This is a genomic window from Streptococcus sp. 1F3 (genome assembly GCF_054968985.1).
In genome coordinates, this window is the sequence record NZ_JBUEQR010000064.1 from 1 (window position 1) to 41789 (window position 41789).

Genomic DNA, 41789 nt, shown 5'->3' on the forward strand with positions numbered 1-41789 from the left:
CAGCCCAGAGGATAAAGAAGCTGTTAAGGACAAGGTTGATACGAGCAAGCTTCCAGAGGGTACAAGTGTTACTCCAGCCGATAAGGTAAGCGGTACTGTAGACAATCCAGTAGTTGAAGTCACAGTAACCTATCCAGACGGTACAACGGACACAGTGTCTGTTCCTGTCAAGCAGAAAGACAGTATGATCTATAGACCACAGTTACCATCCTTGACGGAAGTTGACAATGTAAACCAACTTACAGTTGAAGAGAAAGAAAGGGTTAAAGAAGCCTTTGAGAAAGCAAATCCACAGTTACCTGCTGGTTCAAAAATCTTTGTTTCAGACAAGGGAAGCCTAGCCGTGATCTTCCCAGATGGTTCTGGTTTTGAGATTGATAGTCCTTATATCGTTAGAGGAAAGAACACTCCAGCCCCTCAACCAGAGAAAGTGCAAACAATGCCTCTAAGAGGTCAAGAACAAGCTACACCAATCAACAGAAAGCAGGCTCAACTGCCAAACACTGGTGAAAGCAGTGCTTCAGGAGCTCAAGTAGCAGGTCTACTTACGGTCTTGGGAACTTCCTTATTCTTATTGGCTAGGAAAGGTCGAAAAGAAGAAGAGGGATGAGGCAAAGTAAAGAAGCTATGTGCTAGAGAAGCTTTTCAAATTTTGGAATAGAGAGGTATTCTAAATGGAAAAACGATTGCTAATCAATTATTGTGGGCAGAGAACCTTTACTTGTAAACAATGTAGTCAAACAGTTATTACAGTAACAGGCATTTTGGATAAACGAACTAAGTTTTGTAGTTACTTGTGTTCGAGGCGCTATTGGCGCCATGCCAGCAAGTATCGACAAATCAAACAAGATTTATGAGGAGGAAAGAACTAGAAAACTGTTTCCATAAAAAGAAGAGGTTGGATCAAAATCCAGCCTCTTTTCTGGAGTGAAGTTACTGATACGACCAGTACCTTGGATTACCTTTCTTCCTCCAGTTGAATTTCCTTGGCTATAAAAAGAGAAGCGGAATGCTCCTAGTTAAACGCTACTATTGATGTTGCTCTATTTAGGTAAAAAAATGTTTTTAAAATTATCATGTAATAGAAGAATAAATCCTACAAATGTGGATTTGGAGTATGCACATCTTGGTCAGGAGATTGGATTTGAGTAGAATGATAAATGTGGATAATAATGGAATAAAATTCCATTTTAGGTTATAAAAATGCAGAAAAATGTCTTTTAATTTTCAGAAATTTCTGTTATACTAGAATCTAATTATTATTTTGGAGGGGATTATGGGATATATAATTGAGATTTTGCCGAGCTTATTGAATGGAGCTTTGGTGTCCTTGCATGTCTTTGGGCTGGTCTTGCTCCTGTCTCTTCCATTGGGAGCAGTCGTTGCCTTTTTGATGAAAATTCCCTTTAGACCGTTACTTTGGTTTTTGAAACTGTATGTGCTCATCATGAGGGGAACTCCCTTATTGCTCCAGTTGATTTTTGTATACTATGTTTTACCAAGTATAGGCGTTAGCTTTGATCGGATGCCTGCAGTCATTATCACCTTTACGTTGAACTATGCGGCTTATTTCTCAGAAATCTTCCGCGGGGGGATTGAAGCTATTCCTGCTGGTCAGTATGAGGCAGCTAAGGTCTTGAAATTCACACCTGTACAGACCATTCGTTATATTGTCTTACCACAAGTAGTGAAAATTGTTCTCCCAAGCGTTTTCAATGAAGTGACAACCTTGGTTAAAGATACCTCTTTGATTTACGCTCTTGGTGTGAATGATTTGCTTCTTGCTAGCCGGACAGCTGCTAATCGTGATGTCAGCTTGGCACCTATGTTTATTGCAGGTGCCCTATACTTAGTGATGATTGGTCTTGTGACCCTAGTAGCCAATCGGATTGAGAAAAAGTTTGATTACTATAAATAATAGGAGGTCATATGTTAGAGGTACGCAATCTTTCCAAACGCTTTGAAAACAAGCAGATTTTTTCCAACTATGACCTTGTGATCCCAGAAGGGAAAATCCTTGCTATCGTTGGTCAATCTGGTGGTGGAAAAACGACCTTGCTACGAATGCTAGCAGGATTAGAGCCGATCGACTCTGGTCAGTTGATTTACAATGGAGAAGAACTAGCATTAGAGGAGTTGGGAAAACGACATCTGCTGGGCTTTGTTTTCCAAGATTTCCAGTTATTCCCTCATTTAACAGTGTTGGAAAACCTAATCTTGTCGCCCATTAAAACGCAGCATACTTCTCCTGTAGTGGCTGAAAGCAAAGCCCGTCAATTGCTTGAAACTCTCGGTCTAGCTGGTCATGCGGATGCCTACCCTTATTCTTTATCAGGTGGGCAGAAACAGCGTGTTGCCTTGGCACGTGCCATGATGATTGATCCTGAGATCATTGGTTATGATGAACCAACCTCAGCGCTTGACCCTGAGTTACGAAAAGAGGTAGAGAATCTCATTCTTGAAAATCGAAGAACCGGTATTACACAAATCGTCGTCACCCATGATATGCAGTTTGCTGAAAATATTGCCGATGAGATGATCAAGATTGAGCCTGGCCATTAGAGTTCTTATCGATGAAAAGGGGATTAGAATATGAAAATAAAATCAATGATAACTGGTGCAGTAGGTATGGTAGCAAGCCTTGCTCTTGTAGCATGTGGCGCTAGCCCTTCAACTGTCCAAAAAGACAACTGGTCTAGCTATGAAGAGAGCAAAAAAATCACAATTGGCTTTGATAAAACATTTGTGCCAATGGGGTTTGAAGAAAAAAACGGTCAATATGCAGGTTTTGATATTGATTTGGCGACAGCAGTCTTTGATAAATACGGCATTGCAATTGAGTGGCAGCCGATTGACTGGGACTTGAAAGAAACAGAGCTTAATAACGGTAATATTGATCTAATCTGGAATGGTTATTCAGCGACAGATGAGCGTCGGGAAAAGGTTTTGTTCACAGATGATTACATGGCAAACCTCCAAGTATTGGTCACCAAAAAGTCCTCTAACATCACCGATCCTACAGGTATGAAAGACAAGGTACTGGGGGCACAGGCTGGTTCATCAGGCTATGCGAATTTTGAAGCACAGCCTGCCATCTTAAAAGAGCTTGTCAAACAGAATGAAGCAACCCAGTATGCAACCTTTAATGAAGCCTTGATTGACTTGAAAGCGGACCGCATTGATGGTCTCTTGATTGATCGTGTTTATGCCAATTATTATTTGCAACAAGAGGGACTCATGAGCGATTACAACATCATTGATGCAGGCTTTGAACAAGAAGCCTTTGCCGTTGGTGCTCGGAAGTCAGATACCACCTTGGTTGAAAAAATCAATGCAGCCTTCAAGGAACTGTATGCGGAAGGGGATTTCCAAAGAATCTCCGACAAGTGGTTTGGAGAAGACGTGGCGACAGAGGCGATTAAGAGCAAATAGTGTGTCAGAGACGGGAATATTTCTCGTCTTTTTATTCTTTCATTTTGTCAAAAATTTTGTGCCAAGATTTGAGTTTTTTTCTGCCAGTAAGGATTGTATAATAAAATCAAAAAGAAGAGGAGGAGAAATATGGAAAATTCTTCATTAAAAGTTCGGATTCAAAAGCTAGGTACGACTTTATCCAATATGGTCATGCCAAATATCGGGGCATTTATTGCCTGGGGTGTCTTGACCTCACTCTTTATTGAAAAGGGGTGGCTTCCGAACGAGGAGTTCGCTACCATCGTCGTTCCAATGATTACTTATGTATTGCCACTCTTGATTGGCTATACTGGTGGTTACAATGTCTATGGCCAACGTGGTGGTGTGGTCGGTGCGATTTTGACCATGGGAGTGATTGCTGGTTCGGAAGTGCCGATGTTCATCGGTGCTATGATTGTCGGTCCATTTGGAGCTTGGGTTATCAAGAAATTTGACCAAGCCTTTCAAGAAAAGATTCGCCCTGGCTTTGAAATGTTGGTCAATAACTTTTCAGCAGGTTTGATTGGATTTGCTCTGATGCTCATCAGCTTTAAGGTGGTTGGTCCATTCGTATCCAGTATGACAAGTGCTATCGGAGAGGGTGTAGAAGCCATTGTCGCTATGAAACTGCTGCCTTTGGCTAATATCATCATCGAGCCAGCAAAAGTCTTGTTCTTGAATAACGCTCTCAACCATGGTATCTTTACACCGCTTGGAACAGAGCAGGTCTTAAAGGTTGGAAAGTCAGTCCTCTTCCTGTTGGAAGCAAACCCTGGTCCTGGTCTTGGCATCTTGTTTGCTTATGCTTTATTTGGAAAAGGTTCTGCCAAATCTTCTTCATGGGGAGCAATGATTATTCACTTCTTCGGTGGGATTCATGAAATCTACTTCCCTTATGTGATGATGAAACCAGTCCTCTTTCTAGCAGCTATCGCAGGTGGTGTATCTGGAACCTTTACCTTCCAATTATTGAATGCTGGTCTTGTAGGAGCATCTTCACCAGGTTCCATCATTGCCATTACTGGTCTTGTACCAAAGGAAGGAAACTATTTTGCCAATCTTCTAGCTGTTTGGGGCGGTGTATTTGCTGGTGCTCTTGCTTCTTTCCTTGTGGCTTCAGTTATCTTGAAAGCGGATAAGGCAGAAGGAGCTTCCCTTGAATCAGCACAAGCAGCTACAAAAGCTGCCAAAGCTGTTGCAAAGGGACACACAGAGCCAGCTCTTTCAACTGATGTGACAGTAGAGACTGTACAGCAAATCATCTTTGCCTGTGATGCAGGTATGGGAAGTTCTGCCATGGGTGCCTCTCTTCTCCGTGATAAGGTGAAAAAAGCAGGACTGAATATCCCTGTGACAAATAAGGCAATTGCCAATCTTCAAGATACAGACCATACCTTGATTATCACGCAAGAAGAATTGGCGGATCGTGCAGCGCAGCGTACCCCTCGCGCTCTTCATATCGCAGTGGATAATTTCTTGACTTCACCCAAATATGATGAAATCATTGCCCAATTGACGCATCAAACTGCCCGAGTTGCTCCAACTCAAGTAGAAGCTAGAGACGGAATACCAGATTTGAATGGAATTGATAAGGTGATTTTTCCTTATGGAGAAGCTCAAGGGTCAGCGACAATGGGGCAAGCAACCTTGCGTGCCATCTTTAAAAATAAAGGGATTAAAATTCCTGTGATTAGTGTAGCCTATGAAGACCTGGCAGGATACAATGTACAAACGAGTCTAATTGTGACCACCCTTGCTCAAGAAGCAACAGTGCAAGAAATAGCTCCCAAAGCAGCAAGAATGGTTGTTGATAGTCTTGTAACAGCACCAGAATATGATAAACTGGTGGCGACACTCCAACAATAAGCAGGTTTTATTCTAACAGACAATTTAGAGCAACTGTAGTATAATAAACGTATGTTACTAACCAAACGAGAAGAACAACTGATGAAAGCTTTCCTTCAGGTAGGAAAGCTTTCCTTAAAAGAAATGGTAGATATTTTGCAGGTCTCTTCACGGACAGTCTATCGGACCTTGTCGGACTTAACGGAGAGCCTCTCAAAAGAAAAGATTCACTTGATTAAGGAAGGCAAGAAATACTACCTTTCGGGAAATCTGGCTGCCTTGAGCGATTATCAGGCAGATACGACCTATACTTCGAATCAACGTCAGACTCTGATGGCTTATCAGCTATTGACCAGTCAGGAAGTCGTGACCAATGAGCAATTACAAGAACGATTTTTAGTGTCAAATGTTACTGTAATCCAAGACATTGCGGAAATCGAACGTGCTCTCACGGTATTTGGCTTACAGCTCGTACGTCAACGTGGGTATCGAGTGGAGAGTACATCCAGCCAGAAACGACGCTTTTTAGCCATTTTACTGGCTAATAGCATTTCGATTCAAGATTTTTGGGCGGACAATTATCCTGATTTTCCGGTTTTACGAGTAGAGAGGCTTAGGCAGGTACGTCAAGTCTTTGAACGTTATCAAAGTTTGCTGGGGGATTTAGACCCCAAACTCAAGGAATTTCTGATGATTTTACTAGGGCTAGCAGACAATCAAGGAGAGCTAAACCAGCAGGCTAATGTATCCAAGCTAGCTCTTGAATTTGCTCAAAAAGTCTTTACAGACCTAGCGAAAGAAGTTAAGCGATTTTATAGTATTCAAGAAATCATCTATTTTGCGACTATTTTAGACGAGATTATTATCAAGCGGCAGGAAGTACCCTTGTTTAGTGAGAGTTTTGATAGTGGCTTTTATTACAGTGTTTCCCAATTAGTAGATAGTATCTCACGCTTTACTAAGATTGACTTTGTCAAGGATAGGGAGCTCTTTCCTTTGTTGTTTCATCATATTCGCCTAAGTTTGGCAGTACCTGTCCTTTTTCCAGACAGTGCAACGACCAATGTCGCTTATCTAGCAACTCAGAGAAATCCCTTTCTCCACAGCCTTGTGAGCCTGGTCATGCAGGATCTTTTTCCAAGCTACATTCACAATGAATACGAATACGAATTGGTGACGCTCCACTTTGCTTCTAGTCTTAGACGCAGCCCAGATATTTATCCGATTCGGATGCTTTTAGTAACAGATGAGCGTCCTTTGACAACGAGTGTCCTTGTATCGAAAATTAAAAGCATTGCACCTTTTGTGGGGTGGATGGATGTGCAAAGTACGACCAATCTTGGAAGTTTACATCTTGAGCAGTATGATTACTGTCTTGCGACTAAGCCGATTCCGCAGATGGAGATTGATGTGATTTCAACCTTTCCTAGTACCAAGGAAATTTTGGACTTACAAGAAAGGTTGCAGTCCATTCAAGAGGATCGGACGGTAGCAGTTCGTGAGGACATCGTGGTCAATAAGCACTATGACTTGCAGGCTTATTTGAAAGGGAGCAGCCAGTTGCTGGAGCATTTCTCACTGTATGACTTAGAAAATCGAGCGACATTTGAGGAGACGGTGGTTCAGATTGTTGAAGAGCTTCCCTTTATTAAGGATCGCGACTATCTAGCACAAAAATTGATTTCACGCTTTGAGATGAGCCCGCTTGCGATTCCAAATACCAATCTGGCACTGATTCACACCCAGTCTAGTCAGGTGCTGCAAAGCCAATTTCAAGTCGTCTCCTTGAGGCAGCCAGTGACAGCCCTATCGATGAACAACCACCCCGAAAACGTCCAGCGGGTCTTGGTCATGTTGACCAAGCTCGGTGAGCAGGAAGAAATTCGGGAACTGATGACTGCTATCAGCCAGTCCATTATTGAAAATAATCTTTATACAGAAATTTATCGTACAGGAAATCAGGAAATTATTTACCAACTTCTGAATTCAATCTTCAATGAAAAAATCAAACAATGGGAGAACTAATATGGAACTTCAACAAGAACTGATTCAATTAAAGCAAACATTTGCAACAAAAGAAGAAGCGATTCGCTTTTGCGGACGTCAACTAGTGGAGGCAGGGCATGTCAATGAAGCCTACATCGAGGCGATGATTGAGCGCAACGAAGAACTCTCTGTCTATATGGGCAACTTTATTGCCATTCCGCATGGAACAGAAGCAGCAAAAAAAGAAGTCCTTTCATCAGGAATGACCATTGTCCAAGTTCCTGCCGGGGTTAATTTTGGAACAGAAGCTGATCCTAAAATTGCAACGGTCCTCTTTGGAATTGCGGGTCTTGGGGATGAGCATTTGAATATTATTCAAAACATTTCTATCTTTTGTGCAGATGTAGACAATGTGGTTAAGCTAGCAGATGCAGCTTCAAAAGAAGAAGTGATTGCACTTTTAAATAGTGTTGGGTAAGAAAGAGGGGATGAAGATGAAAAAAGCAGTCCATTTTGGTGCGGGAAATATCGGCCGTGGTTTTATCGGTGAAATTTTATTTGAAAATGGCTTTGAAATTGCCTTTGTTGATGTGAATGGGCGGATTATTGATGCCTTGAATGAACGTGGTAGCTATGAAATTGAGATTGCAGAAGAAGGACAAGGCCACATTGTTGTATCAGGTGTGCGGGGGATTAACAATAGCACCCACCCTGAGGAAGTGGTAGCAGCTATTGCAGAGGCGGACTTGGTAACCACAGCAATCGGCCCAAACATTCTTCCCTTTATCGCAGGTCTCGTAGCGCAAGGGATTGAAGCCCGTCAGGCAGCAGGGAATACCCAACCGCTTGATATCCTTGCTTGTGAAAACATGATTGGTGGTTCTCATTTTCTCTATGAGGAAGTCAAGAAACATCTGTCTGAAGCAGGTTTAGCCTTTGCCAAGGAGCATATCGGATTTCCAAATGCTGCGGTAGACCGCATCGTTCCTGCTCAAAGTCATGAAGATCCCCTTTTTGTCGTGGTGGAACCTTTCAATGAGTGGGTTGTTGAGACGCATGCCATGAAAAATCCTGAGTTGAAACTGGACAAGGTCCACTATGAAGCAGATTTAGAACCTTTTATTGAGCGGAAATTATTTTCTGTCAACTCAGGGCATGCAACAGCGGCTTATACAGGAGCCCATTTCGGAGCCCAAACCATTTTGGAAGCACTTGAAAATCCAAGCGTGAAGGAAAAAGTTGAAGCTGTTCTTGCTGAAATTCGTAGTCTCTTGGTTGCCAAATGGGGCTTTGAAGCAAGAGCGCTTGAAGACTATCATAAGATTATCATCAGTCGTTTTGAAAATCCATTTATCATAGACGATGTGGCGCGTGTGGCAAGAACTCCAATCCGCAAACTAGGCTATGATGAGCGCTTTATTCGTCCAATCCGTGAATTAAGAGAGCGTGGCTTGTCCTATAATGCCCTACTTCAAACGCTTGGTTATATCTTTGAATATCAAGATGAGACAGATGCCCAGTCGGTTGAGTTACAAGAAATGCTTACTCAGGAATCTCTTACAAGCGTGGTTAAAAAGGTGACAGGAGTAACGGATCCAGATTTGATAGCAGAAATCATCGCCGTTGTAGAAAGATAGAAGCTGTGAAAAGGGGGGATAAGGTCGTCATCTTGTAGCCTCTATGTATAGCTTTCTTTATGGCAGGAAACTTATACTCTTTAAAAATTGAAAGGATACTTGGTCAACTTGCCTTGGTGAAGGCTCGTTCTACCTTCGGCTTCGATTACACTCATTTAGTTTAACTTTTATTACTTCGACGATTGTGGAAACTCCGTTTCTCTATTTCCAACTTCCAATCATCTAGAAGATGATTGGAACTCGCTTTACCGTACTCTACGATTGTTACTGACTATCGTCAGTATGATTTCCAACCTTCAACAGTCATTAGACTGTTGAAGTAGCCTGCAGCTCCTTGCCTAGTACTAAAAGTAAACGAAACAACTATATAAGGAAATGAGCGGTGCTACTCTCATTTCCAACCTTTCACAATCCTTAATTGTGAAAGCTAGTCTACTTTTAATGTTTATTGAGTATTAGACTAAAGCATTGCAAAAACTGAACTAGCAACGACTAGTTCAGTTTTTGTGTAATCTGATGAAAGACGACCTGCCAGACTTCATGACGGCGCCAGAGGGAGCTGTGGATTTTGTCTCCAATCTCAAAGGTAACCAGTTTTGACTTTTGACTGATAGAAACCATTTGGAAATTGGTCAGGTAGGTCGATTGGATAGGGTGGGATTGGAGCATTTGCTCCTTGTTGAGATAGGAGCCATTCTCATCAATTAGGAGATAGTTATCCTCAATGAGGTCTTGGTAGCCTTTTTCGTGGGCTTGGATTTCTGCTTCAAAGCGGTAGAGCTTATCAAAGACATGCTCATACATCTCATCATGGGGAATTTCAGACGGTTCAACATGGATATCGACATCAAAGACCCCGTGTTTTAAAATTAAGAGTTGCTCGACCTGCTCGGTCACCTCATGACTTTCATAGACAGACAAGTCAGGATTCATTTCAAGGACGATGTCGAGATAGATATTCGCTCCGTAAGTCCTACCACGCTGGGATTTGACTGCGCTAATCTTGGGGAGTTTGAGAATATCTGTCTCGTACTTATGGAGTAGCTCTTCATCAAAACCATCCGATAGGGTAAAGAAACTTTCCATAAAAATCTCATAGGCTGTTTTTAAGATGAAGAAGGTGATGATAATGGCTGCGATTTTATCAACAATAGGAAAACGAAAGGCAGCTGCAAAGACGGCGATAGAGGTTCCGATTGAAGTTGCAGCATCAGAGAGATTGTCCTTGGCTGTTGCTTCTAATGCCTTGGAACGAACCTTTTGGGCTAAACGTTGATTATAGAGATAGACTGCAAACATAAGAAGAGCAGAGATGATTCCGATGGTTGCCCCCATGATGTCAATTTCAACGACTTCCTTACTGAGGAGCTTTTGAATGGTGCTGTGAAGAACCTGAAAACCAACAACAAACATGATGAAAGAGGTAATGAGACTTGCTAAATCTTCCATTTTCCAATGGCCGAATTTATGGTCGGTGTCTGCAGGCTTTTGTGCCATTCTCAATCCAATCAGGACTGCGATATTACCGATAATGTCTGAAATATTATTAAAGGCATCTGCAGTAAGAGCATCTGAGTGGAAGAGAGAGCCAGCTGCTAGCTTGACACCAGATAAGAACACGTAGGCGACAATCGATAAGATAGCCCCGCGCTCAGCCAATTTTAAATTGTGTGCTTGTTGGTTCATAATCCCTCCTTTGTTTGCTTCATTGTAGCAGAATGAGTAGGATTTTTCAAGGATAGAAATAGTCAGGGAAGTGACTATTTCTACCCGAGCCTAAAAATTGGAAAGCGAGGATAGTCAGGGAAGTGACTATTTCTACCCGAGCCTAAAAATTGGAAAGCGAGGATAGTCAGGGGAGTGACTATTTCTACCCGAGCCTAAAAATTGAAAAGCGAGTATAGTCAGGGGAGTGACTATTTCTACCCGAGCCTAAAAATTGAAAAGCGAGTATAGTCAGGGGAGTGACTATTTCTACCCGAGCCTAAAAATTGGAAAGCGAGTATAGTCAGGGAAGTGACTATTTCTACCCGAGCCTAAAAATTGAAAAGCGAGTATAGTCAGGGGAGTGACTATTTCTACCCGAGCCTAAAAATTGAAAAGCGAGTATAGTCAGGGAAGTGAAACAGTTCGTATGAACTGTTTCAACTGCTTACCTATTTTTCTTACATTTTTTAACGTCCTCACATCTTAGTTGAAGTTGGAAATAAGGAAACGGAGTTTCCACACTCGTTGAAGTAATAAAAGTGAAACGAAATGAGTATACTGAAAGAGGGAAGATGTGCTACCGAGGGTTATATTTACCTTTGCAGAGTCTATAATCAAAACCAAGCACTGATTCCAGTGCTTGGTAAGACTATTTCATCATTAGAACGACCAAATGGTTAAAGTCAATCTTAGTAGTGAAGGTCCCTGTTTGAAGTTTGATACCGGTCTCATCTACAGCAAGCACTTGACTAAAGAGATAGTGGTGACCACCCCAGAAACGGTCAATATTAGTATAGGCCTTGCATTTTCCGAGGGAAATTTGATGGTGGGCTGTGTAGGCTTCTTCTTTTTTGATGAGGATATTGCTACAGCGATTGAGGTTGAAGTAGCCGTAGCGCTGATTCTTTTCAAAGCAAACCATATCCTGATAGCAACCGATGATTTTGATATTTCGTAGAACGGAATACCACATGCTATTTAAGGATACATCGCAGACTTTCCCGAGATAGTTTTGGATAGGAAAATTAGGAATGGATAGGTTTTTGTTTTCAGGTGCTGGTGGTTTTGCTGTTTTCAGAGGTGGGAAGTCACTTTCTTCTCTGACCAGCTGATCCAAGCTGATAGCTGCAAAGTCGGCAATTTTGATGAGAGATTGAAGATCAGGAATCGAGTTACCCTTTTCCCATTTAGAGATAGATTGGCGACTGACGGCAAATATTTCAGCAAATTCTTCCTGTGATAAGTGATGGATACTCCGAATGAGACGAATTTTTTCATTTAGTAACATGGTGTCACCTCCTGAGTAGAGTTTAGCAAGAGGAAGGGCATTCCTCAAGAAAGTCTTGTTTACATTTGGCTACTATTGGTTGCAAGTTGAAAAGTCTGATACTAAATGAAGACGAGACTAGCTTTTTCATTTCTTTGCTCGGATAAAACGGATTGTCGCTCGAATTTAATTCAGTCAATCAAAGTAATAAAGTCTGATGTTGGATGTGTCATGCTACCTGCTTATGGATGACAAACAATCCCTAGAATAACATCAACCGCTTTTTCCATGGTTTCAAGGCTGACAAATTCAAAGCGTCCGTGCATGTTTTCGCCACCTGCGAAGATATTTGGTGTTGGAATCCCCATGAAGGAAATTTTGGAACCATCTGTTCCTCCACGGACTGGCTCGATAATTGGCTTGATCTCAAGATTTTCCATGACGCTTTTGGCAATCGTAATCGGTGTCATATCTTTTTCGATGACTTTCTTCATATTGTAGTATTGGTCGTGGAGGTTGACGATAATGCGCGGTGTCTCAAACGCTTGGTTCATCCTTTCTGCAATATCTAGCATCAACTGCTTGCGAGCTTGGAAATCAGCTTCTTCAAAATCACGAATAATATAAGAAGTCTGTGCTTGATCCACACTTCCAGCCATGTCCATTAGGTGGAAGAAGCCTTGGGAACCGTCTGTTTTTTCAGGACGATCTGCTTCTGGAAGACTATTATGGAAATCAATTGCCATTTGAAAGGCGTTGATCATCTGATCCTTGGCAGAACCCGGATGCACATTGCGTCCGATAAAGTCAATCTTAGCAGCTGCAGCGCTAAAGGTCTCGTATTGGAGTTCGCCGAGTGGTCCCCCGTCCATGGTATAGGCAAAGTCCACATCAAAATCTTCTACATCAAACTTATCTGCGCCGACACCGATTTCTTCATCAGGACCAAACCCAACCCGAATTTCACAATGCTTGATTTCAGGGTGTGCCACCAAGTATTCAATGGCTGTCATGATTTCAGCGATTCCTGACTTATCGTCAGAGCCAAGCAAGGTTGTACCGTCTGTTGTAATCAAGGTTTGCCCGTGGTAATTGTTTAGTTGAGGGAAGTCTTTAGGATGGAGTTCAAAACCAGATGTCCCAAGAGCAATCGGCTTGCCGTCATAGTTTTCAATGATTTGTGGATTCACTCCTTCAGCATTGAAGTCAGCGGTATCCATGTGAGCAATAAAGCCAATCTTCCGGGTCAAACTTGGATCATTAGCAGGTAGCGTTCCAATTGCAAATCCATTTGGTAGGTAGTGGACATCTTGCAGGCCAATCCGTTTCATTTCAGGTAGTAGGATATTTTGGGCAAATGCAACCTGACTTTGTGTGCTGGGTGTAGTGGTTGAATGCTCGTCTGAGCGTGTGTTTTCCTTCACGTAGACAAGGAAGCGTTCTAATAGGGTAGGGTATTTCATATTCTCTCCTTTTTATATGTTATATGTTGTGAAATCTTCTATTTTTGTGACTGTTAGCCAATGATATGTTTGTAGATCGCTTTCGCTACACCATCTTGATCATTGGTAGCAGTAACATCGTCTGTTAGCGATTTGATTGAGGCACTGGCATTTCCCATTGCAATACTAAGACCTGCAAATTCAAGCATTTCAATATCATTATTGGCATCTCCAATAGCCATAATTTCCTCTGGAAGAATCTGCAACTGTTGGGCTAAGGTTTTCAAGGCAGATGCTTTATTTGCACCTGTCGGTAAGATTTCAAGTAAGACATCTTGAGAGCGCACAACATCAAAGTCCTGACTAAGTGTTGCGGCGTGCTTCTGTTCAAAAGTATCTGTTGCTTCTTGTGTACCGACAAACATAGCTTGGAAAAGGTGGCGGCTTTGGTCGGTCGCATTTTCCATGCTCAAAATAGTTGGTTCAACGTAGACTAGATTGGCATCGGCGCGTGAGTATTGGTTGGGTTCGTCTTCAAGGACATAGTAGTGTTCCTCATCAAAGAGGGTTAACTGCATGGAGCTTTCTGGTAAGAAAGTTGCAAGGTAGTTGATTTGTTGGGGTGATAGCTCAGCCCAGTCGATGAGTTTCCAGTCGCTTGTCTGATGGGTTGAACAACCATTATTCACAATAACATACTCATTTTCTGCATCTAGCCCCAGTTGGTCAAAATAAGGCTTCACACCTGTCAACATTCGTCCGGTACAGAGAACTAACTTGACCCCCTTTTCAATAGCCTTATGAATCGCTACAATTTGTGGTTCTGTTAGCTGTTTTTGACTATTCAATAAAGTCCCGTCCATATCAAGGGCAAGTAATTTTATCATAGATTCCTCCTCCTGTATTCTATAGAATAGTATAGCATAAAAAAACAGTCCAGTGGACTGTTTTTTCCCGAGCCAAGAAATAAACGTGCGAGGTAGTCCAGTGGACTGTTTTTTCCCGAGCCAAGAAATAAACGTGCGAGGTAGTCCAGTGGACTGTTTTTTCCCGAGCCAAGAAATAAACGTGCGAGGTAGTCCAGTGGACTGTTTTTTCCCGAGCCAAGAAATAAAAGTGCGAGGTAGTCCAGTGGACTGTTTTTTCCCGAGCCAAGAAATAAACGTGCGAGGTAGTCCAGTGGACTGTTTTTTCCCGAGCCAAGAAATAAAAGTGCGAGGTAGTCCGTGGACTGTTTTTTCCCGAGTCAAGAAATAAACGTGCGAGGTAGTCCAGTGGACTGTTTTTTTCCGAGCCAAGAAATAAAAGTGCGAGGTAGTCCAGTGGACTGTTTTTTCCCGAGCCAAGAAATAAACGTGCGAGGTAGTCCAGTGGACTGTTTTTTCCCGAGCCAAGAAATAAAAGTGCGAGGTAGTCCAGTGGACTGTTTTTTCCCGAGCCAAGAAATAAAAGTGCGAGGTAGTCCAGTGGACTGTTTTTTCCCGAGCCAAGATTAAGATGTGAGGACGTGAAGAGCCAAGTAAAAATAGGAGATTGACGAAGTGTTCGATGAACATGAGGTAATCTCTCCTTACAGGGTTCTCAGTTGTAATTAACAGCTGCCTATCTTTTTTACACAACTCTTAGTGGCTTACCTTGGTCTAAAAATCTCTAAAAGATTAGGTTTTCCTTTACCTCCCCTAACCCAGGAAGAGCTAGAGATAAAGCATGAATATATATGGTGTTGATATACTAAGTATATCAAAGGTTTGACTACTAGTCAAACCTTATAACTAACAGTCTCTGTCTAATGGACTAAGAAAAACTAAAATAAACAGGCTTTTGTAGCAAAAACTTCTTATATTGATATATTGATAGAGATAAGATAATGCTCTTTAAAAATCAAAAGGATACTTGGTCAACTTGCCTTGGTGAAGGCTCGTTCTACCTTGGGCTTCGATTATAAGGAAATGAGCAGTGCTACTCTCATTTCCAACCTTTCACCATTCTTAATTGTGAAAGCTAGTCTACTTTTAATGTTTATTGAGTATAAGGCTAGGATAGGCTGTGAAGCAATCTGTAAGAAGAGTTGTTAGTAAGAAAATTAGAGAAAGGAGACAAAGAATGAAAGACAAACAGACTGTATTTCTATCTTTCACTCTCTTTGTGAATTGCGATATTGCATGAGGGTTGGGAGTGGGGGGAGTTTTTCGTGACTGAAAGAGGGAAGAAGTAGTGCAGAGAGATAGTATAAAGGAAAAGGAGGTAAGATTGTTGTGGAAAAACCAATAGACTATTATGAAAGCCGTACGTTTACCTGTAAAAAATGTGGCTGTCAAGTGGTGACTAAAAAAGGGATTCTTGATAAACGAACTGTATTTTGTAGTAGTATTTGTAGTCGGCGTTATTGGCGACATTCTGATGTACGAAAAAAGAAATTATCTGATGAACAATTAAACAAAGAATTGCTAGAGGAGAAAAATGAACAAGCTTAAGAAATGGTTAGTCCTGTTTTTAGCTACAGTTGTCACATTACTAGGTATCTTAGCGAGTGGGACAACTGTCCAAGCAAAGGAGCTACAAAATGTACTAACAGATATCAATTTATGGGATGTGAATAATGGACAACATCTTACAACAGATCAGTCAGGTTCTTATCAGCTAGTAAAAGATGTGACCTATCGATTTGAAACAAATTTTGATTTATCAGCCTATAATGGAAATTTGGCAGACGGAGACTATTTTACCTTTACGATACCTGCCCCAATAACTATTGCCGATACAAGTTTTGATTTGAAAGACGGAGCAACAGATGTGGCTGTTGGAACAGCTACTGTGACTTCAAATGGAGAAGGGAATGGAGGAAGTGTGAACATTACCCTCAAGAATTTGCAGGAATATCTGAAAAAGACAGGTGGCACTCAGGTTCAAGGAGTAAAAGGGACCTTTTATACAGACTTCAAGGTGAGCCAAATAATCAATGGTAAAACAATCACCTATCCATCTACAGAGACTAGCAAACTCATTACTCATACGATTTCCGTTAAAAAACCAACTGTGTCTGATTATACAGGAATCATACAAAAAGAAAATTTTATTAAGATTAACGGAGTGATGAAAGAAGAGTCATGGACTTCTCCGACACTGGGTAAAAGTGGGGACTATATCCATAACTGGTTTTTACGAATCAATACCAATCAATCGAGTTACGATTCCATTACGCTAAAAGATGTGATACCAGATGATTCTGCACCGATGCAGTTTATTCCTGAAAAGCTAAAGATTTTAGCGGGGCATTTTTATTCCAACTTGGATTTTACAGAAGGAAAGCTTCTTGAAGAAGGAAAAGATTACACAATTGAGTATAATAGTGCTTATACCAGTTATACCCTAAAATTGTTACATACTGATTCAAGGTTGGCTGAAAATGGGAAGCCTGCTGCCTATAGTATCTTTTATTCAACAAGTTCTCCTGCAAATGGAACAGAGGTTGTGAATGAATTATCCATGAAAGGTGGAGAGACAGAGATAACAACAAATACGGACAGGCAAAGTACAGTTCATCGTGTGACACGTTCTACCAAAATCACAACAGGTGGTTCTATCCAACTAGAGACAGGCTACCGTATCACGCTCTACAAACAAGATGCTGAAACAGCAGCCTTACTAAATGGAGCGGAGTTTGAAATCACATCCCCAAGTGGTGAGAAAGAGATTGTTACAATTGAGAAAGACGGTGTTGCCCAGTCTAAGGTTTATACAGCTGATGAAGTAGCTAAGGGGAAATTTACCATTGTCGAAACCAAGGCACCAAAGGGCTATGTACTAGACAAAACACCGATTGAAGTGTCGGTTGGAAAAGACGGTGTCATTCGGACAATCAAAAATACAAAAGAAAAAATTTCGATTCCAATAAGTAAGGTATGGGCAGATGCCAATAATCAAGATGGCAAGCGCCCAGATTCTATTACGGTTCAACTGCTTGCCAATGGTCAAGAAGTTGCAGGAAAAACGCTCATCCTCACTTCAGGAAATAAGTGGAAAGCAAATTTTGAAAACTTGGATAAGTACGACAATCAAGGTACAGAGATCACCTATTCCTTAAAAGAAGTTGATCTTCCTAAAGAGTACCAATCCCAGATAACCGGTGACATGACAACAGGATTTACCGTCACCAACACTTATTCTCCAGCTATGACCGAGGTTTCTGGGCAAAAGACCTGGGCTGATAATGACAACCAAGACGGCAAGCGCCCAGAGAAACTCGTCGTGAAACTCCTTAAAACCGTAGCAGGTCAAACAACAGAAGTAGAAGCAAAGGAAATTTCTGCCAAAGACGATTGGAAATATTCCTTTACAAATCTTCCACAATATGAGAATGGTCAAGCAGTCACCTACACAGTCGATGAAGACCTCCCAGAAGGATATGAAAAGACGGTGGACGGTTATAATTTGACAAATACTCATAGCATTGAAAAAACTTCTGTTGGTGTAAGCAAAGTATGGGCAGATGCCAATAATCAAGATGGTAAGCGTCCAGCTGAAATCACTATTCAACTTTATGCCAATGGACAAGCTATTGAAGGAAGAAGCTTGAAGCTTAATGAAGAAAATAACTGGACTGGAAGATTTGAGGATTTGGATAAATATGCGGCAGGAAAGGTTATTGCCTATACTGTCCAAGAAGTGAATCTTCCTAAAGAGTACCAATCCCAGGTAACCGGTGACATGACAACAGGATTTACCGTCACCAATGCTTACTCTCCAGCTATGACCGAGGTTTCTGGGCAAAAGACCTGGGCTGATAATGACAACCAAGACGGTAAGCGTCCAGAGAAACTCGTCGTGAAACTCCTTAAAACTGTAGCAGGTCAAACAACAGAAGTAGAAGCAAAGGAAATTTCTGCCAAAGACGATTGGAAATATTCTTTTACAAATCTTCCACAATATGAGAATGGTCAGGAGATTACCTATACAGTTGATGAGGATCTCCCAGCTGGTTATACGAAATCAGTAGAGGGGTATAACTTGACCAATACTTATACACCAGAGGTAACAGAAGTATCAGGTAGCAAGACTTGGGATGATGCAGACAACCAAGATGGTAAGCGTCCAAGTTCTATTACCGTTCATCTTCTTGCCAATGGTCAAACAGTAGCTAGTAAGACCGTAACGGCTGCAGATAATTGGAGGTATAGCTTTACAAATCTTGCAAAATATGAGGCTGGAAAGCGAATTGCCTATACGATTAGTGAAGAAGCAGTTCCAAGCTACCATACAACAGTTGACGGCTACAATATTACAAACCATTATTCACCAGAAATGATTGATATCACCGTTCATAAAAAATGGGAAGATGGTGATAACCAAGATGGAAAACGTCCCACAATGATTACCGTCCACCTGCTTGCGAACGGTGAGCGAGTAGATCGTCAAATCATTCAAGCAGCTGCAGATGGTAACTGGAGTACGACCTTTACCAACAAGCCGAAATATGCTAAGGGGCAACTAATCCATTACACAGTAGAAGAGGTTTCGGTTGAAGAATATACAACAGAGATCAAGGATTTTACCATTACCAATAGTTATAGACCAAAAGAAATCAGTTATCAAGTGACCAAGAAATGGGCAGACAAGGGAAACCAAGATGGCAAGCGTCCACATTCTATCACTGTTCAGCTCTACAAGTCTGTAGCAGGAGGTGAAGCAGTTGCAGTTCCAGGAAAAGTCTTAACCTTGACTGCTTCAGAGCAAGTAGATGCAGATACTTGGGTAGGGAGTTTTACCAATCTTCCACAATTTGAAAAAGGACAAGAAATTCATTATTCTGTTCGTGAAGACGATGCAACACTGGCTCTATTGTCAGAAGCAGGTTATGTTGCGAGTGTAGAGGGGCAAGTGATTACAAATTCTCGCACTCCTGAAATGATTCGCTTAACTGGAAGCAAGGTATGGGAAGATAGCAATAACCAAGATGGCAAGCGTCCGACCAGTATTGTCGTCGTGGTAAAAGATGACCAAGGAATAGAAGTAGATCGGATTACTGTGACGCCAGATGAGACTGGTCGTTGGTCATTTGAGTCGAAAGAGCTTCCTAAATATGCCAACGGTAAAGAGATTGCTTACAGTCTAGAAGAACTTGTTACAGCAGAGTATACTTCCAGCATTAAGGCTGACGGGAATAACTACAGGATTACCAATAGCTACACACCGAAGAAGATTCAACTTAAAGGTTCGAAGGTGTGGAATGATGGGAACAATCAAGATGGTATCCGTCCAAGCAGTATTACAGTACGTTTATTTGCTAACGGTGTAGATACAGGTAAAGTGGCGATTGCTTCTGAGGATACAGGCTGGAATTACAGCTTTGCAGATCTAGACTATTATCAAGCTGGTCAGGTCATCCAGTATACCGTTCAGGAAGACCCAGTACCAGGCTATACCACACAGATTGAGGGAACCTTGATTACCAATAGTCATATTCCAAAAGAAACACCTCCTACACCGGATCCTAAGGAAGATCCAAAAGTTCCAAATGATCGACAAGAGAATAGAGTCGGATCTAGGAAGGTTCTGCCGGCGACGAACAGCACCATCAGTCTAGGACTGGTTATTGCAGGTTTGATTCTTTTCGTTTGCATTTGGACTTATTGGACCAAGCAAGGTAAGTGGTAAGTTGCTCATGCAGACCAGTCTTTTTTGAAGGGCAGGGATGAGGAATTTTTCGTTTATTATGTCCGTTCATCAGCCCACCAACTAAAGGGCTATGAGCTTTCCCCAGCCAGCGCCTACGGACGCTGGCTTTCGTGTAATGCTCCCATAAATGATGAAAGCAAGGGACTTACATTCCTTGCTTTCACCTTGTTTATATCAGTTTTCAGTTTATCGTCCTCATTATGTTTGATTGGCGGTAACTAGATGACTATTTACTGCATTTCATTTGTGACTAGCCTAGTTATCTTCGTTGGGGTCTTACGATGAAGTTACATTTCAGCTGTTTTTAGATGCCCTCGTATCTTGTGCTAGCTATTATGGGCTAAATAAGGTAAAATAGAGAGCAACTAGGAAATCAAGGAGATTAGCATGTCATCGTATTGGAGTTGCTATCCAGATTTGGAAGAAAAATTGGATAGGGTGAAAAGACTGATTGAGCAGAAACTACAAATCCGTAACCAGAGTATCGGACAGGCTCTTGTGGCTTTAAATAGTGCAGGTGGGAAGTATTTACGACCAGCTTTTTTCTTTTTATTTGCAGCTTTTGGTTCTACTTCAAGGGTAGATACGGAGCAATTGGAGACAGCTGCAGCTTCACTTGAAGTTTTGCATTTGGCAACCTTGGTCCATGATGATGTTATTGATGATTCCCCGCTACGGCGTGGACAGGAGACGATTCAAAGTCGTTTCGGAAAGGATATTGCAGTCTATACAGGAGACTTACTCTTTACAGTCTTTTTCGACCTCCTCCTACAGTCTATGTCAGGCACTCCTTACATGAATATCAATGCTAAGACGATGAAGAAAATCTTGCTGGGTGAGCTAGATCAGATGTCAGCCTATTATCATCAAGAGCAGACAATTCATGCTTACTTGCGGACAGCGGCAGGTAAGACAGCAGCCTTATTCAAGTTAGCTAGCCGAGAGGGGGCTTATTTGGGAGGAGCCAATGACGAGACGGTTCGCCTTGCAGGACATGTCGGTTTTTATATTGGGATAGCCTTTCAGATTATGGATGATTTACTAGATTATACAGAAGAGAAAGAAAAGCTTAATAAGCCTGTCCTAGAAGATATTAGTCAGGGGATCTATAATCTGCCGTTGATTTGTGCTTTAGAAAAAAATCCAAGGGTCTTTCGTCCTTACCTCGATAAAAAACAGGCAATGACAGCAGCAGATGTTGAGGCAGTGGTGGACTTGATGAAGAAAGAAGGTGGGCTAGAAGATGCGCGTATGCTAGCGACACGCTTTACGCAAAAGGCAGTTGCAACTATTGCCCAGTTACCATCCCATCCCACAAGAGATATCTTATTCCAGATGACAAAGCGTTTATTAAAAAGAAATCGTTAGAACCTGTATTCACAGTTTAGCACTTCCATCTAAGGCTCCTTTTTAAGTTAGGCATCGTTCGTTTTTTCAAAATACTCCGTATTTCCTCAAAAAACTACCTTGATGAGCGAAATATAGTAGATTGAAACAACATTAGGACACAAGGTTGCCTGCCATAGACTTCAACAATATACTCGTTTAGTTTCACTTTTATGACTTCGAAGATTGTGGAAACTCCGTCTCCTTATTTCCAACTTCCAATCATCTACTAGATGAATTGTGGAAACTCCGTTTCTCTATTTCCAACTTCCAATCATCTTCTAGATGAATTGTGGAAACTCCGTTTCTCTATTTCCAACTTCCAATCATCTTCTAGATGATTGGAACTCGCTTTGCCTTACTCAAGCACAGCCTTATAGCCTGTTTCCTAGTACGAAAAAGAAACGAAACAACTATAAAAAGACAAGTATGGAAAAAAGGAAGCAATCCATTCAAAAACACAGATAGATCGAATCAAAATCAGAGTACATCTATCTGTGTTTTTCTTTTGTTTCAATTGTGTTGAACTAATACTCCATAAAAATCAAAAGTAGACTAGCTTTCACAATTAAGAATTGTGAAGGGTTGGAAATGAGAGTAGTACCGCTCATTTCTTTATAATCGAAGCCGAAGGTAGAACGAGCGTTCACCAAAGCTCGTTGCCTAGTACTAAAAGTAAACGAAACAACTATACCAAAAGGAAACGAAACAACTATAAAAGAGACGCTAATACTCAAAGAAACTCAAAAAGTAAACTAGCCCAGGTAGGAAATAGTGCTTGAAAAAGCAGGGAACCATCGTAGCGTAGCCAAGGCGATGCTGATACAGTTTGAAGAAATTTTCAAAGACTATCAATCTGTTTCTATGGGGTGATTCTAGCTTTCACCATCATCAACAGCTTTGAGGTGGCGAAAGCGGGGACTCGTTTTGGCTAGGAAAGCAGGGCTACCGACCATTTCGAGCTTGCCATTTTCAAGGAAGATGATCCGATCTGCGTACTCAATTCCTTTCAAATGGTGGGTGATCCAGATAACTGTTTTCTCTTCTAATTCTTCCATAAAAGTGGTTAAAACTTGCTTTTCGGTAAGTGGATCTAGTCCAACGGTTGGTTCATCTAGAATGACGACAGGTGTTTCTTTTAGCAGAATGCGGGCAAGGGCAATCCGATGTCGTTCTCCTCCTGAAAAACGCAAGCCGGCTTCATCTACCATTGTATCTAATCCTTGCGGTAGTGTTTCCACCATTTTCCGTAAACCAACACGTTCAAGAACCTGCCAGACTTGCTCGAGGCTGGCTTTTTCATTTCCTAGGCGGATATTATTGAGTAGGCTAGTGCGAAATAGGTAGGGCTCCTGTTGGATGACTCCAATATAGGAGGAAATGGTGTCACCCAGTGCTGTTGCTGATACACCTCCAAAGAGAAGTGTTCCTGAGCTAGGTTCTAAATCTCCCCGTAACAGGCTCGCAAGGGTACTTTTTCCCGAACCACTCCGACCGAGAATCGCCAGTTTTTGTCCTTGAGGAATGGTTAAATCTAGCTGATCTAGCACCAGCCTTTTGTCATTTGGATAGTGGAAACGTAGTTTTTCAATATGAAAATCATAAGGGGCTTGTGGCTGTATGTCTGGTTTTAGGTTCGCCCTTAGAACAGGAAGAGCATTGAGCCGTCCGATCGAATCGGCATAGCTATCGGCTTCTTGACTGGCTGTTGAAAGCCCTGCAAAGGCATCGATCAAAGGCAGGAGCGAAAGGACAAAAGCAGCAACCCAGTTAGCATTCCCACCATGATTTCCAGTAAAACGGAGACTAGCCCAGATAAAGGTCAGGAGAATCAAAAATCCATATGCTGCTTCAAAGAGAAGAGTCCGTTTATTTTGGAAGGCTTTCATTTTAGCTTGGACAGCTGTGAGCTGGTCTTGGGAACTTTCGTGGAGGGCGACATATTCTTGCCCTCTTTGGCTGAAAATCCAATCAGAAATCCCTAGGATATTGTCTGTCAATTCTGTATAGAGACTATTTTTCAAAGCCTTTTCTTTTTGTTGTCTCGCACCATTAATCAGAACAGAAAACAGAGGAAAGACAAGAATGAGAAGGGCTAAGTAGAGCAGCATGAAGCCTGCAAACCACCAGGAAAAGAAACCAAGAGCGATCACGATAAAGAGATAGAGAAGCCAGGCAATGACTGTTGGGAAAATAGTCCGTAAATAAAGATTTTGCAGGTGGTTAATGTCTTCAGCTAATAGTCCGATAAGGTCTCCCAAGCGAAAATCACGCTTGATAAAAATCGCATCTTGCTCTAAGGTTTGATAGAGTTTGAGACGGAGTTTAGAGGTCATTTTGAGGACCCAGTTGTGGCTGCTTAGTCGTTCCAAATAGCGAAAGACCGGCCGGGCAATTCCAAAGGTTCGTGTGAGAACGATAGGAATATAGACCAGGAGAATGTTAGTCGGAAGTGAGGCCGATTTGCTGATAAGAAAACCTGAAATAAACATGAGGGCCCCTGCACTAAAGAAGGTCAAAAATCCCAGAAAGAGGGCGAGACCTAGTGCCAACTTATATTGTTTAAAAAAAGGTTTGACCCAGTGGTCTTCTTTCATGACACGAAATAAAGGAATCTTAGTCATGGCTTCCTCCCATTGCAGTTTTTAGGTGATAGAGTTTCCCCTTTTTAGCTAATAGCTCCTCATAGCTTCCCATCTCAACGATTTGTCCCTGTTCAAGGACTAGGATATAGTCCATCTGGTGGAGCCAGTGGAGGCGATGGGTAGCAAGAAGAACCAAGCGATTCTCCATCAGCGGTAGCATTTTTTCCTTGAGCTCTAATTCGGTCTCGATATCAAGATGAGCAGTAGGCTCATCCAGTAAGAGAATGCGCCGCTCTTGATCGAGAAAGGCTCGGGCAAGGGCGATCCGTTGTGCCTGCCCTCCACTTAGAGGACGCGCTCCATTTCCAATGAGAGTATCGAGCCCCTCTGGTAAACGAGCCACCAAATCCTCTAAGCCAACCATTGAGATAGCTTCTTTTACTTTTTCCTCGCTTGCAGAAGGTGTGTAGAATGTGATATTGTCACGCAGGCTCATTTCAAAGATATAGGGATGTTGGGGGATGTAGAGCAGTTGCCTGCGCCAATCTTCTTGATCAAGGTTGGCTATTTGACATCCCTCAATCAGGATCTTCCCTTTTTTAGGTCCTAAAAAGCCACTCAAAAGATTGATCAAGGTGGATTTCCCAGAGCCGCTCATTCCGATGATCCCCACTTTTTGATAGCCTGAAAGAGTAAGTGATGTTTGTTCAAAAAGTTTTTTCTCTTCATAGGCAATGGAGATATTCTCCAAATCCAAACAGCTATCTTGATTCCAAGGGGCGATGCTCACCTGTTCTTTACGGATACTAGGGGTATTTAAGATTTGCTGAATGCTTTGCATAGCATTTTTGCCGTCTAAGGTTGCATGATAGTCACTTGAAAAGTCGCGTACCGGTAGGAAATATTCTGGTGCCAGGATAAGAATTGTTAGGGCAGGAAAGAGGGACATCTCCCCCTTAATCAAACGAAGTCCAAGGAGGACAGCAACTATCGCAATGGATAGTGTGGTAAAGAAGTCTAGCGCAAAGGTAGATAAAATCCCAATTCGTAAAGCGCTCATAGTAGCCTTTCGGAAATGTTCACTGGTTTGGTAAATATTTTTGGAATAGGACTTGCTACGGCCAAAAAACTTTAAGGTATCGAGACCTCGGAGTGTGTCTAAAAAGTGATTGGATAATAATTGATACTGACTATATTGGCGATCTGCTCGGGCTTGCGCAGCATACCCCAAGATAATCATGAACAGAATAATAATTGGAAAGACAAGGAGGAGAACAAAACCGGATTCCCAGTCTAGATAAAAGAGATAGACTAAGATAATCCAAGGAATAATGCTTAGATTCATCATTTTATTTAAGATGAGGTGTAGATAATTCTCCACCAGAGAAATTCCGTCTAATGCCATGGTAATGACATTACCAGAGCCTTCTTTTTGAACGATGTGGGGGCCTAATTCAAATACTTTTCGGAGCAATTGCCCACGAAGTTGGCTTGCCTGCTGGCTTGAGAATCGATCCAAGCGTTCATTTTTGAGATAATTCATGGCGTGGCGCCCAAGATAGCAGATGAAAAAGCAAAGGGCAGGTAGAAGCTGGCTCTTTAACGTGTTGCCTTCCCAGACACCTGTAATAGCCTGACTGAGCCCTGTAGCCTGTCCGATAATAAAGATTGCTTGAAGGATATCCAATCCTGCAAGCAATCCTAGTAGTTTATGAACACCTGCCAAGCGCATCACAGCTTTATCCAGCATGGTGTTCCTCCGTTCTAATGACTGGTAACGTGATTCGTTTTCTAAAGATATAGTAGGTCCAAGCTGTATAAGCTAGAACGAAGGGAACCAAGGTCAGGGCGACGATAGACATGATGCTAAGGGTATATGGGGATGATGAAGCTGACGCAATCAGTAGGTTGTATTGGGAGCTGATGGAGCTAATCATTACCCGTGGGAAAAGCCCTTGGAATAAGAGAGTAACGACAGCTACTAGGGAGAAGCCACTCGCAAGAAAGGCTACCATTTCAAGCTCTTTGATAACAGATAGATGGGCGACTAAGGTGAGTACCACAATGGCGACAACCAAGGCAAGGGTCGATACAAAGTGCAGTTCAAAAAAGTCTGTTTTGAAAAAGAGGAGGGTCGCAAAGGCTAGTAAGCCCAGATAGAGGACAAGATAAAGTTTTTTGGCGTACTGACGGGCACGCATGCGAACGGGACCATCTGTCTTTAGGCTGATATAATTCAAACCATGGAGATAGGTCAAGAGAACCATAGCTACCCCGCCAACCAGTGAAAAGAGGTTGAAGTAGTCGCTAAAGTGAGCAGACATATTGCCATTTTTATCGAGAGGCATTCCTTGAACCAAGCTGATAAACATGATACCGAAAAAGAAAGGGACGAGGAAGGAGCCGATAGATAATGCCCAATTCCAAGCTTGTTTTTCTTTTTTAGGGACTTTATGGCGAAATTCAAAGGAAACACCTCGGATAATCAAGCCGACCAATATCATCAACAAGACGAGGTAATAGCCACTAAATAAAGAAGCGTACCAGTAAGGGAAAGAGGCAAACATGGCACCTCCTGCAGTCAATAACCAGACCTCATTACCGTCCCAAACAGGACCAATGGTTTCCACAATCTGGTCTTTTTCCAACTCATTTTTTGCAAGTGACTGCACCGCCATTCCTACTCCGAAATCAAACCCTTCAAGGAAGAAGAAGCCAGAAAAGAGTAGGCCGATGAGAAAGAACCATAATAATTGTAAGTTACTCATTTAGAATGCCTCCTTGTTAAATGTGTCAACAGAAGAATAGCCACCGAGATGAAGTCCCTCTTGTCGAGAATCAGGCCCGTGTTGTAATTCACGAATGACCAGTTTAATCATCGTGATTGCTAGGGCACTAAATAAGAGGAAGTAAATCAGATTTGAAATCGTCAAGGATGCAACAGATACATTTGGTGAGACGCTTTGCTCAATGGTAAAGAGACCGTAGACTGTCCAAGGATAACGCCCTTGTTCGGCTACAATCCAACCGAAGGTATTGGCTAAAAATGGAGCAAACGTTGTCAGAGCGACAAGCCAGAGCATCCATTTCTTTTCATAGAGGACTGGATGTTTCTTGCGAGTCCAAAATAGTCCTAAGACAGAGACAAGGAGCATCAAAACTCCAAAACCAGCCATGATCCGAAAACCATAAAAGAGCAGGTTGACCATAGGGAAGTAGTCACGCTCCCCATATTGGGCAATCAGTTCTTCATTAGCTGTATCCATTCCCTTGACAGCACCTGACATCTTATGATAGGACAAGATACTGAGCATATAAGGAATTTTGATCCCGAAGACTTGTTTGTGCTTGGCTTCATCAGCCCAAGCAAGCACTGTCCAAGCAGCAGGGTCGCCAGAATCTTCATAGTCCCCCTCCATAGCTGCAAATTTCATGGGCTGATCTTCAATGAGAGCTTGCATCTGAGCATCTCCTGCTCCAAGAACAGAGATAGAGCCGATTAGCGAGATGATGAGACCGATGCGGACTGATTTTTTATAGAGAGCCTGGGTCGTTTCGGTTAGCTTTTCTTTTTTCAAGAGACGGAAAGCAGATAGACCTGCAACTAGGATACCCCCCATAGTAATCGCCCCAGTGACTACGTGGCTGTACTCATAGATGAATTGCGGATTGCTAATCAAGGCACCAAAATCTGTCATCTGGGCACGGCCATTCACGATTTCATAGCCAACTGGGTGCTGCATGAAGCTATTTGCAATCAGAATCCACATGGCAGACATGAAAGAGCCAAGTACGACCAACCAAATGAAGGCAGCGTGGAGTTTTTTGTTAATTTTTTTATTTTCCCAAGTGAACATCCAAAGACCCAAGAAAGTGGATTCCATAAAGAAAGCGAAGAGGGCTTCAACTGCTAGAGGGGCTCCGAAAATATCTCCGACAAAGCGGGAGTAATCAGACCAGTTCATTCCAAATTGAAATTCTTGAATAATTCCTGTTACCACGCCGACTGCAAAACTAAGTAGCATGATATTCCCCCAGAATTTTGTTAATTTTTTATATTCTTCTTTCTTGGTGACAACATAGCAGGTTTCCATAATGGCTACGACTAAAGCTGTCCCCATACTAAATGGTACGAAGAAGAAGTGAAAGATAGTCGTCATTGCAAATTGCAGACGAGCCAGCGTTTCGATCGTCATAATATCCTCCGATTGAGGAGCCGAACGGTCGGCTCAGCCCCTTTCCTAAAATTTCTTTTTTATATATAATATAATAACATATTTACTCAATGAATGTTCCCAATCAAGTCAATTATGAGCAGTATTTTTTAATTCCCCTTGGTCGGGAAATACTCAAAGTCTTTTTCTTGACAGAAAAGGTTTCATGAGAAGTGGGATAAGAAGTCTGTATCTTGGTGCTCGCTTTCTCCTTACTTGTGATGGATAGATAAGGAGAGCCTTATGTTTAGAGTAGGCATGGATAAACCAAGGAACTATCTATTCAAAAGAATACCAAGGGCATAGGTGAGAACGTGAGTGGTTGAGCCTAAGGCTAAAATCTTGATGGCACATGGAAAGGTGTCTGACTTGACTTGCTTCTGATATAGAAGTTTGGTCTGCTTTAGGATAAAGGGAGTTAAGAGGAGACTAAGGAGACAGGTTATTGGAGCAATGCCGAGCAAAACTTGGCTGACAATAGCAAGTAGCGCCCCTCCATTTGCAGTAGCAAACAGATAAAGTCCAGCCCTTATTCCGATGTAGTGAACAAGAGTATAGCGATGATTTTGTTCATCTTCTTCCTTATCGCAGAGGTTATTGGCTAGCATGAGATTGGCAATCCAAAGAGTATTGGGAAGGGCGATGAGAAAAATATGGGCGAGTGTTGTCAGCTGCCAGTCAAAATCAGGAGCTGTATTGAGGTAAACGCAGATCAAGCTAATCATAAATCCCATGGTAAATCCTGAACAAACTTCGCCTAAAGGGAGACTAGATAAGGGTCTTGGCCCGGAGGAATAAAAGATTCCAATAGCGTAGCAAAATCCTCCCATGATGAACAAGGGAAAGCCAACAAACCAAGATAAGGTCAGTCCGATAATGAGAGAGAGCGTAAAAAGCCCCCACATTAGTCCCTTAACTGAAGGCAGGGATAGGTTTTCCCGTCCGATGATATTTGTTTTTTGCTGATAGTCTAAATCCAAGGCATGTCGGTAATCGTTGTAGTTGTCCCAGACATCGACAAACATATTGAAGAAGAGCATGGCTATAAAGAAAAAAATAACATAGGCGGGTCTGATTAGTCCATAGGCATAGTAGCTAAAACAGATCCCAATGAAGAAGGGCAGTATACTAGCTGTTTTGGCTTTTATTTCCACTAATTCCAAAAAAACGGATAAGGGCATTCTTTCTACCTTTCTATCGTATTTCTTAACCCTTCTATTGTATAGGAAAAGACTAAAATTTGGAAATAATTGAAACTGAAAAAGGGCAAAATCAGAAAAGTGTCTAAAAACGGGTGTTTGTCAAGAAGAGAGGCTAACCATTTATTTTAATATATGATGAGAGAAAGAACAGCATTTTTGAGTGTTTTTTGCTATACTAGAGATAGTATGATGTACGAATATCGTTTTTATAACTATTCTTATACTCAATAAACATCAAAAGTAGACTAGCTTTCACAATTAAGAATTGTGAAAGGTTGGAAATGAGAGTAGCACCGCTCATTTCCTTATAATCGAAGCCCAAGGTAGAAGGAGCCTTCACCAAGGAAAGTTGACCAAGTATCCTTTTGATTTTTAAAGAGTATTAGGTATAAACGACAGAACTAGAAGAAGTAAGGAGAAAATATGCAAGCCCTAACATGTCCCCACTGTGGGATTGCCTTTCAGGTCAATGAAACAGAGTACAGCCAACTCTTGGCTCAAGTTCGTGGAGCAGAATTTGAAAAAGAAGTGCATGAGCGCTTGGCACGTGAGACGGAACTCGTTGCGGAAAAGGCAAAAAATGAGTTGCAAAGACAGCTAGCCAAGCGAGATACAGAAATAGCCGAATTGACTGCTAAGCTAGAACAATCAGAAAAGCAGACGGAATTGGAAATTCGCTCTGCCTTGTCCCAAAAGGAGCAAGAAGTCGTTACGCTCGAAGCGCAAATGGAGAGAATACGTTTAGAGAAAGAGCATGAATTCCAATTGGCGCTCTCTTCCATGGAAAAAGAATATGAGGCGGTCAAAACAGAGTTGCTGTTGCAGAAACAAAAGCAGGAGTTAGCCCTTGCAACGACTAAGCAGGAGTTTGAATTGCAATTAAAGGCTGCCAATGAACAGGTTGAATTTTACAAGAATTTCAAAGCCCAACAGTCGACCAAGGCTATTGGGGAGAGCTTAGAATTGTATGCAGAGGCAGAATTTAACAAGGTTCGCCCCCTAGCCTTTCCCAATGCCTATTTTGAAAAGGATAATCAGGTTTCTAGTCGTGGTTCAAAAGGAGACTATATTTACCGTGAGGTAGATGAAAATAACATAGAGATTCTCTCCATTATGTTTGAGATGAAAAACGAAGCAGACGATACGGTGAAAAAGCATAAGAACGAGGACTTTTTCAAGGAATTGGACAAAGACCGCAGGGAGAAGGGCTGCGAATATGCAGTTCTAGTCACCATGCTAGAAGCGGATAATGACTATTATAATACAGGGATTGTAGATGTTAGCCATAAATATGAAAAAATGTACGTAGTCCGTCCTCAATTCTTTATTCAATTGATTGGGATTTTGCGCAACGCAGCGATGAATGCTCTCAAATACAAGCAGGAATTGGCATTGGTGAAAGAGCAGAATATTGATATTACCCACTTTGAAGAGGATTTGGAAACCTTTAAAAATGCCTTTGCCAAGAACTATCAGTCTGCTAGTACGAATTTCCAAAAGGCTATTGATGAGATTGATAAGGCGATCAAACGTATGGAGGCGGTCAAGGCGGCCCTTACGACCAGTGAAAATCAGTTGCGTCTAGCCAATAATAAATTGGAAGATGTCTCTGTCAAAAAGTTAACTCGGAAAAATCCAACCATGAAAGCCAAATTTGAAGCTTTGAAGGAGAAATGATGATTCGAACCTATCAGGAAGAAGATAGTCTAGCTTGTCAGCGCTTATTGTCAGAATTAGGCTATCCTAGTCCGCTTGTGAATGTAAAAGAACGCTTCCGTCAATTGCTGGCTCAAAAAGAGTATAACTTACTTGTCTTTGAGCAGGACGGGCAGGTACTTGGTTTGATCGGCTATGCCCAGATGTATTTCTTTGAAAGAGAGGGGAGCTACCTGCGAATCCTTATTTTAGTAGTAGATAGCCATCATCGTCAAAAAGGGATTGGAACAGCCCTACTAGATAAGGTGAGGGAGCTTGGAAGAAAAGCAGGCTGTCAGGTACTGGCCCTAAATAGTGGTATGGGAGACGACCGCCAGCTTGCTCATCGTTTCTACGAGCACTATGGTTTTGAGAAAAAATCAATCGGTTTTGCTTATCAACTCAAGGAGAGATAAAGTGGAAAAGAGAGTTCTTGATACGTTAGGGAGAATAAAGCAGGAGTTGGTCTCCTTGTTAGCCCCTAATCTGGTTGGTATTTATCTGCATGGTTCCTTGGCTTATGGTTGCTTTTCTTGGGAACAAAGTGACCTTGATTTTTTGGTGGTCGTCAAGGAAGCCTTGCAGCAGGCAGAAAAAGAAAGGGTGATTCAGTCTCTGATTGAGATGGAAGAAGTTGGTCCTAGAAAGGGACTTGAGATGAGTGTCGTCTGTATGGAAGATCTCAAACCTCCCCGCTTTCCTATGCCTTTTCATCTACATTATTCTCATCAACATCGACTAGCAGCGCAAGAAAATGTTTCCTTGTATTGTGCAAACATGCAGGGAGTTGATTTAGATTTGATAGCCCATATCATGGTCATTTGCCAAAAGGGAATCGTTCTATATGGAGAGGAGCTTGAAAAAATTTTTCAAGCCCCAAGCCGAAAGGAGTACCTTGAGAGTGTGTGGTACGATCTTGAAAATAGCGTAAGCATGGTGTCAGATGACCCCGCATCCACCATTTTGAATCTCTGTCGAACCTTGGCATATGTGAAAGAAGAGAGGTTTTTATCTAAGAAAGAGGGTGGAGAGTGGGTGCTTGAACATTGTTTGTCGCATGAGAAAGCCATCTTGGAACGTGTTCTCAAAGCCTACCAAACCGGATCTAGTCTCGTTCTGACCTCCTCTATGCTTCAGTTTGTAGAGAACCATCTAGATGAACTATCTGGATACCTGAGCTAAAATACTCAGGTTGGAATATTTTAGCTAACTTAGGGCAGGGCGGTCTTAGAACCTGCCTTTATGAGCTCACGTTCTATCCTTGATTGCGTTTCCTTGTCTATTTTTGATTTTCTTTGAGTAGGAGATGTTAATGTAATACTCAATAAAAATCAAAAGTAGACTAGAAAACGAAGCCGAAGGTAGAACTAGTGTTCACCAAGGCAAGTTAACGAAGTATCCTTTTGATTTTTTAAGAGTATAAACTCTACAAAATAGAGCTGGGCTTGCCCAGCTTCTTCTTTTCCTATATTTTATTTCCTCAAGAGCTTGTACAACCATAATAGATTGAAGAGACCAGGCTTATCCTGTGCTTCAATAATAGGTCTAATGGTTTCGTACATCTCGTTCTTTAATTGTTCTTCATTTAATTGATGTAAATCTAACTCTTCATAGTTGGTATTGTTGATTCCATAAATTAAATTGAGATCTCTATCAAAATGATAGCCGTTCTTTTTTTATCTAAGTATCGATAGTCAGCAACATTTCCTGAAACAGAGGGAAAATAGCTTCCAGAAGAATCTTGTTGATTTTCAATAAAATTTTGTCCATCAAAATCAAAGCGCATATTTGGAATATTCTTATAATGTAGACTTCTCAGATTGGTGATAGTTACTTTAATGACATTATCCCTTCTTTCTTTCTCTGAGGTTGCTAGTTGTTCTTCATAATAGATAGAATAGGTGTTTAGATTTTCCATTGCCATGATGAACATGAGAATGCTCCCAAATAGGAGGAAGAGGAATTTTCTGAAAATCTTTCCTTTCTTTTTGGTAGGTATCTGCATAGTTTTATTTCCTCACTAACTTGTACAACCATAATAGATTGAAGAAAGCAGGCTTATCCTGTGCGTCAATGATGGGCTTCAATGTATCATACATCTCATCCTTCAATTGTTCTTCATCTAGTTGAGTTAAATCTAGTACTTTATGTTCAGTACTACTAAGTTTAATTGCATAAGTTAGATGGAGGTTTTCATCAAAGTGATAGCTATTACCTTTTTTATCTCGATATGAATATCCGCCAGCATTATTTGAAACAGAGGGAAAATAGCTTCCAGAAGAATCATTTTGATTTTCAATAAAATTTTGTCCATCAAAATCAAAGCGCATATTTGGAATATTCTTATAATGTAGACTTCTCAGATTGGTGATAGTTACTTTAATGACATTATCCCTTCTTTCTTTCTCTGAGGTTGCTAGTTGTTCTTCATAATAGATAGAATAGGTGTTTAGATTTTCCATTGCCATGATGAACATGAGAATGCTCCCAAATAGGAAGAAGAGGAATTTTCTGAAAATCTTTCGTTTCTTTTTGGTCGGTGTAGTCATGGATATTTATCTTCCTTTCTTTTTGGCTGGTTTGCGGATAGGTCTTCCTTGGATTGGTTTTGGTGCCTTTCGTTGAATCGGTCTTCTTACAGGTCTATTTGCTTGCCGTACAGGGCGAATGATTTTCCGCTGGATAGGAGCAGTCACCTTTCTGATAGCCCTTTTAACTGGTTGCACCACCCTTTTTTGAATGGTTTTGGTGATTGGCTTGGTCGCTCGTTTGATAGGTTGTACTACCTTTTTCTGAATAGTCTTCCTTGTTTTATTGATGCCTCTCTTAATCGGTTGAATCCCCTTTTTCCGAACAGCTTTCGCAACTGGCTTGATGGCTTGTTTGACAGGGTGTACTACTTTTTTCTGAATGACCTTTCCGATATGTTTGATGCCGGTTTTAATCGGTTGAATTACTTTTTTCTGAACAGCTTTCGCAACTGGCTTGATGGCTCGTTTTATTGGTTCGACTACCTTTTTTTGAATTGCCTTTCCAATATGTTTGATACCGTTTTTAATTGGTTGCACCACCTTTTTCTGAATGGTTGTCGCGATTGGTTTTACTACTTGTTTTGCAGATATCAATATTTTCTTAGGATTGAAGGTACGTGCTATCAGGGAGAATCGATTAGCGGGCTTGGTGGTCTTCACCTGACCTTGCTTGTTACTTGTCAAGCGAGGACTAGGCTTTTTATCTGACTTGTGGATCGGAGCTTTTTCCCCTGATTTTTGCTGCCCTTGCTTCTTAGAGAACTTTTCCCAGTAATCTTTTATCTTGCCTTTGAATTTATTCCACCCGTCCCCTAGTTCTTCCCATTTGTTCTTTAAAGGAGATAGTATGTGGAATACGGTGATGAGCCCCAAAGTCGAGAGACTGAGGAGGGCAGACGCCTTTAGCATAAGCTCAGGATTAGGGAGGCTTGGATATCTGAATCTTAATGCTACTTGATAGAGTTGGTCTCTTTTCTGATCCAAATTGGGGATACTATAATAGTGTTTGATGGCTTCGTTTAAGGGTAGATTTAGGAGAAGGGTATGGATGATAAAGGCATCCTTATCCGTCATCTCATCCTTGTCGTTCATGGTGGTTAGCGTATCGCCCAGCCAGGAATTAGCCTGAAAGAAGATATCTTCTGGCATGATACCAAGCCCTATTCCCGCATTTATCCCTAAGGTCCATTTTAAAACTTCTTTTTTAAAAGAGCTTTGACTGGCAGTGGCAAGAGGGGCAGCCAGATGGGGGAAGTCAATCTTATAAAAAAAGATTGATGGCTTGATCTTTCTCGTATTGTTCTACCTCTTTTTGATAATTCTTTTTCTGCTCTTGATAGTGGGCTAGTTCTGCTTGGTACTGTCTTTCTTTTACTTCATATTGAGCGTATTCTACGGAATCTTTTTGAAAGGCTTCTTGTTCTTTGATGTAGGCATGATAGCGAGGGACTTCTGCTTGATAGGCTTTATTCGCAGCTATATATTCTCTAGTGCTTGCTTGAATATAGTCTGTTTGAGCCTGCATCTCTTGCTCTGCTATCTCTTTAGAGGGAACTTGCTTGTATCCAACTTCTAGGACTTCAAGCCCTGCTTTTTGAGCATCTTGTATTGCCTGCTGGTGTTCTGTATTTGTAATGGTTACTGTATTTGGTGGGCTTGTTGCTTCTGGAGTGAGAGCAGGCGGTGTTTCTGCACTAACTTCAGTAGGTGTAGCTAAGATAGATAGGCTATATAAGGTTATTCCGACGGATAAGTAGTAGGTATTCTTCTTCACTTTGTCTCTCCCGATACATAAAGTAGTTGACAATGTATTATACTATACGGGAAAAAGAATATGCTAATAATATGAACTGATATGTGGATACCCCTAAAGGATACAGGTCAAGAATGGGCACGGGAAAAGTGAAGCAGGGTAGAGCGTTTACATCAGTTCCTGACAAGAGAAAAAATAGTTCTTAGTCGTTCCCAATTACATTTTGAACTTGTTGACTTACCAGACTGAATTTCAGTTCTATCTGAGGTTTTGTCTCCTAGTCAGATGCGTGTAAAAGAAGCGGGAATGGGCGTATGTGATAAGGGTTATAGGAGAATGGTTACGAAATAGTGTAAAACATGCTATAATGGTTCTATGCTTTCAGGAATTATCAATGTAAAAAAAGAAGCGGGGATGACCTCGCACGATGTGGTGTTTCAGCTGCGTAAGATTTTAGGCGAAAAGAAGATTGGTCATGGAGGAACCTTGGATCCAGATGTGGTAGGGGTCTTGCCCATTGCAGTGGGAAAAGCGACCCGCCTTATCGAGTATATGCAGGAAGAAGGAAAAATCTATGAGGGAGAAATCACTCTGGGTTATACCACGACAACTGAAGATGCCTCAGGTGAGCTAGTAGAGCGGACCTTGATTCCAAGAAACTTGACAGAAGACGAAATTGATCGAGCCATGCAGTGTTTTATTGGAACCATCACACAGATCCCTCCCATGTATTCGGCGGTCAAGGTCAATGGACGCAAGCTCTACGAATATGCACGGGCAGGTGAGCGAGTGGAGCGACCTAGGCGTCAGGTGGTGGTTTCCCAGTTTGAGCGAACCAGTCCTCTTCTTTTTGAGGGGGAGTGTGCCCGTTTTTCCTTCCGAGTGAGATGTGGCAAGGGAACCTATGTGCGGACCTTGTCGGTTGATCTAGGAGCAAGGCTCGGTTTTGCCAGCCATATGTCTAAGCTCGTGCGAACAGGATCGGCTGGTATGGTGATCCAAGATGCGCTGACAATCCAAGAGATTAAAGCCTTATTTGAAGCAGGAGACTTCTCTTTTCTACAGCCGATAGAGCATGGGATTGGTGATTTAAAAAAGGTGAGGCTCAAGAAAGAAGAGGTAGTGGAAGTAGCACACGGGCGTTTTGTTTCCCTAGCTGAAAGGGCTGACTTGCTGGCTGCTTTTGACTGTGATAGCCTTATCGCCATCTTAGAAAAAAGAGGAGCTGTCTACAAGCCTAGAAAGGTTTTTATCTAGGTCTTTTTGACACTTTGTGATACAATAATACAATGATGAAACGGATAACAATAAACGATTATACAGAAATCAAATCCCAAGGTGAAACCGTACTGGTCTTGGGGTATTTTGACGGCATTCATCTAGGTCATCAGGCACTTTTTGATAGGGCGCGTAGGATAGCCGATCAGCGCGGTCTGACGGTGACCGTCTTGACCTTTCCTGAGTCGCCAAGGCTTGCCTTTTCCCGCTTCCAACCAGACTTGCTCTGTCACTTGACTAGTAGAGAACGTCGTTACCAACTTTTTGAAGAACACGGAGTTGACCAGCTCTATTTGATTGATTTTACTAGTAAGTTCGCTGCGACCAGCCCTCAGGCATTTATCAAGCGTTATATCAAAGCCCTACAAGCCCGTGTGGTGGTGGTTGGCTTTGACTATCACTTTGGAAATAGCAGGGCAACAGTTGCTGAGTTGAAAGAGCTTTTTGACGGAGAAGTTGAAGTAGTCGGAGAAGTACAACTAAATGGTGAGAAGGTATCATCCACTCGGATTCGGCAGGCTGTTCGAGAAGGTCAAGTGAGAAAAGCCAATCAATTATTAGGCTACTGTTTTGAGACGCGGGGGATTGTCGTACATGGTGACGCGCGTGGGAGGACCATTGGTTACCCAACAGCCAACCTCGCTCCGATAGACGCAGTCCATCTGCCAGGAGACGGTGTGTATGTCGCTGATGTTGAGATTGCAGGGAAGCGCTACCGTTCAATGGCGAGTGTCGGAAAAAATATCACCTTTGATGGAACAGAATTGCGTTTAGAAGCCCATATATTTGGATTTGAACGCTACATCTATGGAGAAAGAATCACGATTTATTGGTTAGAAAAGATTCGGGAAATGATTAAATTTGATGGCATTGATGCCCTAATGACACAAATGAAAGAAGACGAGCGCCTCGCGCTCACTTGGAAGGATCATGATTAAGAAAATCATAAACGATTCACGCTATGAAATAGCAATGATTGTGATGGCTATACTCTATGTTTTGTTGATTGTGAGTGAAATGCTGGCACTTATCTCTGCTCAAAGTCTCTTTTATCGTATTTTTGATACCTTGCTTTGGTGCACCTTTGTATTTGATTATAGTAGCCATTTATATTACTCTGATAATAAAGGGAAATATATTCGTAGCAATATCCTTGATTTGCTTGCAATCTTGCCCTTCGTTCAAGTGGCAGCCTTTTTTAGGATTGGTCGGATTGCCCGTTTTGCCAGATTGTTTGGGATCCTAAAGTTCACCCGTCTGATTGCAGTTTCGAGTAAATTGTGGGATGTTGTTCGTAAATTGATGAAGACCAATGGTCTCTCTAAAATCTTGGTTCTCAATTTAGTTGCGGTTATGGTGGCGAGCGCTCTTCTCTCCTTTGTGGAGAAGCAATCCTTTTTAAATTCCCTTTGGTGGTCGATTGTAACCATGACTACGGTTGGGTACGGGGATATTGTCCCCCAGACGGCAATTGCGAAAATCATTGCCATCATCCTCATGCTGATTGGTATTTTGACCTTTGGGATGGTGACTGCTATTATCACACGCTTCTTTGTCGATAGTGAACGAGATGCCAAAATGGACGAGCTAACCCTTAAAATTGAAGAACAAAATCTTATGTTGCAACGATTAGAGGAGAAAATGGAGGCTTTAGTAGAGGAAAAGCAGGGATAAATTGGATTTTATCTTGTAAAAGGCTCCTATCTAGTGTATAATAGAGGGCAAGAGCTTCAGATAGAAAGGTATGCTTATGATTACACTATTTTTATCCCCAAGTTGTACTAGCTGTCGTAAGGCTAGGGCATGGCTGACCAATCATCAGGTACCTTTTTTAGAGCACAATATTATGACTAGCCCTTTGACGACCGAGGAATTAAAAACCATCTTAGCCTTTACTGAAAATGGTACAGATGATTTGATTTCAACGCGTTCAAAGGTCTTTCAAAAACTCAATGTTGATGTCGAAGAACTATCCATTTCAGAGTTAATCGAATTGATTGCGACCTATCCAAGCTTGCTACGCCGTCCCATTATCTTAGATAAGAAACGGATGCAAATTGGATTTAATGAGGATGAAATCCGGGCTTTTTTACCACGGAAATATCGCAAGCAAGAATTAAAAAATGCAACATTAAAAGCGGAGATAGGACAAGGATAGATATGGAAAAGAATTATTCATATCCACTTGATTTTTCGTGGAGCACAGAGGAGCTTTCCTCCGTGCTTTCTTTTTTAAATCAGGTGGAAAAGGCCTACGAGGGAGGCGTGACAGCCAATGCTCTCTTAGAAGCCTATGACGGCTTCAAAGCGGTCGTAAAGAGCAAGGGAGAAGAACGGCGGATTGATCGTGAATTTGAAGCAGTATCAGGCTATTCAACTTACCGGGCAGTGCAGCAGGCAAAAGAACAGGGAAGAGGGGTGGTTTCCCTTGGAAGATAAGTATCAGTTTGCAAAAGAGCTTGTTCTTGAGGCGGGAGACTTTCTACGACAGCACCTGCATGATGATTTGGAAATTGAAGAAAAGGGGCATTTTACAGATTTGGTGACACAGTTGGATAAGGCAGTGCAGGCTTGTCTGACAGAGCGCATTTTGGCGCGCTATCCAACGGATTGTATTTTAGGGGAAGAAAGCCCTGAGCATCTGCCACTTACTAAAGGGAAGGTCTGGGTTATTGATCCCATTGACGGAACGACCAATTTCATTGTTCAGCAGGCAGATTTTGCAGTTTTGCTAGCTTATTTTGAAGATGGAATAGGCAAGTTTGGCTGTATTTATGATGTGATGGCAGACAAGCTCTACCACGGTGGCGGGGAGTTTCCGGTCTATGAGAACCATTATCCCTTACCTCCCTTTCAAACCAAGAGCTTGAAAGAAGGCTTGGTCGGTCTCAATGCAGGGCTTTATGCCCAAAATTATGATGGTCTGGCAGATTTTGCAGACCAGACCTTGGGAACGCGCTCCATCGGTAGTGCAGGGATAAGTTTTTCGCATGTCTTGACAGGACGCTTGCTGGCTCAAGCATGTTATATTTATCCTTGGGACTATGCAGCTGCGAGCATTTTGGGTGAAAAGCTAGGCTATACCTTGATGACAACCAAAGGAGAAAAGCCTGCCTTCTACGGTCGGGAACACGTGATCCTTGCTCCGACTGAGAAAATAAGAGAAATAAAAGGGTATTTACAGTGATGTCACTACCAGAAGAATTTAAAGAGAAATATCATTCCTTGCTAGGTGCAGAAGCACCAGCCTTTTTTGAGAGCTTTCAAGATCCAGCAGTAGCAGGTTTTCGGGTCAATCCCCTAAAGGAAAGCCAGAGGTCATTTGAAGCAAAGATTGAGAATATGCCGTGGTCTTACTATGGAAAAGTCTCTGGCAAATCAGTAGCCCATGTCACAGGGCTAGTCTATTCACAGGAGCCGGCAGCGCAAATCGTAGGTCAGGTAGCAGCACCGACTGCAGGTATGAAAGTGCTAGATCTTGCAGCAGCTCCTGGAGGGAAATCAACCCATCTTCTCTCCTATTTGGATCATACTGGTCTTTTGGTCAGCAATGAGATTTCAAAGAAACGTTCGAAAATTTTAGTTGAAAATATTGAACGCTTTGGAGCCCGTAATGTTCTTGTGACCAATGAATCAGCTGAGCGTTTGGCAAAGGTGTTTGCAGGTTATTTTGATATGATTGTTCTTGATGCTCCTTGTTCAGGTGAGGGAATGTTCCGTAAGGATCCAGCAGCGATGGATTATTGGAGCAAAACCTATCCCAGTGAATGCGCTGTCTTGCAACGGGAAATTCTCATTTCTGCTATGGAGATGCTTGCTCCTAATGGACAGTTGATCTATTCAACCTGCACATGGGCGCCAGAAGAAAATGAGGCAATCGTCCACTGGCTCTTGGAGCATTATGACTTGGAGTTGTTGGATATTCCCAAAATCAATGGAATGGTAGCAGGAATTGATCTGCCACAGACAGCTCGTATGTACCCACATCGCTTTATGGGTGAGGGGCAATTTGTTGCTAAATTCCGCTATAGGGGTGAAGTGCAGGCAGCTAGGAAAGGCAAGGAAAATAGATCTAATCTCAGTCGGGATCAAGGTCGATTATGGCAGGAGTTTGCAGAAACAAGCCTCCATTTTAAAGCTGATGGGCTCTTGCAAGTGTTTGGTGATCAGCTCTATTTAGTCCCACATGGCTTACCTGATCTTTCCAATATCAGAATTGCCCGCAATGGTCTGCATTTAGGAACCTTTAAGAAGAAGCGCTTTGAGCCAAGTTTTGCTTTGGGCTTAGCCTTAAAGAGCGAAGAAGTAAAGCGACGAGTAGAGATCACCGAGGAAGCATTTTTCCAGTATGTAGCCGGACAGACTATTGCAGTCTCAAAGGATTTGCCCAATGGTTGGTATCAAGTCGTTGTTGCCGGTAATGGTCTTGGATTTGCCAAGGTCGTATCAGGAACCCTCAAAAACGCCTTTCCTAAAGGGCTCAGATTTTCAGTCTAGGCATAGACTGTTGGTGGTTACTTGTTTTATTGGCGATAGCTAGCTGGCTATTTTCTGCATTTCATTTGTGACTAGCCTAGCGATCTTCGCCGGGGTCTCACAACGAAGTTGCAAGCCACTTCTGTTTGGCCGCCTATTTTTACTTTGAGTTCTTAACGGGCTTTGTATCTTGTTGGAATTGAACTCGCCCTAAACTCTGTGCGAAAAAGACAAATTCTCCTAGAAACTAAAGTTTCTTCGTCAAATTTTCTATTTTCGCTTTGAGTTTTTCACGGGCTTTGTATCTTGGTTTAATTGAGTTCGGACTAAAAATGGTAGAAAAAAGATGAATCGGCTTGATGACAAAGGTCATCTTCTCCGATTCCCTATTTTTCTTTCCATTTTCTTGACGTCCTCACATCTTAATTGAACTCGGGCTAAAAGCTTGGAAAAAAGATAACTTCTTCTGGAAGCTCAAGCTTCTGCGAAGAACTTCCTATTTTTCATTCGCTTTTTATACGCCCTTTGTATCTTGATACGCCCTAAACTCTGTGCGAAAAAGACAAATTCTCCTAGAAACTAAAGTTTCTTCGTCAAATTTTCTATTTTCGCTTTGAGTTTTTCACGGGCTTTGTATCTTGGTTTAATTGAGTTCGG

General features: G+C 41.9%; 34 protein-coding genes. 21 read left to right on the plus strand and 13 right to left on the minus strand.

The features are described from left to right. The 8 genes from ACVPON_RS05755 to ACVPON_RS05790 form a co-directional block, all read left to right on the plus strand. Positions 1-610 (plus strand): Rib/alpha-like domain-containing protein (locus tag ACVPON_RS05755; RefSeq protein ID WP_462877058.1); only part of this gene is annotated, 610 nt, incomplete at its 5' end. Between the two features lie 666 nt (positions 611-1276). Beyond that, positions 1277-1918 carry an amino acid ABC transporter permease gene (locus tag ACVPON_RS05760; protein ID WP_462877060.1) on the plus strand — a complete coding sequence of 214 codons (642 nt, stop codon included), beginning with the start codon at positions 1277-1279 and terminating at the stop codon, positions 1916-1918. A gap of 11 nt (positions 1919-1929) precedes the next feature. Further along, the gene (locus tag ACVPON_RS05765; RefSeq protein WP_462877062.1) at positions 1930-2562 is read left to right on the plus strand and encodes an amino acid ABC transporter ATP-binding protein; all 633 of its coding nucleotides are present in this window, start codon (positions 1930-1932) and stop codon (positions 2560-2562) included. 30 nt (positions 2563-2592) lie between these two features. Then, positions 2593-3432: an amino acid ABC transporter substrate-binding protein gene (locus ACVPON_RS05770; protein WP_462877065.1), complete on the plus strand. Its 840-nt coding sequence runs from the start codon at positions 2593-2595 to the stop codon at positions 3430-3432. A gap of 129 nt (positions 3433-3561) precedes the next feature. After that, entirely contained in the window at positions 3562-5319 is a 1758-nt protein-coding gene (locus ACVPON_RS05775; protein ID WP_462877067.1) for a PTS mannitol transporter subunit IICBA, read from the plus strand. A gap of 51 nt (positions 5320-5370) precedes the next feature. Continuing rightward, the gene (locus tag ACVPON_RS05780) at positions 5371-7323 is read left to right on the plus strand and encodes a BglG family transcription antiterminator (protein WP_462877070.1); all 1953 of its coding nucleotides are present in this window, start codon (positions 5371-5373) and stop codon (positions 7321-7323) included. Position 7324: 1 nt separating this feature from the next. Beyond that, positions 7325-7762 carry a PTS sugar transporter subunit IIA gene (locus ACVPON_RS05785; RefSeq protein WP_462877072.1) on the plus strand — a complete coding sequence of 146 codons (438 nt, stop codon included), beginning with the start codon at positions 7325-7327 and terminating at the stop codon, positions 7760-7762. A gap of 16 nt (positions 7763-7778) precedes the next feature. Beyond that, positions 7779-8921: a mannitol-1-phosphate 5-dehydrogenase gene (locus tag ACVPON_RS05790; RefSeq protein ID WP_462877074.1), complete on the plus strand. Its 1143-nt coding sequence runs from the start codon at positions 7779-7781 to the stop codon at positions 8919-8921. Between the two features lie 492 nt (positions 8922-9413). Here ACVPON_RS05790 and ACVPON_RS05795 read toward each other — a convergent pair whose 3' ends face one another. The 4 genes from ACVPON_RS05795 to ACVPON_RS05810 form a co-directional block, all read right to left on the minus strand. Further along, complete coding sequence (locus ACVPON_RS05795; RefSeq protein ID WP_462877076.1) at positions 9414-10607, minus strand: cation diffusion facilitator family transporter; 1194 nt, start codon at positions 10605-10607, stop codon at positions 9414-9416. 670 nt (positions 10608-11277) lie between these two features. Then, on the minus strand, positions 11278-11916 hold the full coding sequence (locus tag ACVPON_RS05800; RefSeq protein WP_462877078.1) for a helix-turn-helix domain-containing protein: 639 nt from the start codon (positions 11914-11916) through the stop codon (positions 11278-11280). 221 nt (positions 11917-12137) lie between these two features. Then, positions 12138-13358, minus strand: coding sequence for a peptidase T (gene pepT / locus ACVPON_RS05805; protein ID WP_462877079.1), 1221 nt, complete (start codon positions 13356-13358; stop codon positions 12138-12140). 53 nt (positions 13359-13411) lie between these two features. Beyond that, the gene (locus ACVPON_RS05810; protein WP_462877081.1) at positions 13412-14224 is read right to left on the minus strand and encodes a Cof-type HAD-IIB family hydrolase; all 813 of its coding nucleotides are present in this window, start codon (positions 14222-14224) and stop codon (positions 13412-13414) included. A 1368-nt stretch (positions 14225-15592) separates the two neighbouring features. Here ACVPON_RS05810 and ACVPON_RS05815 point away from each other — a divergent pair. The 3 genes from ACVPON_RS05815 (at position 15593) to ACVPON_RS05825 (ending at position 21380) form a co-directional block, all read left to right on the plus strand. Next, the gene (locus ACVPON_RS05815) at positions 15593-15811 is read left to right on the plus strand and encodes a hypothetical protein (RefSeq protein ID WP_462877083.1); all 219 of its coding nucleotides are present in this window, start codon (positions 15593-15595) and stop codon (positions 15809-15811) included. Beyond that, on the plus strand, positions 15798-19991 hold the full coding sequence (locus ACVPON_RS05820) for a Cna B-type domain-containing protein (protein WP_462877085.1): 4194 nt from the start codon (positions 15798-15800) through the stop codon (positions 19989-19991). The genes ACVPON_RS05815 and ACVPON_RS05820 overlap by 14 nt, the downstream gene beginning before the upstream one ends. A 408-nt stretch (positions 19992-20399) precedes the next feature. After that, complete coding sequence (locus ACVPON_RS05825; protein WP_462877086.1) at positions 20400-21380, plus strand: polyprenyl synthetase family protein; 981 nt, start codon at positions 20400-20402, stop codon at positions 21378-21380. A gap of 893 nt (positions 21381-22273) precedes the next feature. On the opposite strand, the gene cydC is transcribed toward ACVPON_RS05825, so the two are convergent. The 5 genes from cydC to ACVPON_RS05850 all read right to left on the minus strand — a co-directional run bounded on the left by cydC (position 22274) and on the right by ACVPON_RS05850 (position 29378). Next, positions 22274-24022 carry a thiol reductant ABC exporter subunit CydC gene (gene cydC, locus ACVPON_RS05830; RefSeq protein ID WP_462877088.1) on the minus strand — a complete coding sequence of 583 codons (1749 nt, stop codon included), beginning with the start codon at positions 24020-24022 and terminating at the stop codon, positions 22274-22276. Further along, a complete protein-coding gene (gene cydD, locus ACVPON_RS05835; RefSeq protein WP_462877090.1) occupies positions 24015-25733 on the minus strand; it encodes a thiol reductant ABC exporter subunit CydD in 1719 nt (572 codons plus the stop codon). The genes cydC and cydD overlap by 8 nt, the downstream gene beginning before the upstream one ends. Beyond that, complete coding sequence (gene cydB, locus ACVPON_RS05840; protein WP_462877092.1) at positions 25723-26751, minus strand: cytochrome d ubiquinol oxidase subunit II; 1029 nt, start codon at positions 26749-26751, stop codon at positions 25723-25725. The genes cydD and cydB overlap by 11 nt, the downstream gene beginning before the upstream one ends. Beyond that, positions 26752-28179, minus strand: coding sequence for a cytochrome ubiquinol oxidase subunit I (locus ACVPON_RS05845; protein ID WP_462877094.1), 1428 nt, complete (start codon positions 28177-28179; stop codon positions 26752-26754). A gap of 293 nt (positions 28180-28472) precedes the next feature. Next, positions 28473-29378 (minus strand): 1,4-dihydroxy-2-naphthoate polyprenyltransferase, encoded by a 906-nt coding sequence (locus ACVPON_RS05850; protein ID WP_462877096.1) that lies wholly within the window; start codon positions 29376-29378, stop codon positions 28473-28475. 444 nt (positions 29379-29822) lie between these two features. Between ACVPON_RS05850 and ACVPON_RS05855 the strand changes: the two genes are divergently transcribed. Genes ACVPON_RS05855 through ACVPON_RS05865 form a run of 3 tightly spaced genes read left to right on the plus strand, consistent with a single transcriptional unit; the run spans position 29823 to position 32276 of the window. Continuing rightward, complete coding sequence (locus ACVPON_RS05855) at positions 29823-31076, plus strand: DUF2130 domain-containing protein (protein WP_462877098.1); 1254 nt, start codon at positions 29823-29825, stop codon at positions 31074-31076. Beyond that, positions 31076-31510 carry an N-acetyltransferase family protein gene (locus tag ACVPON_RS05860; RefSeq protein WP_462877100.1) on the plus strand — a complete coding sequence of 145 codons (435 nt, stop codon included), beginning with the start codon at positions 31076-31078 and terminating at the stop codon, positions 31508-31510. Before ACVPON_RS05855 ends, ACVPON_RS05860 begins: the two co-directional genes overlap by 1 nt. A gap of 1 nt (position 31511) precedes the next feature. Further along, complete coding sequence (locus ACVPON_RS05865; RefSeq protein WP_462877102.1) at positions 31512-32276, plus strand: aminoglycoside adenylyltransferase domain-containing protein; 765 nt, start codon at positions 31512-31514, stop codon at positions 32274-32276. A 454-nt stretch (positions 32277-32730) separates the two neighbouring features. Here ACVPON_RS05865 and ACVPON_RS05870 read toward each other — a convergent pair whose 3' ends face one another. The 4 genes from ACVPON_RS05870 to ACVPON_RS05885 all read right to left on the minus strand — a co-directional run bounded on the left by ACVPON_RS05870 (position 32731) and on the right by ACVPON_RS05885 (position 35399). Beyond that, entirely contained in the window at positions 32731-33027 is a 297-nt protein-coding gene (locus tag ACVPON_RS05870; RefSeq protein WP_462877104.1) for a hypothetical protein, read from the minus strand. 76 nt (positions 33028-33103) lie between these two features. After that, positions 33104-33571: a hypothetical protein gene (locus tag ACVPON_RS05875; RefSeq protein ID WP_462877105.1), complete on the minus strand. Its 468-nt coding sequence runs from the start codon at positions 33569-33571 to the stop codon at positions 33104-33106. A gap of 78 nt (positions 33572-33649) precedes the next feature. After that, the gene (locus ACVPON_RS05880) at positions 33650-34774 is read right to left on the minus strand and encodes a hypothetical protein (RefSeq protein WP_462877107.1); all 1125 of its coding nucleotides are present in this window, start codon (positions 34772-34774) and stop codon (positions 33650-33652) included. 112 nt (positions 34775-34886) lie between these two features. Beyond that, the gene (locus ACVPON_RS05885; protein ID WP_462877108.1) at positions 34887-35399 is read right to left on the minus strand and encodes a hypothetical protein; all 513 of its coding nucleotides are present in this window, start codon (positions 35397-35399) and stop codon (positions 34887-34889) included. Positions 35400-35753: 354 nt separating this feature from the next. Between ACVPON_RS05885 and truB the strand changes: the two genes are divergently transcribed. The 7 genes from truB (at position 35754) to ACVPON_RS05920 (ending at position 41153) form a co-directional block, all read left to right on the plus strand. Next, positions 35754-36635 carry a tRNA pseudouridine(55) synthase TruB gene (truB, locus tag ACVPON_RS05890; RefSeq protein ID WP_462877110.1) on the plus strand — a complete coding sequence of 294 codons (882 nt, stop codon included), beginning with the start codon at positions 35754-35756 and terminating at the stop codon, positions 36633-36635. A gap of 35 nt (positions 36636-36670) precedes the next feature. After that, on the plus strand, positions 36671-37594 hold the full coding sequence (locus ACVPON_RS05895; RefSeq protein ID WP_462877133.1) for a bifunctional riboflavin kinase/FAD synthetase: 924 nt from the start codon (positions 36671-36673) through the stop codon (positions 37592-37594). Beyond that, positions 37587-38330, plus strand: a complete 744-nt coding sequence (locus ACVPON_RS05900) for a potassium channel family protein (protein WP_462877111.1) — start codon at positions 37587-37589, stop codon at positions 38328-38330. The genes ACVPON_RS05895 and ACVPON_RS05900 overlap by 8 nt, the downstream gene beginning before the upstream one ends. 76 nt (positions 38331-38406) lie before the next feature. Continuing rightward, positions 38407-38814 (plus strand): Spx/MgsR family RNA polymerase-binding regulatory protein, encoded by a 408-nt coding sequence (locus ACVPON_RS05905; RefSeq protein WP_462877113.1) that lies wholly within the window; start codon positions 38407-38409, stop codon positions 38812-38814. Between the two features lie 2 nt (positions 38815-38816). Continuing rightward, entirely contained in the window at positions 38817-39095 is a 279-nt protein-coding gene (locus tag ACVPON_RS05910) for a UPF0223 family protein (protein ID WP_462877115.1), read from the plus strand. Next, positions 39085-39843, plus strand: coding sequence for an inositol monophosphatase family protein (locus ACVPON_RS05915; protein ID WP_462877117.1), 759 nt, complete (start codon positions 39085-39087; stop codon positions 39841-39843). Before ACVPON_RS05910 ends, ACVPON_RS05915 begins: the two co-directional genes overlap by 11 nt. Continuing rightward, positions 39843-41153: an RsmF rRNA methyltransferase first C-terminal domain-containing protein gene (locus ACVPON_RS05920; protein ID WP_462877119.1), complete on the plus strand. Its 1311-nt coding sequence runs from the start codon at positions 39843-39845 to the stop codon at positions 41151-41153. The genes ACVPON_RS05915 and ACVPON_RS05920 overlap by 1 nt, the downstream gene beginning before the upstream one ends. Positions 41154-41789 lie beyond the last annotated feature (636 nt).

Excerpts from the sequence above, each read along its gene's own strand:
- ACVPON_RS05850 (WP_462877096.1), bottom strand. The coding sequence starts at position 29,378 with ATGCCCTTATCCGTTTTTTTGGAATTAGTGGAAATAAAAGCCAAAACA.
- ACVPON_RS05900 (WP_462877111.1), top strand. The coding sequence starts at position 37,587 with ATGATTAAGAAAATCATAAACGATTCACGCTATGAAATAGCAATGATT.
- ACVPON_RS05845 (WP_462877094.1), bottom strand. The coding sequence starts at position 28,179 with ATGACGATCGAAACGCTGGCTCGTCTGCAATTTGCAATGACGACTATC.
- ACVPON_RS05820 (WP_462877085.1), top strand. The coding sequence starts at position 15,798 with ATGAACAAGCTTAAGAAATGGTTAGTCCTGTTTTTAGCTACAGTTGTC.
- ACVPON_RS05780 (WP_462877070.1), top strand. The coding sequence starts at position 5,371 with ATGTTACTAACCAAACGAGAAGAACAACTGATGAAAGCTTTCCTTCAG.
- cydB (WP_462877092.1), bottom strand. The coding sequence starts at position 26,751 with ATGAGTAACTTACAATTATTATGGTTCTTTCTCATCGGCCTACTCTTT.
- ACVPON_RS05880 (WP_462877107.1), bottom strand. The coding sequence starts at position 34,774 with ATGCCAGAAGATATCTTCTTTCAGGCTAATTCCTGGCTGGGCGATACG.
- ACVPON_RS05795 (WP_462877076.1), bottom strand. The coding sequence starts at position 10,607 with ATGAACCAACAAGCACACAATTTAAAATTGGCTGAGCGCGGGGCTATC.
- ACVPON_RS05920 (WP_462877119.1), top strand. The coding sequence starts at position 39,843 with ATGTCACTACCAGAAGAATTTAAAGAGAAATATCATTCCTTGCTAGGT.
- ACVPON_RS05905 (WP_462877113.1), top strand. The coding sequence starts at position 38,407 with ATGATTACACTATTTTTATCCCCAAGTTGTACTAGCTGTCGTAAGGCT.
- ACVPON_RS05810 (WP_462877081.1), bottom strand. The coding sequence starts at position 14,224 with ATGATAAAATTACTTGCCCTTGATATGGACGGGACTTTATTGAATAGT.
- ACVPON_RS05770 (WP_462877065.1), top strand. The coding sequence starts at position 2,593 with ATGAAAATAAAATCAATGATAACTGGTGCAGTAGGTATGGTAGCAAGC.
- pepT (WP_462877079.1), bottom strand. The coding sequence starts at position 13,358 with ATGAAATACCCTACCCTATTAGAACGCTTCCTTGTCTACGTGAAGGAA.
- ACVPON_RS05895 (WP_462877133.1), top strand. The coding sequence starts at position 36,671 with ATGAAACGGATAACAATAAACGATTATACAGAAATCAAATCCCAAGGT.
- ACVPON_RS05765 (WP_462877062.1), top strand. The coding sequence starts at position 1,930 with ATGTTAGAGGTACGCAATCTTTCCAAACGCTTTGAAAACAAGCAGATT.
- ACVPON_RS05870 (WP_462877104.1), bottom strand. The coding sequence starts at position 33,027 with ATGTTCATCATGGCAATGGAAAATCTAAACACCTATTCTATCTATTAT.
- ACVPON_RS05825 (WP_462877086.1), top strand. The coding sequence starts at position 20,400 with ATGTCATCGTATTGGAGTTGCTATCCAGATTTGGAAGAAAAATTGGAT.
- ACVPON_RS05760 (WP_462877060.1), top strand. The coding sequence starts at position 1,277 with ATGGGATATATAATTGAGATTTTGCCGAGCTTATTGAATGGAGCTTTG.
- ACVPON_RS05855 (WP_462877098.1), top strand. The coding sequence starts at position 29,823 with ATGCAAGCCCTAACATGTCCCCACTGTGGGATTGCCTTTCAGGTCAAT.
- cydC (WP_462877088.1), bottom strand. The coding sequence starts at position 24,022 with ATGACTAAGATTCCTTTATTTCGTGTCATGAAAGAAGACCACTGGGTC.
- ACVPON_RS05910 (WP_462877115.1), top strand. The coding sequence starts at position 38,817 with ATGGAAAAGAATTATTCATATCCACTTGATTTTTCGTGGAGCACAGAG.
- ACVPON_RS05875 (WP_462877105.1), bottom strand. The coding sequence starts at position 33,571 with ATGTTCATCATGGCAATGGAAAATCTAAACACCTATTCTATCTATTAT.
- ACVPON_RS05800 (WP_462877078.1), bottom strand. The coding sequence starts at position 11,916 with ATGTTACTAAATGAAAAAATTCGTCTCATTCGGAGTATCCATCACTTA.
- ACVPON_RS05790 (WP_462877074.1), top strand. The coding sequence starts at position 7,779 with ATGAAAAAAGCAGTCCATTTTGGTGCGGGAAATATCGGCCGTGGTTTT.
- ACVPON_RS05860 (WP_462877100.1), top strand. The coding sequence starts at position 31,076 with ATGATTCGAACCTATCAGGAAGAAGATAGTCTAGCTTGTCAGCGCTTA.
- ACVPON_RS05785 (WP_462877072.1), top strand. The coding sequence starts at position 7,325 with ATGGAACTTCAACAAGAACTGATTCAATTAAAGCAAACATTTGCAACA.
- cydD (WP_462877090.1), bottom strand. The coding sequence starts at position 25,733 with ATGCTGGATAAAGCTGTGATGCGCTTGGCAGGTGTTCATAAACTACTA.
- ACVPON_RS05775 (WP_462877067.1), top strand. The coding sequence starts at position 3,562 with ATGGAAAATTCTTCATTAAAAGTTCGGATTCAAAAGCTAGGTACGACT.
- truB (WP_462877110.1), top strand. The coding sequence starts at position 35,754 with ATGCTTTCAGGAATTATCAATGTAAAAAAAGAAGCGGGGATGACCTCG.